This window comes from Nonomuraea sp. NPDC001831, from assembly GCF_042892035.1.
Classification (GTDB): domain Bacteria; phylum Actinomycetota; class Actinomycetes; order Streptosporangiales; family Streptosporangiaceae; genus Nonomuraea.
The window spans coordinates 334,378-390,800 of record NZ_JBIATU010000009.1; the positions used below are offsets into that span (position 1 = coordinate 334,378).

53 protein-coding genes, 1 other RNA gene and 1 pseudogene (1 of these 55 running past the window's edge) are annotated in these 56,423 nt (G+C 70.5%); 32 read left to right on the forward strand and 23 right to left on the reverse strand.

Annotated elements, in window-relative coordinates:
- The 4 genes and pseudogenes from ACFYYW_RS28930 to ACFYYW_RS28945 all read right to left on the reverse strand — a co-directional run.
- A protein-coding gene (locus ACFYYW_RS28930; protein ID WP_387653024.1) for an ATP-binding protein crosses the window boundary here: on the reverse strand, positions 1-1,850 show its 5' portion. The gene continues 259 nt to the left of window position 1, outside the view; only the first 1,850 of its 2,109 coding nucleotides appear in the window; it begins with the start codon at positions 1,848-1,850; its stop codon lies beyond the left edge, outside the window.
- Positions 1,851-2,265: 415 nt separating this feature from the next.
- The gene (locus ACFYYW_RS28935; protein WP_387653026.1) at positions 2,266-2,538 is read right to left on the reverse strand and encodes an MBL fold metallo-hydrolase; all 273 of its coding nucleotides are present in this window, start codon (positions 2,536-2,538) and stop codon (positions 2,266-2,268) included.
- 82 nt (positions 2,539-2,620) lie between these two features.
- Positions 2,621-2,986: pseudogene (locus ACFYYW_RS28940) on the reverse strand (MBL fold metallo-hydrolase); the annotation flags it as partial.
- Between the two features lie 63 nt (positions 2,987-3,049).
- Positions 3,050-3,430, reverse strand: a complete 381-nt coding sequence (locus ACFYYW_RS28945; RefSeq protein WP_387653028.1) for a nuclear transport factor 2 family protein — start codon at positions 3,428-3,430, stop codon at positions 3,050-3,052.
- A gap of 88 nt (positions 3,431-3,518) precedes the next feature.
- Here ACFYYW_RS28945 and ACFYYW_RS28950 point away from each other — a divergent pair, with 88 nt between their 5' ends.
- Complete coding sequence (locus ACFYYW_RS28950; RefSeq protein ID WP_387653030.1) at positions 3,519-4,304, forward strand: helix-turn-helix domain-containing protein; 786 nt, start codon at positions 3,519-3,521, stop codon at positions 4,302-4,304.
- 158 nt (positions 4,305-4,462) lie between these two features.
- Positions 4,463-4,939, forward strand: a complete 477-nt coding sequence (locus ACFYYW_RS28955) for a VOC family protein (RefSeq protein ID WP_352321535.1) — start codon at positions 4,463-4,465, stop codon at positions 4,937-4,939.
- Here ACFYYW_RS28955 and ACFYYW_RS28960 read toward each other — a convergent pair.
- The 3 genes from ACFYYW_RS28960 to ACFYYW_RS28970 are packed head-to-tail and all read right to left on the reverse strand — an operon-like array spanning position 4,932 to position 8,978.
- Complete coding sequence (locus ACFYYW_RS28960; protein WP_387653032.1) at positions 4,932-5,780, reverse strand: ABC transporter permease; 849 nt, start codon at positions 5,778-5,780, stop codon at positions 4,932-4,934. The genes ACFYYW_RS28955 and ACFYYW_RS28960 overlap by 8 nt on opposite strands.
- Positions 5,777-8,524, reverse strand: coding sequence for a CocE/NonD family hydrolase (locus ACFYYW_RS28965; RefSeq protein WP_387653034.1), 2,748 nt, complete (start codon positions 8,522-8,524; stop codon positions 5,777-5,779). Before ACFYYW_RS28965 ends, ACFYYW_RS28960 begins: the two co-directional genes overlap by 4 nt.
- A gap of 46 nt (positions 8,525-8,570) precedes the next feature.
- Positions 8,571-8,978, reverse strand: coding sequence for a PaaI family thioesterase (locus ACFYYW_RS28970; protein WP_352321529.1), 408 nt, complete (start codon positions 8,976-8,978; stop codon positions 8,571-8,573).
- A 124-nt stretch (positions 8,979-9,102) separates the two neighbouring features.
- On the opposite strand from ACFYYW_RS28970, the gene ACFYYW_RS28975 reads away from it, so the two are divergent.
- Together ACFYYW_RS28975 and ACFYYW_RS28980 are read left to right on the forward strand one after the other, a co-directional pair.
- On the forward strand, positions 9,103-10,386 hold the full coding sequence (locus ACFYYW_RS28975; RefSeq protein WP_387653037.1) for a cytochrome P450: 1,284 nt from the start codon (positions 9,103-9,105) through the stop codon (positions 10,384-10,386).
- Positions 10,387-10,455: 69 nt separating this feature from the next.
- The gene (locus ACFYYW_RS28980; protein ID WP_352321525.1) at positions 10,456-11,640 is read left to right on the forward strand and encodes a hypothetical protein; all 1,185 of its coding nucleotides are present in this window, start codon (positions 10,456-10,458) and stop codon (positions 11,638-11,640) included.
- On the opposite strand, the gene ACFYYW_RS28985 is transcribed toward ACFYYW_RS28980, so the two are convergent.
- Together ACFYYW_RS28985 and ACFYYW_RS28990 are read right to left on the reverse strand one after the other, a co-directional pair.
- Positions 11,598-12,632 (reverse strand): CopD family protein, encoded by a 1,035-nt coding sequence (locus ACFYYW_RS28985; protein WP_387653039.1) that lies wholly within the window; start codon positions 12,630-12,632, stop codon positions 11,598-11,600. The two genes, ACFYYW_RS28980 and ACFYYW_RS28985, sit on opposite strands and share 43 nt — an antisense overlap.
- The gene (locus ACFYYW_RS28990; protein WP_387653041.1) at positions 12,629-13,255 is read right to left on the reverse strand and encodes a copper resistance protein CopC; all 627 of its coding nucleotides are present in this window, start codon (positions 13,253-13,255) and stop codon (positions 12,629-12,631) included. Before ACFYYW_RS28990 ends, ACFYYW_RS28985 begins: the two co-directional genes overlap by 4 nt.
- A 51-nt stretch (positions 13,256-13,306) precedes the next feature.
- On the opposite strand from ACFYYW_RS28990, the gene ACFYYW_RS28995 reads away from it, so the two are divergent.
- Positions 13,307-14,068 carry a class I SAM-dependent methyltransferase gene (locus tag ACFYYW_RS28995; RefSeq protein ID WP_387653043.1) on the forward strand — a complete coding sequence of 254 codons (762 nt, stop codon included), beginning with the start codon at positions 13,307-13,309 and terminating at the stop codon, positions 14,066-14,068.
- A gap of 49 nt (positions 14,069-14,117) precedes the next feature.
- On the opposite strand, the gene ACFYYW_RS29000 is transcribed toward ACFYYW_RS28995, so the two are convergent.
- From ACFYYW_RS29000 to ACFYYW_RS29015, 4 genes are all read right to left on the reverse strand, one after another.
- Positions 14,118-14,915 carry an SDR family NAD(P)-dependent oxidoreductase gene (locus ACFYYW_RS29000; protein ID WP_387653045.1) on the reverse strand — a complete coding sequence of 266 codons (798 nt, stop codon included), beginning with the start codon at positions 14,913-14,915 and terminating at the stop codon, positions 14,118-14,120.
- Positions 14,912-15,889 carry a diiron oxygenase gene (locus ACFYYW_RS29005; protein WP_352321515.1) on the reverse strand — a complete coding sequence of 326 codons (978 nt, stop codon included), beginning with the start codon at positions 15,887-15,889 and terminating at the stop codon, positions 14,912-14,914. Before ACFYYW_RS29005 ends, ACFYYW_RS29000 begins: the two co-directional genes overlap by 4 nt.
- A gap of 69 nt (positions 15,890-15,958) precedes the next feature.
- The gene (locus ACFYYW_RS29010; protein WP_387653048.1) at positions 15,959-16,558 is read right to left on the reverse strand and encodes a TetR/AcrR family transcriptional regulator; all 600 of its coding nucleotides are present in this window, start codon (positions 16,556-16,558) and stop codon (positions 15,959-15,961) included.
- Between the two features lie 11 nt (positions 16,559-16,569).
- The gene (locus ACFYYW_RS29015) at positions 16,570-17,919 is read right to left on the reverse strand and encodes an ATP-binding protein (RefSeq protein WP_387653050.1); all 1,350 of its coding nucleotides are present in this window, start codon (positions 17,917-17,919) and stop codon (positions 16,570-16,572) included.
- A 164-nt stretch (positions 17,920-18,083) separates the two neighbouring features.
- Between ACFYYW_RS29015 and ACFYYW_RS29020 the strand changes: the two genes are divergently transcribed.
- Genes ACFYYW_RS29020 through ACFYYW_RS29030 form a run of 3 tightly spaced genes read left to right on the forward strand, consistent with a single transcriptional unit; the run spans position 18,084 to position 21,787 of the window.
- On the forward strand, positions 18,084-19,250 hold the full coding sequence (locus ACFYYW_RS29020; protein ID WP_387653052.1) for an acyl-CoA dehydrogenase family protein: 1,167 nt from the start codon (positions 18,084-18,086) through the stop codon (positions 19,248-19,250).
- Positions 19,247-20,278: an acyl-CoA dehydrogenase family protein gene (locus ACFYYW_RS29025; protein ID WP_387653054.1), complete on the forward strand. Its 1,032-nt coding sequence runs from the start codon at positions 19,247-19,249 to the stop codon at positions 20,276-20,278. Before ACFYYW_RS29020 ends, ACFYYW_RS29025 begins: the two co-directional genes overlap by 4 nt.
- Positions 20,279-21,787 (forward strand): AMP-binding protein, encoded by a 1,509-nt coding sequence (locus ACFYYW_RS29030; protein ID WP_387653056.1) that lies wholly within the window; start codon positions 20,279-20,281, stop codon positions 21,785-21,787.
- Here ACFYYW_RS29030 and ACFYYW_RS29035 read toward each other — a convergent pair.
- The 7 genes from ACFYYW_RS29035 to ACFYYW_RS29065 form a co-directional block, all read right to left on the reverse strand.
- On the reverse strand, positions 21,748-22,869 hold the full coding sequence (locus tag ACFYYW_RS29035) for a C45 family autoproteolytic acyltransferase/hydolase (protein WP_387653058.1): 1,122 nt from the start codon (positions 22,867-22,869) through the stop codon (positions 21,748-21,750). The two genes, ACFYYW_RS29030 and ACFYYW_RS29035, sit on opposite strands and share 40 nt — an antisense overlap.
- Positions 22,870-22,937: 68 nt before the next feature.
- Positions 22,938-24,374, reverse strand: a complete 1,437-nt coding sequence (locus tag ACFYYW_RS29040; protein ID WP_352321501.1) for an Nramp family divalent metal transporter — start codon at positions 24,372-24,374, stop codon at positions 22,938-22,940.
- 61 nt (positions 24,375-24,435) lie between these two features.
- On the reverse strand, positions 24,436-25,224 hold the full coding sequence (locus ACFYYW_RS29045; RefSeq protein WP_387653060.1) for a GNAT family N-acetyltransferase: 789 nt from the start codon (positions 25,222-25,224) through the stop codon (positions 24,436-24,438).
- Positions 25,225-25,300: 76 nt separating this feature from the next.
- A complete protein-coding gene (locus ACFYYW_RS29050; protein ID WP_352321499.1) occupies positions 25,301-25,714 on the reverse strand; it encodes an SSI family serine proteinase inhibitor in 414 nt (137 codons plus the stop codon).
- Positions 25,715-25,963: 249 nt separating this feature from the next.
- Entirely contained in the window at positions 25,964-27,025 is a 1,062-nt protein-coding gene (locus tag ACFYYW_RS29055) for a M20 family metallopeptidase (protein WP_387653063.1), read from the reverse strand.
- A complete protein-coding gene (locus tag ACFYYW_RS29060) occupies positions 27,022-28,050 on the reverse strand; it encodes a dipeptidase (RefSeq protein ID WP_387653065.1) in 1,029 nt (342 codons plus the stop codon). The genes ACFYYW_RS29055 and ACFYYW_RS29060 overlap by 4 nt, the downstream gene beginning before the upstream one ends.
- 72 nt (positions 28,051-28,122) lie before the next feature.
- Complete coding sequence (locus ACFYYW_RS29065) at positions 28,123-29,589, reverse strand: flavin-containing monooxygenase (protein WP_387653067.1); 1,467 nt, start codon at positions 29,587-29,589, stop codon at positions 28,123-28,125.
- Positions 29,590-29,706: 117 nt separating this feature from the next.
- Between ACFYYW_RS29065 and ACFYYW_RS29070 the strand changes: the two genes are divergently transcribed.
- From ACFYYW_RS29070 to rnpB, 4 genes are all read left to right on the forward strand, one after another.
- Positions 29,707-30,507: a Nif3-like dinuclear metal center hexameric protein gene (locus tag ACFYYW_RS29070; protein WP_352321491.1), complete on the forward strand. Its 801-nt coding sequence runs from the start codon at positions 29,707-29,709 to the stop codon at positions 30,505-30,507.
- 2 nt (positions 30,508-30,509) lie between these two features.
- Positions 30,510-31,250 carry a zinc ribbon domain-containing protein gene (locus ACFYYW_RS29075; protein WP_387653070.1) on the forward strand — a complete coding sequence of 247 codons (741 nt, stop codon included), beginning with the start codon at positions 30,510-30,512 and terminating at the stop codon, positions 31,248-31,250.
- Positions 31,247-32,494 carry a bifunctional RNase H/acid phosphatase gene (locus ACFYYW_RS29080; RefSeq protein WP_387653072.1) on the forward strand — a complete coding sequence of 416 codons (1,248 nt, stop codon included), beginning with the start codon at positions 31,247-31,249 and terminating at the stop codon, positions 32,492-32,494. The genes ACFYYW_RS29075 and ACFYYW_RS29080 overlap by 4 nt, the downstream gene beginning before the upstream one ends.
- Before the next feature lie 354 nt (positions 32,495-32,848).
- Positions 32,849-33,239, forward strand: an RNA gene (rnpB, locus tag ACFYYW_RS29085) — RNase P RNA component class A.
- A 29-nt stretch (positions 33,240-33,268) separates the two neighbouring features.
- Here the strand turns inward: rnpB and ACFYYW_RS29090 are convergent.
- Both ACFYYW_RS29090 and ACFYYW_RS29095 read right to left on the reverse strand, forming a co-directional pair.
- Positions 33,269-34,426, reverse strand: coding sequence for a tyrosine-type recombinase/integrase (locus tag ACFYYW_RS29090; RefSeq protein WP_387653074.1), 1,158 nt, complete (start codon positions 34,424-34,426; stop codon positions 33,269-33,271).
- Positions 34,413-35,123 carry a helix-turn-helix domain-containing protein gene (locus ACFYYW_RS29095; RefSeq protein ID WP_387653076.1) on the reverse strand — a complete coding sequence of 237 codons (711 nt, stop codon included), beginning with the start codon at positions 35,121-35,123 and terminating at the stop codon, positions 34,413-34,415. Before ACFYYW_RS29095 ends, ACFYYW_RS29090 begins: the two co-directional genes overlap by 14 nt.
- A 98-nt stretch (positions 35,124-35,221) precedes the next feature.
- Between ACFYYW_RS29095 and ACFYYW_RS29100 the strand changes: the two genes are divergently transcribed.
- From ACFYYW_RS29100 to ACFYYW_RS29125, 6 genes are all read left to right on the forward strand, one after another.
- Positions 35,222-35,404 (forward strand): AlpA family transcriptional regulator, encoded by a 183-nt coding sequence (locus tag ACFYYW_RS29100; protein ID WP_138718879.1) that lies wholly within the window; start codon positions 35,222-35,224, stop codon positions 35,402-35,404.
- On the forward strand, positions 35,401-36,417 hold the full coding sequence (locus ACFYYW_RS29105) for a bifunctional DNA primase/polymerase (RefSeq protein WP_387653079.1): 1,017 nt from the start codon (positions 35,401-35,403) through the stop codon (positions 36,415-36,417). Before ACFYYW_RS29100 ends, ACFYYW_RS29105 begins: the two co-directional genes overlap by 4 nt.
- Before the next feature lie 128 nt (positions 36,418-36,545).
- Positions 36,546-37,985 carry a YfjI family protein gene (locus tag ACFYYW_RS29110; protein ID WP_387653081.1) on the forward strand — a complete coding sequence of 480 codons (1,440 nt, stop codon included), beginning with the start codon at positions 36,546-36,548 and terminating at the stop codon, positions 37,983-37,985.
- Positions 37,986-38,340: 355 nt separating this feature from the next.
- Positions 38,341-38,514 carry a helix-turn-helix domain-containing protein gene (locus ACFYYW_RS29115; protein ID WP_387653083.1) on the forward strand — a complete coding sequence of 58 codons (174 nt, stop codon included), beginning with the start codon at positions 38,341-38,343 and terminating at the stop codon, positions 38,512-38,514.
- A complete protein-coding gene (locus tag ACFYYW_RS29120) occupies positions 38,511-38,771 on the forward strand; it encodes a hypothetical protein (protein WP_387653085.1) in 261 nt (86 codons plus the stop codon). The genes ACFYYW_RS29115 and ACFYYW_RS29120 overlap by 4 nt, the downstream gene beginning before the upstream one ends.
- Positions 38,771-39,295 carry a hypothetical protein gene (locus ACFYYW_RS29125; RefSeq protein ID WP_387653087.1) on the forward strand — a complete coding sequence of 175 codons (525 nt, stop codon included), beginning with the start codon at positions 38,771-38,773 and terminating at the stop codon, positions 39,293-39,295. The genes ACFYYW_RS29120 and ACFYYW_RS29125 overlap by 1 nt, the downstream gene beginning before the upstream one ends.
- 202 nt (positions 39,296-39,497) lie before the next feature.
- On the opposite strand, the gene ACFYYW_RS29130 is transcribed toward ACFYYW_RS29125, so the two are convergent.
- Positions 39,498-39,632 (reverse strand): hypothetical protein, encoded by a 135-nt coding sequence (locus ACFYYW_RS29130; RefSeq protein WP_387653089.1) that lies wholly within the window; start codon positions 39,630-39,632, stop codon positions 39,498-39,500.
- 626 nt (positions 39,633-40,258) lie between these two features.
- Between ACFYYW_RS29130 and ACFYYW_RS29135 the strand changes: the two genes are divergently transcribed.
- The 14 genes from ACFYYW_RS29135 to ACFYYW_RS29200 all read left to right on the forward strand — a co-directional run bounded on the left by ACFYYW_RS29135 (position 40,259) and on the right by ACFYYW_RS29200 (position 56,386).
- Positions 40,259-41,320 carry a tyrosine-type recombinase/integrase gene (locus tag ACFYYW_RS29135; RefSeq protein ID WP_387653091.1) on the forward strand — a complete coding sequence of 354 codons (1,062 nt, stop codon included), beginning with the start codon at positions 40,259-40,261 and terminating at the stop codon, positions 41,318-41,320.
- Between the two features lie 470 nt (positions 41,321-41,790).
- Complete coding sequence (locus ACFYYW_RS29140; RefSeq protein WP_387653093.1) at positions 41,791-43,365, forward strand: N-6 DNA methylase; 1,575 nt, start codon at positions 41,791-41,793, stop codon at positions 43,363-43,365.
- Positions 43,358-44,551 (forward strand): restriction endonuclease subunit S, encoded by a 1,194-nt coding sequence (locus ACFYYW_RS29145; RefSeq protein WP_387653095.1) that lies wholly within the window; start codon positions 43,358-43,360, stop codon positions 44,549-44,551. Before ACFYYW_RS29140 ends, ACFYYW_RS29145 begins: the two co-directional genes overlap by 8 nt.
- Positions 44,552-44,554: 3 nt before the next feature.
- Positions 44,555-47,626, forward strand: coding sequence for a type I restriction endonuclease subunit R (locus tag ACFYYW_RS29150; RefSeq protein ID WP_387653098.1), 3,072 nt, complete (start codon positions 44,555-44,557; stop codon positions 47,624-47,626).
- Between the two features lie 353 nt (positions 47,627-47,979).
- A complete protein-coding gene (locus ACFYYW_RS29155; protein ID WP_387653100.1) occupies positions 47,980-48,216 on the forward strand; it encodes a hypothetical protein in 237 nt (78 codons plus the stop codon).
- Positions 48,217-48,879: 663 nt separating this feature from the next.
- The gene (locus ACFYYW_RS29160) at positions 48,880-50,034 is read left to right on the forward strand and encodes a pentapeptide repeat-containing protein (protein WP_387653102.1); all 1,155 of its coding nucleotides are present in this window, start codon (positions 48,880-48,882) and stop codon (positions 50,032-50,034) included.
- Positions 50,035-50,657: 623 nt separating this feature from the next.
- Positions 50,658-50,912: a hypothetical protein gene (locus ACFYYW_RS29165; RefSeq protein ID WP_387653104.1), complete on the forward strand. Its 255-nt coding sequence runs from the start codon at positions 50,658-50,660 to the stop codon at positions 50,910-50,912.
- Positions 50,909-51,433 (forward strand): DUF6879 family protein, encoded by a 525-nt coding sequence (locus ACFYYW_RS29170; RefSeq protein ID WP_387653106.1) that lies wholly within the window; start codon positions 50,909-50,911, stop codon positions 51,431-51,433. The genes ACFYYW_RS29165 and ACFYYW_RS29170 overlap by 4 nt, the downstream gene beginning before the upstream one ends.
- Before the next feature lie 23 nt (positions 51,434-51,456).
- Complete coding sequence (locus ACFYYW_RS29175; protein ID WP_387653108.1) at positions 51,457-52,335, forward strand: helix-turn-helix domain-containing protein; 879 nt, start codon at positions 51,457-51,459, stop codon at positions 52,333-52,335.
- A 126-nt stretch (positions 52,336-52,461) separates the two neighbouring features.
- A complete protein-coding gene (locus ACFYYW_RS29180) occupies positions 52,462-53,628 on the forward strand; it encodes a hypothetical protein (protein WP_387653110.1) in 1,167 nt (388 codons plus the stop codon).
- Positions 53,621-54,235 (forward strand): exonuclease domain-containing protein, encoded by a 615-nt coding sequence (locus ACFYYW_RS29185; RefSeq protein WP_387653111.1) that lies wholly within the window; start codon positions 53,621-53,623, stop codon positions 54,233-54,235. The genes ACFYYW_RS29180 and ACFYYW_RS29185 overlap by 8 nt, the downstream gene beginning before the upstream one ends.
- Positions 54,210-54,878, forward strand: coding sequence for a dTMP kinase (tmk, locus tag ACFYYW_RS29190; protein WP_387653113.1), 669 nt, complete (start codon positions 54,210-54,212; stop codon positions 54,876-54,878). Before ACFYYW_RS29185 ends, tmk begins: the two co-directional genes overlap by 26 nt.
- A 46-nt stretch (positions 54,879-54,924) precedes the next feature.
- Positions 54,925-55,767: an SAM-dependent methyltransferase gene (locus tag ACFYYW_RS29195; protein ID WP_387653115.1), complete on the forward strand. Its 843-nt coding sequence runs from the start codon at positions 54,925-54,927 to the stop codon at positions 55,765-55,767.
- 292 nt (positions 55,768-56,059) lie between these two features.
- Positions 56,060-56,386, forward strand: coding sequence for a hypothetical protein (locus ACFYYW_RS29200; protein WP_387653117.1), 327 nt, complete (start codon positions 56,060-56,062; stop codon positions 56,384-56,386).
- The last annotated feature ends 37 nt before the right edge of the window (positions 56,387-56,423 follow it).

Sequence of the window (56,423 nt, forward strand, 5' to 3'; positions counted from 1 at the left end):
GCGGTCGTCTCCAGCACCAGCAGCGTGCCCAGCGTGTCGTGGAAGTGCCGCTTGATCCGCAGGCCCTCGCGGGCGTTGTGCAGCGCCTCTCCCGGCCTGCCGGTGGCGAGCCTCGTGCGCGACATCGCCCACTGCGCGTACGAGCTGACCCACAACTCGCCGCGCTCCCGGCAGACCTGAAGGCAGTCCTGGAGCAGCGACTCGGCCTCGAACAGCTCGCCCTGCGCCGACAACACCAGCGACAGCTCGACGATCGCGGGCAGCAGACCCGGGTTGAGCTCCTTGTTGTCGGTGTTGAACTCGATCGCCACGCCCAGCAGCGCGCTGGCCTTCTGCAGGTCGCCCTGGAGCAGCGCGGCCGTGCCCTGCATCTTCGAGGCCAGGATCACCGCCCGCGAGTCGCCCACCCGGACGGCCTCCGTGCTGCACTGCTCGGCCGCCGCCAGCGCGCCGTCGCTGTCACCCTGCGCGCTGCGCACGTAGGACAGCACCCACAGGGCCTTGCAGCGCTCCTTGCTCGGCGAGGGGTTGGCCTCCAGCGCGCGTTCGAGGTAGAGCCGCCCCTCCCGGACGAAACCGCAGCACACCCACATGAACCACAACGACGAGAGCAGCGTGAGCGCCGAACCGCTGCGCATGGGCGAGGACAACGCGTGCTCCAGCGCCACCCGCACGTTGTCGTGCTCCTGACGCATGCGCACGAACCAGTAGATCTGCCGCGGACCCGACCACGCGTCCTCGCTGCGCTGGGCCAGGCTCAGGTAGTACTCCAGGTGGCGCTGCCGCATCTGCTGGGCCTGGCCGAGCTTGTCCAGCCACTCCTCGCCGTACTCGGCCAGCGTGTCGATCAGCTTGTAGCGGACGCCGGAGTGGTGGCTCCTGATCATCAGGATCGACTTCTCCACCAGCCCGGTGACCAGATCGGTGATGTCCTCCGAGGGCAGGCGCCCGTCGGAGCAGACGAACCTGGCCGCGTCGAGCTCGAAGTCGCCGGCGAACACCGACAGCCGCGCCCACAACAACCGCTCGGCGGGCTCGCACAGCTCGTGACTCCAGCCGATCGCCGCCCGCAGCGTCGCGTGGCGCGGCAGCGCCGTACGGCTCGCGCCGGCCAGCAGGCTGAACCGGTCGGCCAGCAGCCCGAGGATCTGCTCCACCGACAGGGCGCGCAGTCGCACCGCCGCCAGCTCGATCGCCAGCGGGATGCCGTCGAGCCTGCGGCACAGCTCGGCCACCGCGCCGATGTTGTCCTCGTCGAGCTGGAAGTCGGGCACGACCGCCCCGGCCCGCAGCGCGAACAACTGCACCGACTCGTTGGTGAACAGGTTCTCCGTCGGGTCGTCGCCGGGCACCACCAGCGGCGGCACCGGCACCACCTGCTCGTACGGCAGGTGGAGAGACTGCCTGCTGGTGGCCAGCACCTTCAGGTTGGGCGCGGCCTCCAGCAGCTCGTGGACCAGCTCGGCGCAGCCCTGAACCAGGTGTTCGCAGGTGTCGATGATGAGCAGCATGTCGCGTTCGCCGACCCACTCCGACAACGACTCCGACTCCGCCCGCGAGGACTGGTCGGCGATGCCGAGCGCCGAGGCGATCGTGTGCTTGACCATGCCCGCGTCCTGCAGCCGGGCCAGGTCGGCGAACCACACGCCGTCGGGGTACTGCGTGCGGACCTGGTGCGCCAGCCGCAGCACCGTGCGCGACTTGCCCACCCCGCCGATGCCGGTGACGGTCACCAGCCGGGACTCGGCGAGATGCCGCTTGAGGTTGGCGAGTAACCGGGTCCGCCCCACGAAGCTGGTGAGCTCCGCCGGTAGATTGCCTTCTCTCCGCCAGCCTGTAGGGGTGGCCATGCGCAGCCTCACGGGGGATCGGCGACACCTGCCCTGGCATCGTACCGCCGGGCGCGAGGGCTGTCCGTGGAGCCGGGAAGACGACCGGTGTGGGTTTGTACGTCTCGGTAGCATGTTTTCCGTGGACGAATTTCTCCCGGAGCAGACTTCGGACGACACCGACCTCGGCTGGGGCGACTGGCGTGAAGCCGACCCCGACGCCTTCTACCTCGACAACAAGCCTCCGCACTGGGGCTGACCTGGCCGCCCGTGCCGTCGCCGGGCCGGGCGCCCGCCTTCCTGGGCCCCGGCCGTTCCTGAATCGGCCGGCCTGATCCCCTTTTCCGGCCCATCGGGATCGAGCCCGCCCTATCCCGGTACGCCACCTTCTGGCCAGCCGAATCCCGCTCGCCCCAGTTTTTCGAGGATCGGACGGCTACCCGCCGACGCCACCCGCGCGGACCGCCTCGCTCACCCGGACCGGCGAGGTGCGCCAGGGTGTGCCGTGGCCGGGGAGCACCCAGGACGCCGGCAGCCGGGCGATCCGGTCGAGGGAGGCGAGCGCTTCGGCCGGGTCGTCGGTGAAGGGGGCCGGTTGGGGACCTTCGCGCCCGGTGAGGACGTGCCGGGTGGTCAGGGCGTCCCCGACGAAGACGGCGTCGGCGAGCGGGACGTGCACCGCCACGCTCCCGGGAGAGTGCCCCGGCATGCCCACGATCACCGGGCTCCCGGGGCAGGTCCAGGACGTCGCCGTCGCCGATCTCGGTGACCTCGCGGACGTGGCGGGTGCGCAGGCCGTTCTTGCCCAGGGAGTAACCCAGGAATGCCAGCGCCGGACCGAGCCGTACCGGGCCCAGAGCGACCTTGGGCTTCTCGCCCGTGCGGGCGCGGGCGGCGTCGGCGGCGTGCACGAACACCGGCACCCCGTGCTCGCTGCGCAGGCGTTCGGCGAAGCCGAGGTGGTCGGAGTCGCCGTGGGTCAGGACGAGGCCGCGGACGTCGTCCACGGACTTGCCGAGGGAGCGGAGTTCGCGCTGCAGGTCCCGCCAGTGGCCGGGCAGCCCGGCGTCGATGAGCGTGATGCCCTCGGCGGTGTCGACGAGGTAGCAGGCCACGAGGTCGTTGCCGAGACGGTGCAGATGGGGAGCGAGTTTCATGGGACCTCCGGCGCCGGGACGCCGATCGGGGAACGGGTGGAAGTCTGCCGCACGCGCGTCGCCTCAGAACATCCCGTGCGGGACCTGCGCCGCTTCCGGCACCGGCTGCACCACGTCCCAGTGCTCGACGATCTGCCCGTCGGCCAGCCGCCAGATGTCGACGACGGCGACGCCGCGCGGGTCGTCGTCCGTGGTCATGAGGTAGTGCGTCACCACGTGGTCGTCGTCGGCGACGACCCGCTTGAGGTCGAGCCGGGCACGCGCCACCGGAGCCTCGGCGATGTGGGCGATGAACGCGTCCCGCCCGGACGGGTTTCCCGGGCTGTGCTCGACGAAGTCCTCGTGCAGGAGCGTGCGGAGCACGTCGACGTCCCCGGCCGCGAAGCGGGTGAAGCCGTCGAGGACCAGGTGCTTGTTGCGGATGGTCGTGCTGGTGTCGGTCATGGGAGACACCGTCGCAGCGCGCGCCCGGCGGTGTCGATTACATGGCATGTAATCGCGCAGGTCAGCGGCGTGCGAGGATAATCGCCGGATGAATCAGGACCGGCCGATCGGCGAGCTGCTGCGCGAGTGGCGGCACCGCAGGAGGCTCAGCCAGCTCGACCTGGCGCTGCAGGCGGACGTGTCCGCCCGGCACGTCAGCTTCGTGGAGACCGGACGGACCATTCCCAGCAGTGCGATGGTGCTGCGGCTGGCCGAGCATCTGGGCGTCCCGCTGCGGGAACGCAACCGCCTGCTGGTCGCGGCCGGTCACGCGCCCGTCGTCCGCGAACGGCCGCTGCAGGACCCGCACCTGGCCTCGGCGCGGAACGTCCTGGAGCAGATCCTGCGCGGGCACGAGCCGTATCCGGCGCTGGCCGTGGACCGGCGGTGGAACCTGCTGTTCGCCAACTCCGCGATCGACGTCTTCCTGGAGGGCGTGGACCCGGCGCTGCTCCGGCCGCCGGTCAACATGATGCGGCTCGGCCTGCACCCGGGCGGGTTCGCGTCGCGGCTGCTCAACCTCGGGCAGGTGCGCGGATTCCTGCTGCCCCGGCTCGCCCGCCAGGTCGCGCAGAGCGGTGACGCCGAACTCAGCGCACTGTACGAGGAGGTGCTGTCCTACGGTCCCGCGGGCGATCCGCGGCCACCGGATCCGGCCGAGATCGCGCTGCCCATCCGCATCCGCCACCGCGGCGCGGAGTTGTGCTTCGTCAACACCATCACGACGTTCGGCGCGGCCTTCGACGTCACGCTCGAGGAGATCGCCGTCGAGGCGTACTTTCCCGCCGACGACGACACCGCCCGCTTCTTCAGGACGGCGGCCCCCTCTGCCTGACGCCGTTCCAACCGGCGCGACCGGCCTTCCCAGATCTTTTTCAAGATTTTTCGGGACGCGTGTCGATCCGCCCCCGTCCCGTTCGACGCGTCGATGAAAGGAAGGGGACGGGCACGGATCCGGCCCCCGCGACACGTCTCGAAAGGACGACCGGCGACATGCAGAAGATCACGACCTACCTGTGGTTCGACAACCAGGCCGAAGAGGCGGCCGAGTTCTACACCTCGATCTTCGCCGACTCCCGCATCCTGGAGGTCCAGCGCTACTCCGAGGGCGGCCCCGGGCCCGCCGGGCAGGCCATGGTGGTCTCCTTCGAACTGGCCGGGCAGCGTTTCCTCGCCCTGAACGGCGGCCCGCGCTTCACCTTCACCGAGGCGATCTCCCTCTACGTCGACTGCGTCTCCCAGGAGGAGGTCGACGACCTGTGGGCCAGGCTCACCGACGGCGGCGAGGAGTCGCAGTGCGGCTGGCTGAAGGACCGGTACGGCCTGTCGTGGCAGATCGTCCCGAGGGCGCTGCAGGAGCTGATGAGCGTGCCGGACCCGGCCGCCGCCCAGCGGGTCGTGCAGGCCATGCTGGGCATGCGGAAGATCGAGATCAAGGGCCTGGAGGACGCCGCCAAGGGCGTCAGCTGACCACGTCCTTGCGCCGGAACCTGCGGAAGGCCACGGCGATCAGGATCGCGGCATAGGTGATCGACACCGAGGCGCCCTTGGCCATCCCGCTCCAGTCGAGCTCGGGGGCCAGGGCGTCCAGCCACGCGTTGTTCCAGAACGTCGGCAGGAACTCGCGCAGCGTCCCCAGCGCCTCGACCGCCTGCAGGATGGTGCACACGATCCACAGGCCCACCGCCCCGCCCACCGCGCCGAGCGGCGAGTCGGTCACCGTGGAGACCAGGAACGCCAGGGCCGCCACCACGAGCTGGCTGACCAGCGCGTAACCGATCACGATGCCGAACCGGGGCAGCACGTCGAGCGCCGGGATGGTCTCGCCGGTGCCGGGCACCTGGATGTCGTGCCAGCCGAACGCGACCGTGCCGGCCAGCAGCGCCATCAGCGGCAGGCAGATCACCGCCGCCGCCGAGAAGCCGAGCGCCACGATCAGCTTCTGGCGCAGCAGGCGGTCGCGGGGGACGGGCGCGGCCAGCAGGTAACGCAACGACGACCAGTTGGCCTCGGCGGCCACCGTGTCGCCGCAGAACAGGGCGACCGCCACCACCAGCAGGAAGCTCGCCGACACCGACAGGGCGAACGCCGCGAAGTTCAGGCCGCTCGCGGTGGCCAGGTCGCTGATCCGCAGCGACGACTGCCCCTGGCTGCCGGACTGCGGCCCGAACTGGAACGCGATCACCAGTACCCACGGCAAGGCCAGCAGCAGCCCGAACATGACCAGCGTCCGCCGCCGCTTGAACTGCCTGACGATCTCCACGCGCAGCGGCAGCGTGCGGCGCGGCGCGTAGCCGGGCGCGGCGGTCATGATCTGTCTCCGATGAGGTCGAGGAACACGTCTTCCAGGCGCGGACCGCCGTGCCCGTTGCCGTTGCCCGCCGCCGAGCTCAGCAGCCGCTCCACCGGCCCGGTGGAGACCAGCCGGCCGCGGTGCATGACGACCACGTGGCTGCACGTCTGCTCCACCTCGGCCAGCATGTGGCTGGAGACGATGACGGTACGGCCGTCGCGCGCGTAGCGCTTGAGCACCTCGCGCATCTCCCGGATCTGGGGCGGGTCGAGACCGTTGGTGGGCTCGTCGAGCACCAGCAGGTCGGGCAGGCCGAGCATGGCCTGGGCGATGGCCAGCCGCTGGCGCATGCCCTGGGAGTAGGTGCGCACCGCGCGGTCGAGCGCCTTGCCCAGGCCCGCGATCTCCAGCGCCTCCTCGAAGTGGGCGTCGGCGGCGGGACGGCCGGTGGCGGCCCAGTAGAGCTCGATGTTGTCGCGGCCGGACAGGTGGGGCAGGAAGCCGGGGCCCTCCACGAACGAGCCCAACCGGGACAACACGGGCGCACCGGGGGTGACGGGGTCGCCGAAGATCCGGATCTCGCCGGAGTCGGGGCGGATCAGGCCCATCATCATCCGCATCGTGGTCGTCTTGCCGGCGCCGTTGGGGCCGAGGAGGCCGAGGACCTGGCCCTGCTCGACCCGGAACGACAGCCCGTCGACGGCCCGCTCGCCGTTGCGGTACGCCTTGGTCAGCCCGACGATCTCCAACGGCACTTCACGCCCGCCGTCACCGCCCGGCGCCGCACGCCCGCCGTCACCGCCCGGCGCCGCACGCCCGCCGTCACCGCCCGGCGCCGCACGCCCGCCGTCACCGCCCGGCGCCTCACGTCCGCCGTCACCGTCCGGCACCTCAAGCCCAGCGGCACCGCCCGGCGCCTCCGACGGCCGGTCGCCGTTCGCGCTCACGCCGACCTTCGCCGTCGAGCCGCGGCCCGAGGGACGGCCGGTGGCCAGGAGGACGGCGGCGGCGAGCACGGCGGCCAGGGGCATCGCCCACACCCACCAGGCCACCCCGGCCGGCGGCGCGGCGAGCGTGCGGACCGTGGGGACGGCCAGCGCGGGCGAGGCCAGGGAGACGCCGAACGCGGCGGGCTCGGCCGGGGTCGCGAACCCCATGTCCGTCGTGGTCACGACCAGCCGCAGCCGGTGGCCCACGGCGAACCGGTGGTCGACGGCCGGCAGGGTGACCGTGGCCTCGGCCGAGCCGGCCCCCTCGGGGATCGTGACCCGGAACGGCGCCACCAGCCCGGCAGGCAGCGCGGGCGGCTGGACGGCGTCGGCGACGTCGTAGAGCTTGGCGAACAGCGTCGCCTGGCCCTTGCCCGACACCTTGACCTTGACCGTGGGGCTGCCGGTGAGCTGGAGCGGGGCGGTGAGCGGCGGCGACTCGAACGCCGCGCTCTGGCCGGGCATGTCGATGGACACGCCCGCGCCGCCGCCCTGGCCGCTCAGCAGCCCGCCGACGCCGGGAACGGTCGAGATCGAGGCGGGGGCGCCGCCGGGCGGGTTGACGACGTTCTGCTCGGGGCCGGTGAGCTGCACCGTGGCGGTGTCGGTGCCGGCCAGGCCGGGGTAGGCGGCGGCCTCGGGGTGGAGCCTGATGCGCTGGCGGGTGCCGGGGTCGCGGCCGCCGTCGCGGGTGACGGTGAACGCGCTCACCGCGGGCGCGGCCTCGCGCTTGAGATGGCGGGCGAACCAGGCCGCGGACTGGTCGTAGAGCCAGTCGGCCTCGCCGTTGCCGCCGTCGTGCCCGCCGTCGAACCAGGCCATGCTCACCGGCGTGCCGGCGGCGGCGATGGCCCGGGCGTTGGCGTCGGCGTGGGCGAGCGGGAACAGGGAGTCGCGCTGGCCCTGGAGGAGCAGGGTGGGCGCCTTGATCCGGCCGGCCACGGTGACCGGGCTGGATCTGCGCAGCAGCGCGACGGCCTCGGGCGTCGCCCGGCCGTCTTCGGCGACCTGCTGGTAGATCGCGCAGATCGCCGGCAGGAAGCGGCCGCACCTGGCCTGCTCGACGGTGAGCGGGGCGGCGGCCTCGCGGCGGGACTGGGCGGCGAAGGTGTCGAGGGAGACGCCCTGGCCGAAGAAGATGCCCGCCCACATGCGCTTGAACACGCCGTCGGCCACGCCCTGCCCGATGGCGGCCTGGGCGCCCGTGGCGGATCCGGCGGCGGCGTTGGGGAAGAGGGCGTCGGCCAGGTCGGCCCAGGTGATCTGCGGGACGATGGCGTCGACCCGCTGGTCGTAGGCGGCGGTCATCAGGGCGATGGCCCCGCCGTACGAGCCGCCCGTGATGCCCACGCGCGGGTCGCCGGCGGCGTCGAGCTGCACCTCGGGGCGCCTGGCCAGCCAGTCGACGAGCTGCTTGACGTCTTTGACCTCGTAGTCGGGCGAGTTGAGCGCGATCTCGCCCGTGGAACGGCCGAAACCGCGCGCGGACCAGGTCAGCACGGCGTAGCCGTCCTGGGCCAGGCGGGCGGCCTGCTGGCGGACGCTCTGCTTGCTGCCGCCGAACCCGTGGGCGACCAGCACGGCGGGCGCCTTCCCGCCGCCGGCGGGCGGGAAGAACGTGGCGTCGAGCTCCACCCGCTGGTCGTCGGCGGGCCCGTCGACGACCGTGATCCGCTGGTCCTGGCCGCGCGCCTCCGCGGTGGACGGCCACACCAGCCACGTCGTCACCCCGATGACGGCGAGCACCGCGACCAGCGCGGCCACACGTTTCATGGCGGTGAGCCTACTTTCCGCACCTGAGAGATCCCTGAGACGGCCCTCAGCCGAGGATCGCGTAGACGGTGGAGGCGTGCGCGGCCGGGTCGCCGTCGCCGTCGGGCGTCAGCGTGACCTCCGAGAAGGCCAGCGAGCGCCCCAGCTTGGTGACGCGCACGTCGAGCAGCACGTCGCGGCCCACCACCGGCCGCTGGAACGTGGTCGACTGCTGCACGGTGGTCATCGGCACGAACCCGCCCCTGGCGGAGGAGATCGCGACGACGGTGGCGGTGTCGGCGGCGGCCATCATCGCCTGGCCGCACAACCCGCCGCCTTCCCTGGCCAGAGAGTCGGACCAGGGGAGCCGGACGACGGCGTGGCGCTCGCCCACCTCCTCCACCCGCAGCCCGAGCTCCTGGATCCAGGGAGCGAAGTATTGCCGGAGAATCGCCTGTGCGTCTTCTGGAGTCACGCGCTCATCATGCACGCTGTAGGGCATGGCGGAGGAGCGGAGCGAGCGTCCTGTGGATAACTCCGAGCAGGGGGAGGAGCGGAGCGAGCGTCCTGTGGACAACCCAGAGCGGAGGGAGCGTCCTGTGGACAACCCTGGGCCGGGGGAGGAGCGCGACCTGGCCGAGGTGTTCCTGCCGTCCACCTACGCGGCGGGCGTCCCCTACGACCTGTACGCCCGGCTCCGCCGGGAGAGCCCGGTCTGCTGGATCCCCGAGCCGGCCGTCGGCCCGTGGCGCGAGGGGCCCGGCTACTGGGGCGTGTTCCGGCACGCCGACGTCAAGCGGGTGCTGCGCAGCCCCGACGACTTCTCCTCCCACCTCGGCGCCACCCAGATCCGCGACCCCGACACCCCTGCCGACCTGGAGTTCGTCCGGTCGATGATGCTCAACATGGACCCGCCCGAGCACTCCAGGCTGCGCCGGATCGTGGCGGCCGCCTTCACGCCGCGCGCGGTCCGCGCCCTGGAACGCACGATCAAGGACCGGGTGGCGGCGCTGCTCGCGCCCGGCGAGTGCGACTTCGTCGAGGTGGCCGCCGACCTGCCGGTCTGGACGCTGGCCCACGTGATGGGCGTGCCCGAGCAGGACAGGCGGCTGCTGTACGACTGGGCCTCCCGCGTCATCGGCTACCAGGACGACGACTACGCCGGCCTGTCCACGGCCGAGGTCGAGTCCCTGACCCCCGTGGGCCGCCTGGCGGTGGCCGCCCGTCCCGAGCTCGAACCGGGCATGAACCCCAGGTCCAGGGCCGCGCTGACGGACATGTTCGCCTACGCCCACGCCCTGGCCGACACCCCGGCCGAGTCCGTCATGTCCGCAATGAGGAAGGGCGGCCTGACCGGGGCCGAGTTCGAGAACATGTTCTTCCTGTTCGCCGTCGCCGGGAACGAGACCCTGCGCAACGGCATCCCCGGCGGCCTGCTCAGCCTGCTGAGCCACCCCGCCGAGCTGGCCCGGCTGCGCGCCGACCCGTCGCTGCTGGAGTCCGCGGTCGAGGAGATGTTGCGCCACTGGCCGCCGGTGATGGACTTCCGCCGGACGGCCACCCGCGACCTGACGCTCGGCGGCCGGCGCATCCAGGCGGGCGAGAAGGTGGTCGTCTACCACGCCTCGGCCAACCGCGACCCGGCCGTCTTCGCCGACCCCGACCGCTTCGACGTGGCCCGCACCCCCAACGACCACGTCAGCTTCGGGTTCGGCCCGCACTTCTGCCTCGGCGCCCACCTGGCCCGCGTCCAGCTCCGCGCGGTCTTCACCGAGCTGCTCGCCTGGGACGTCGAACCCGCCGGCCCCCCGGTACGCCTCACCTCCAACTTCCAGAACGGCCTCAAACACCTCCCGGTACGCCTGACCCGCCGCCCGGCCTGAAGACCGCCTGCCATCCAGACAAATAAGACATCTGAGACCGATGGGCCGGATGACCGTAAGATTTGCGCCGTGAAGTCACCAGCATCGTTCAAGAAGGCCGCAGCGTGGGCCTTGCCGTACTGGACCAGAGGCCAGGCGGGGCGCGAGACGCCGCAAGACCTGTTCCGGGTGCTCTACTTCGGATGGCTGGTGGCGCTCACGCTCAAGCTCCTCGGCTCGGCCTGGGACGTCTCGTGGCACTTCAAATGGCTGCGCGACGACCTCGCCCCGCCGCACCTGCTCAACTCCGCCGGCACCGCCCTCGTCGTCGTCCTGACCGTCGTCCACGGCTACACCGGCTACGGCGTCGACAAGGCGGCGCTGCGGCTCATCCAGTGGGGAACCGGGATCTTCCTCGTCGCGGTGCCGCTCGACCTGATCAACCACCGCGTCAACGGGCTCGACATCACCTCGTGGAGCCCGTCGCACATCATGCTCTACGTTGGAACGTTCTTCATGATCATGGGCGTGATCAGGGGCTGGTTCATGGGCGCGCCCCCCGGCCGGGAGCGCACGGTCGTGCTGGGCGCCTTCCTCGCGTTCTTCCTGGAGAACGTGCACTTCCCCGAGCAGCACCAGGAGTACGGCATCCTGTCGCTCGGCGCCTGGGACAACCACGCCACCTACGCCGAGCCGATCCTGCTGCGCTTCGCCGCCGACCAGATGGGCCGTCCGGTCGACCGGATCATGATGGCCGGGTTCACCCTGCCCGTCCCCGACTACCTCTACGCGGTCTACGCCGTCGTCGGTGGGCTGTCGGTGCTGGTCGCGGCCAGGCTGCTGATCGGCAGGTTCGGCGCGGCGACGCTGGTGGCCGGCGCGTACGTCGGGTTCCGCACGCTGATCTGGCCGCTGCTCACCTTCGGCGGCTTCCCGCCGTCGGCGGTGCCGTTCTTCTTCGTGGCGGCCGGGCTGCTGGTGGACCTGGCGTTCCTGGTGCGCGTCCCGGCCGTGCGCGCCGTCGTGGGGGCGGTCGCGGTGACCGCCGGCGCCTACGGCGCGCTGGTCGTGCAGAACGCGGCCCTGGGCCCGGTCTACGGCGCGATCAAGGGCCAGACCGGCCTGTACGGAGCCCCGCCCCTGGTCACGTCGTCGGCCCTGTGGGCCGGGCTCGGCCTGCTGGCCGCCTGGCTGGCCGCCGAATGGCTCGCCGGGCGGCGCCACCGGCCGGCTCAGCCGATCGAGGCCCGGGTGATCGCGACCGCCACCCCGTAGGCCAGCCCCATCACGCCGACCTCGGCCGCCGTCCAGCTCACCAGGGCGGTGGCCCCGCCACGGCGGATCACCGGCAGCAGGCGGAAGCGGATGTGGGCGGCCAGCGGCACCAGCAGCGCCACCAGCGCCGTCTTGATCACGACGAGCACGCCGTAGTGGCTCGTCACGATCGCGCCGGGCAGCTCGACGCCGGGCGTGAGCGCCATCGTGCCGAGCCCCGTGACGAGCCCGGACAGCGAGACCAGGAGCAGGCAGACGGTGGCCATCCTGGAGAACTTCGGCAGCGCCACGGCCAGCAGCCCCCGGTGGGGGGCGACGAACACGGCCGTGGCGGCCAGGCCGCCCGCCCAGGCCGCCGCGCCCATCACGTGGATCTCCATCGAGATCATGATGGGGTCGTGCCAGACGGAGTTGACCGCGTGCCCGGTGACCGGGATGGGCAGCAGCCCGAACAGCGCCACGATGATCCGCAGCTCCGCGGGCACCTTCTCGCCGAACCTGACCGCCATCAGCCCGATGCCCGCCGCCGCCAGCGCGCACGCCGCGCTGAACAGCAGCCCCTGCCCGGTGCCGACCTCCTCGACGTAGGAGGCGATCAGGCCGAACGTGGGCACCCGGCCCGGATTGAGCTCGGCCGTCTGGAACACGATGGTGAGCAGCGCGCAGATCGCCCACGCCCAGGCCGCCAGCACGGCGAGCGGACGCACCCGGCGCAGCACCGGCTCGGTGGCGTCGGGGTCGTCGAAGCCGAGCAGCTTGGGCACCAGGCTCAGGCCGACCACGGCGACGGCGGCCAGGTCGAGCAGCACCCGGACGACCGGCAGGCCGTAGGCCACGACCGGCCCCGGCATGGGGATGCCCGGCACGGACTCCTGCGCGGTGAACGTGGACGCCGCCACGGCGGCGACGATCCCGCACACGACGAAGGCGCCGGCGACGAGCCGCCCGCCCACCACCTGCCGCCCGGAACGGGAGGAGACGGTCGCGGTCACGCCCGCGTCCCGCCCTCGGACGAGGGGCCGCCCTCAGCGGTCCCGGCGGCGGAGGTAGCCGCGGTGTCCTGGGTGTTCGAGCTGGCCGCGGTGTCCGCGGTGGCCGGGGTGGCGCGGCGGAGGGCGACGGCGGTGCCCGCGGCCAGCAGCAGCAGCGCGGCCACGATCCACACGACCGCCATGCCGGCCCCGCCGTTGGCCGCCGCCTCGGCCGCCTCCGCGCTGTCGCCCTGCTCGGCCTGCCCGGCCGAGACGCCGGTGGCCGAGGCGGCCATGGTGAAGCTGATCTTGCCGGTCACCGGATGGCCGTCGGAGGACAGGATCCGGTAGCCCACCACGTACGAGCCGCCCGCGGGCAGCGGCCTGACCTTGACGGAGACCCGCTCGGCGGCCACCTCCGCCGCGCCGTCGGCCCACGAGGAGCCGTCCGCCCCCGTCACGCCCACCTGCGCGTAGCCCTGGCGCACCGCCTGGTCGAACACCAGCGTCACCCGCGCGGGCGAGGCGGACAGCGTGGCGCCGTCCTTCGGATCGCTGCCGACCAGCACGTTGTGCGCCTGCGCGGGCAGGGCGAGCCCGACCGCGGCGCACGCGAGCAACAGGACCGTGAGTAGCCGCCTCACCGATCAAAACCTTCCATCGAACGAGTCTCGAACCCGTATATGGTCCCACCCATGACGGACCTCTTCGGCGGCGCGGCGCCCTACTACGCCAAGTACCGGCCCGGTCACGGCGATCCGGCCATCGACCGGCTGGCCCGCGCGTTCGGCCCGGACGGCGTCGTGCTCGACCTCGGCTGCGGCCCGGGGACGATCGCGATCCCGCTGGCCGGGCGGGTGCGCGAGGTGCTTGCCGTGGACCCCGACGAGGAGATGCTGGCCGAGGGGCGGCGGCTGGCGGCGGGCGTGCCCGGCGTCCGCTGGTTGCGCGGCGACTCGACGACGCTGCGGGAGCTGCCGCCGTTCGGTCACGTCGTGATGGGCCGGTCGTTCCACTGGATGGACCGCCGCGCGGTGCTGGCCGACCTCGACGCGCTGCTGCCGCCCGGCGGCGTCGTCGCGCTCGTCGGCCCCACCCGCGACCCCGCGGAGGAGCCGTGGGAGCCGGTCATGCGCCGGGTGCGCGAGCAGTTCGGGCTGACCACCTGGACGGCCGCCGGCTCCTTCCAGCAGACCGGCGAGCACCACCACGACGTGCTGGCCGCCTCGCCCTTCTCCGACCTGGAGTCCGGCCGGTACGAACACCGCCTCGCCTACGACCTCGACGCCGTGCTCGGCCTGCAGCTCTCCTACTCCTACACGGCCCCGGCCAGGCTCGGCGACCGCCTGCCCGCGTTCGTCGAGGCGGCCAGGGCCGCCCTGCTGGCCGCCGAGCCGTCGGGCCGCTGGGAGCTGACGGCGACCACCGAGGTCCTCCTCGCCCGGCGTCCCGAGTAGCCCGGCGTTCCGAGTAGCCCGGCGTCCCGGGTAGCCCGGCGGCCGGGGCTCAGCGCCGGGTGAGCCGCCGGACCGCGAGGCCCGCCACCCGCACCGCCGCCGACGGCCACAACCGGGCGGCGCGCCAGGCGATCCGCCCCGAGGCGGGCGCCACGATCAGCGCCTTGTTCCTGGCCACCCCGCGCAGGATGTCCGCGGCCAGCGCGTCGACGGGATAGAGCCGCCCCTGCGCCCGCACCGCCGCGCTCCTGGCATGGGCGGCGACGTCGTTCTGCGGCAGCCCGGGGTTGGCGTGGTCGAGCAGCGGCGTGTCGACGAACCCCGGGCAGACCACGCTCACCCGCACCCCGTACGCGGCCGCCTCGGCCCGCAGCCCCAGCGAGAGCCCGACCACGGCGTGCTTGCTCGTGGTGTACGGCAGCATCAGCGGCGCGGGCACCAGCCCGGCCAGCGAGGCGGTGTTGACGATGTGCCCGAAGCCCTGGTCCACCATGATCGGATAGGCCGCGTGCACCCCGTGGACGACGCCGCGCAGGTTCACGTCGAGCGTGCGGTTCCAGTGGTCGAGCGTCAGCTCGCGGGTGCGGCCGCCGACCGCGATGCCGGCGTTGTTGAACAGGAAGTCGAGCCGCCCGCGTTCGGCCTTCACCCGCGTGAGCAGCGCGGCCACGGCCTCGGCGTCGGTGACGTCGAGCCGGGCGAACTCCAGCCCGAAGTCGGCGGCGGCCTGCTTGCCCGCCTGTTCGTCGACGTCGGCGATCACCACCGTCGCGCCCCTGCGCCGCAGCTCCCGCGCCACCGCGCGGCCGATCCCGGAGGCGCCCCCGGTCACCACCGCGACCTTCACCGGCGCGGCTCCGCCCATATCCCCATGGCCTGCCAGACCTTCCTGCTGACGACGTTGACGAGCCCGATCTCGGCGCACAGCTCGCGCGTGCGGCTCACCGAGTCGCGGATCTCCCGCCGGGCGGCGGGGTTGTCGCGGTAGATCTCCGCCACGACGTGCGGCGGGACGCGGAAGTGCCTGATCAGCGGGCCGGGCGGCGCGAGCATGATGCGGGCCATCACGCCGAGCACGACCGGCGAGATCACGCTGAGCAACATGCGCCGGTGGCGGGGCATGCGCGGCACCCGGTTGCGGAGGTAGTGGCGGGCGAAGGAGATGTGCCTGGCCTCCTCCGCGATGTGGATGCGCATGATCGTCTCTTCCAGCGGATGGTGGGCCCGGCCGTCCTTCAGCACCTTACGCTGCACGTGGTCGATCGGGTCCTCGCCACCCAGGACGAAGACGAAGAACAGCTCGGTGGAGATCAGCGGGATCCAGGGCGCGATCTGGGCGACCAGGGACAGCGGCCGCGGCATGCCGCGTATGGGGAGCTTCGTGCGGTTCACGAACTCCTGGAACATCATCCCGTGATGTCCCTCTTCGATGGTCTCGTGGTAGACGTACCGGAACTCGGGGGAGCCGTTCGGCAGGCGGTAGGCGTAGTTGAGCAGGCCGCGCTTGAGCAGGTTCTCGAACTGCAGGCCGATCTTCATGGCGGTGGCGACCCGCCACAGGCCGATCCTGGCGCGGACCTCGGGGGGACGGCTGCGGTACCAGGGGTGGCCGCCCAGCTTGTCGACCTCGGGCAGCTCCCAGCGCGGGTCGGCCTGGTCGACGCGGAACTCCGGGTCGTCCCACGGGATGTCGCGGTAGGGCTCCCAGTGTCTGTCGACCGACGCCTTCGACAGGCGTTCGACGACCGCCTCGTAGGCGGTGCGGCCGGCGACCCTCTCGTCGTTCTCCCTGGCGGCGGCAGAGCTCGGTGCGGATGTCATCGCGGGTGCTCCTCTCCTCGCCCTTGTAATTGTACGAAGGATCCAATAGGCGCGGAAGAGGGGCCGGGGTCACAGGTTGTCGACGGGCAACCCCAGTTCGCCGGCGACCGCCGTACGCAGCAGGACGGCGGCCCGGCGGCGCGAGAGCACGTGGGGATGCACGTGCGTTTGGACCGCCAGTCCGTCGATGAGCGCGAAGATCCGCCAGGCCGCCTCCTCCGGATCGCCGCAGGCGAACGCGCCCGAGTGCACGCCGTCCTCGATGATCGAGCGCAGCAGCGAACGGCTGCGCGCGTCGATCCTGCGGGAGATCTCCTCCAGTTCCGGGCTGCGCATCGCCTCGGCCCAGGCGTCGATCCACAACCGCCACTCGTCGGAGGGGATCGCCGGGGAGCAACGCCGCAGCAGGGCGCGCAGCCGGTCGAGCGGGCCGGCGGGGGACTCCTCGATGTCGGACAGCGCGTCCAGTTGCAGCCTGGCCGCGTAGCCGAACGCCTGCGCGAACAGCCGATCCTTGGTGTCGAAGTGGTAGAAGAGCAACGCCTGGCTGACGCCCGCCGCGCGGGCGATGTCGAGGGTCCGGGTGCGACCGAACCCCTGCTCGGCGATCACTTCGCAGGCCGTCTTGAGGAGGTCTTCGCGCCTTAATCGGCTGAAACTGGGTGTCACAGCGAGTAACTCTAACTACTGATCAACGGTATTTGTAGGACAAACCGGGCACCGCGTTCGGAGGGCTCGATGGTGAGCGTGCCCTCGTGGGCCTCGGCGATCTCGCGGGCGATGGCCAGGCCGAGCCCGGTGCCGCCGGCGTCGCGGCGGCGCGAGTCGGCCAGGCGGGTGAACCGCCGGAAGACGGCTTCGCGCTGGTCGGGGGCGATGCCGGCGCCGTCGTCGAGCACTTCCAGCACCGCCTGCCCCTCCTGTTCACCCACAGTCACAGTGATCATGGTATCGGCGTGCCGCTCGGCGTTGTCGAGCAGGTTCGCCAGCAGGCGGGACAGTCGCAGCGCGTCGCCCTCGACGACCACGCCCGAGCGCAGCCGCGTCTCCACCGGCTTGCGCTCCGGGCGGCGCAGCAGCTCCTCGCGCACCAGCCTGGCCAGGTCCACCGGCTCGCGGCGGCCGGGCCCGCCGGCCTCCAGCCGGGCCAGGGTCAGCAGGTCGCCGACGATGTTCTGCAGGCGGTCCAGGCCCTCGATCACGCGCCGGCCGGTCAGGGGCCAGTCGGTCTCCTCGGGGGCGAGCATCGCCTCCTCGACCTGCGTGCGCATCGCCGCGATCGGGCTGCGCAGGTCGTGGGAGGCGTCGGAGGCGAACCTGCGCTGCTGCTCCACCGCGTGTTCGAGCCGGTCGAGGGTCTCGTTCACGGTACGGGCGAGGTCGTCGAGCTCGTCGCGGTGCCGTCCCCTGGGCACCCGGCGGCCGAGGTCGGTGGCGGTGATCTCGGCCAGCTCGTCCCTGATCGCCGAGACCGGGGTCAGCGCGTTGCGCGCGGTCAGCCAGGCCACGCAGGCCGTGACGGCGGCCAGCAGCAGCACGCCGACCCCGGTGACCGGCAGGTACCAGGGGCTGATGTACCAGGGGAGCTCAGGGGTGTAGGCGTAGATCATCCAGGGTCTGCCGCCGACGTGCGCCCGGAAGCCGACGGTGATCATGCAGTGGACGCCGCGCACCCGGTTCGTGCAGGTCGTGGTGTCGAGGCGGGCGTCGGTGCCGGTGGCGGTGCTGGTGCTGAGCGGCGGCTGCCCGCTCAGGCGCGGGCTGGCCTGCCGGATCCGGCCGTCGGCGTCGACGACCTGGATGAGGTCGGTGCCCTCGGTGACGGCCACGGGCCGCAGGCGGCCGGGGGCGTCCCGCTCGACGACGAAGGCGATGCGGCGCGCGGCGCCGGCGGTCTGCTCGGTGAGGAAGCCGGTGGCCATCGTGTGCACGATCGGCGTGACGAGGAGCGCGGTGACGCCGTAACCCGCCAGTGCGCACAGCAGGGCGGCCAGCGTCAGCCGCCGTTGCACGGACCAGCGTCTGAACATGCGCACGCACCCCTCCGACGACCAGACGATCACAGAAGGCGGGAGTGGTCCTAATTAGCGGAGTTTCGGCGACAAATGCCACCGAAAGGCCCTCCAGAGCATTGCTCTATGCGTGCCGCCGCGACCTGACTAGAGTAAGTGAACACTGATGCCAAGGAGTCGATGTGGACCTTGCAGAGTATCGGCGTGCCGCCGCGGAGTGGCTGCGCGACAACGTCCCGGCCGACGATCAGTCAGGGGCCGACGCCCTCGCCCGCGCCAAGGAGTTCATGGCCAGGCTCTACGACGCCGGCTACTCCGGCATCACCTGGCCGCGGCAGTGGGGCGGCCAGGGGCTGACGCAGGCCGAGGAGCGCGCCTTCGCCGCCGAGGCACGCGACTACACCCTCCCCACGTACGTCTTCTCCATCGGGCTCGGCATGACCGGCCCGACGCTGGTGGACCGGGGCACCGACGCGCAGCGCGAGCGATTCGTCCGGCCGCTGCTGCGCGGCGAGGAGATCTGGTGCCAGCTGTTCTCCGAACCGGGCGCCGGCAGCGACGTGGCCAGCCTGCAGACCCGCGCCGTGCGCGACGGCGACACCTGGGTCGTCAACGGCCAGAAGGTCTGGACCTCGGTCGCCCACCACGCCGACTGGGGGCTGCTGCTGGCCCGCACCGACGTCGAGGTGCCCAAGCACCGCGGCCTGACCATGTTCGTGGTCGACATGCACCACCCCGGCGTGACGGTCCGGCCGCTCAAGGACATGTCCGGCCGGGCGAACTTCAACGAGATCTTCTTCGACAACGTGACGATCCCCGACGAGCACCGGATCGGCGAGGTCAACGACGGCTGGAGCGTGGCCGTCACCACCCTGCTGCACGAGCGGCTGTCGATCTCGGCGGGCGTCGGCATGGGCGGGCAGAAGGACAACCCGGCCACCTTCGAGGCGCTGCGCGAGACGCTCGACACCAGCGACCCGCTGGTCCGCGACCAGCTCGTCGAGCTGCACATCCGCAGCCGCGCCCTGGCCCTGTTCAACCAGCGGCTGGCCCAGGAGACCAGGGCGGGCGTCTTCCCCGGCGCCCGCGGCAGCGCCGCCAAGCTGCTGCTGGCCGAGCTGACCCTGTTCCAGGCCGACCTCGCCACCCAGCTCGTCGGCCCCGAGTCCGTGGTCGGCGACCATCCGCTGTCCCGGTCGATCTCGCTGGCCCCCGGCATGGCGCTGGGCGGCGGCACCAACGAGATCATGCGCAACATCGTCGGCGACCGCGTGCTGGGCCTGCCGCCGGAGCCGCGGGTGGACAAGACCGTGCCGTTCAAGGACCTGAAGGTGGGGACGCAGGGGTGAAGCTCGTACTGAGCCAGGAACAGCAGCAGCTCCGCGAGGCCGTGCGCGACTTCCTGCGCGCCGCCTCGCCGTTGCGCAAGGCCCGCGAGGGCTACGACCCTCAGGTGTACGCCCGGCTCAACGGCGAGCTCGGCCTGTCCGGCCTGGTCGTCCCGGAGGAGCACGGCGGCGCCGGGGCCGGGCTCGCCGACCTCGCGGTGGCCCTGGAGGAGACCGGCGCCGCGCTGCTGCCCGGCCCCTTCCTCGCCACCCAGTTCGCCGCGCTCGCGCTCACCCAGGTGCCCGACAAGGAGCTGCTGGGCGGCATCGCCGAGGGACGCGTCGCCGCCACGCTCGTCCAGCCCGAGAGCGACCTCGCCTTCGACGGCACGGCCGTCACCGGCGTCCTGCCCCGGGTGCTGTCCGGCATGGAGGCGGACGTGCTGCTCGCCCCCGCGCCCGGCGACGGCGGCGTGCTGCTGGTGGCCGTCGACCTGGCCGGCCCCGGCGTCACGCGGACGCCGCTGGAGACGCTCGACCTCACGCGCGGCCAGGCCCAGGTGACCCTGGAGCGCGCCCCCGCCCGCGTGCTCGGCCGTCCGCCCGCCGGTAGCGGCATCGGCGACCGGCTGTGCGTCGCGCTCGCCGCCGAGCAGCTCGGCGTGCTGCGCGCCGCACTGGACGCCATCGTCGCCTACGCCAAGATCCGCGTCGCCTTCGGCCGCTACATCGGCTCCTACCAGGGCGTCAAGCACAAGCTCGCCGACATGCACGGCAAGCTCGAACAGGCCGAGTCGATCGTCAGGTACGCCGCCTGGGCCGCCGACGAGTCGCCCGCCGAGCTGCCCGGCGCCGCCGCCCTGGCCCAGGCGTACGTGGGCCGCGCCTGCTTCGAGGTCGCCCGCGACCACCTGCTCCTGCACGGCGGCATAGGTTTCACCTGGGAGCACGACGCGCACCTGTTCTACAAGCGGGCCAAGGCCGACGAGGTGCTGCTCGGCCCGCCCCGCATCCACCGGGCCCGTCTCGCGGAACTCCTGGAGCTGTAGATGGACATCAGCGGCCTTCCCGGCTTCTACGCCATCGCCGCCGCCGACCCCGGCCGCCTGGCCGTGATCGACACCGACGGCACGCGCACCACGTACGGCGAGCTGCTCGCCCGCGTCAACCAGGTCTCCCACGGCCTGCGGGCCCGCGGCCTCGGCAAGGGCGACGTGGTCGCCGGCGTGCTGACCAACGGCATCGACGCCGTCGTCATGCTCATGGCGACCGGCCAGATCGGGCTCTACTACGTGCCGGTCAACTGGCACCTCACCGAGTCCGAGGTGTCCTACATCCTGGCCGACTGCGACGCCAAGGTCGTCGTCACCGACGCCGCGCACGCCGTGCCGGGCGCGGAGATCGGCACGTCCGGGCTGGCCGAGGGGCAGCCCGCGGACGCCCCCGACGGGCGTACGGCCGGGGCGGTCATGTGGTACACCTCCGGCACCACCGGCTTCCCCAAGGGCGTGCAGCGCCCGCTGCCCGACGCCGAGCCGGAGGCCGTCGTGCCGCTGTACACGTGGTTCCTCGGCGAGGTCGTCGACCTCACGCCGGGCGACGCCGTGCACCTGGTGACCTCGCCGATGTACCACTCGGCGCCCTGCGCGCACACCCAGTTCGCGCTGCACCTCGGGCACACGGTGGTGATCACGCCCAGGTTCGACCCGGTCGACATCCTGGAGCTGATCCAGCGCCACCACGTCTCCAACGCCATGATGGTGCCGACCATGTTCCACCGCATGCTGCAGCTCCCCGAGGACGTCAGGGCCAAGTACGACGTGTCGAGCCTGCGCCAGGTCATCCACACGGCCGCGGCCTGCCCGGTCGCCGTCAAGCAGGCGATCATGGACTGGTGGGGCCCGGTGCTGTACGAGTACTACGGCTCCACCGAGTCCGCGATCGCCTTCTCCGTCAAGCCGCACGACTGGCTGGCCAGGCCCGGCACGGTGGGCCGCCCGGCGCCGACGTTCGAGGCCAAGATCTGCGACGAGAAAGGCGAGGAGCTGCCGCCCGGCGAGCCCGGCATGATCTACGTCAAGTCCTCGACGGGCTCCTTCGAGTACCGCAAGGACCCGGCCAAGACCGCCGCCAGCATGCTGGGCGAGTGGTACGCCCCCGGCGACATCGGCTACCTCGACGACGACGGGTTCCTGTTCCTGTGCGACCGGCGCACCGACCTGATCGTCTCCGGCGGGGTGAACATCTACCCCGCCGAGATCGAGGCCGCGCTGCTGGAGCACCCCGCGGTGGCCGACGTCGCGGTCATCGGCGTGCCCGACGAGGAGTGGGGCCACAACGTGGTCGCGCTCGTCCAGCCCGCCGAGGGCGTCGAGCCGGGCCCCGCGCTCACCGCCGAGCTGCTCGAACACTGCGGGCCCCGGCTCGCCCGGTTCAAGCACCCGAAGGTCGTCGAGTACCGCGACCGGCTCCCGCGCACCCCCACCGGCAAGTTGTCGCGCTCGAAGGTGCGCGAGGGTTACCTGGCCGAGGCGGGGAACACCAGCTCCTCGCTGTAGTCGCGGCCGTCGCCGAGGTAGAAGCGGGTGGCGAGGGTGCGGTCGGCGGTGTCGAAGATCGTGGTCCACAGCGTGCGGATCGGCTCGGCGGCCTCCTCCGCCGGCCGCACCGCGCGCAGACTGTCCCGCAGGTCCTCGGCGGACATGGTGGCGCCCTTGCTGCGCTCGTACAGGGTGCGCAGCCGGCCGTAGGTGCCCAGGCTCGCCGGGGTGTCGGCGGGCAGGGCCGCCGGGTCGGGATGGCGGTGCAGCAGGTGGTTGGTGACGCACAGCGGGCCGTCGCCGAACTCGACGGCGTGCTCGGTGCCGTCCGTGCCGCGCTCCCACACGAACGCCTGGCCGTGGGCGTCGGCGACCAGGTAGTGCAGGGGCAGGCCGAGGTCGTACTGCTTGGCCCCCAGCAGCGCCTGCTTGGCCTGGGCCGCGGTCTCGCAGGTGTCCATGAGGAACCGGGGCAGCTGCAGGCTGCCGAGCCCGACCTGCGGGGCGTCCTGCCGCGGCACGGTGGCCGTCTCGGCGTCGGCGATCAGCAGCATGACGGCCAGGCCGGCCTCGTTGATGCCGTCGATGCAGCCGTCGAGGCCGTTCATGGTGATGACGGTCGAGGCGAGCCCGTCGTCGGGCACGGTGCTGATCACGTACGGGCGGGCGGCCATGGGCAGCTCGCCGGGGCGGGCCGGCTCGCCCATGAGCCGGCCGGCGGTGTGCAGGAAGAAGTCGTAGTTGCGGCCCACCCGGCCGTGCCCGTCGGTGGACGCGGACGGCGGGCACCACAGGGCCGAGCAGGCGGCCTCCGCGGGCACGTAGTCCCAGCCGTCCAGGGCCAGCTCGTCCTGGTCGGGGTCGAGGCCGAGCGCCGCCGCGGCGCCGTCCATGCGGGCGTGGTGCTGCGGCCAGTTCCGTTCGAACCAGGACATCCTTGCTCTGATCACCGCCGGGTCGGCGGTCCTGGGCGACCAGCCGAGCCGGCGGGCCTCCTCGGTGAGCACCCGGCCGATCTCGAACTGGCTGCCGGTGACGGTGAGGTGCGTGACGAGCTGGAAGTCGTCATTGCCGCCGGCCACGCAGGTCATGTAGGTCATGCCGCCGATGGTGCCGCCGCCCGCTGACCGGACTCCTACCGTCCGCTGACCGCCCGCCCGCGAGACGATCAGCCGGTCAGCTTCCCCACCTGCTGGACGACCACCAGGACGGTCAGCGTCCCGAAGAACGCCACCGACCAGACCAGCGCCCCCAGCCGGTACGACCTGACCTTGATCGCCTCCGGCAGCGCCCGCCGGTTCAGCACGATCAGCAGGATCGAGTACACGAACATCATCACCGCCGCGAAGCAGGCCGAGAACACCAGCAGGATCAGCGGCTGGTCGAGCCCGAGCAGCAGGATCGCGATGCCGACCAGCGTCATCGCCCAGACGGTGACGAAGTACACCCGGTTCACCGAGACGGGACGGTCGCGCAGGTAGACCGTCTTGATCGTGTCCGAGGCCAGCCGCGAGGTGTAGTCGACGATGCCCATGGCCGAGGCGAACAGGGCCAGCGCGCCGATCAGCCAGAACAGGATCCCGAACCACGTGCCGACCGTGCCCTGCAGCACCTCGCCCTCGACCTTCAGGAAGCCGATGTCGTTCCTGCCCGTCACCTCCGGCCGGCCGAAGACGGTCGAGTAGGCCAGCATCGACATCAGCCCGATCGTCAGGAACGACACCAGCGCGAACGTGGCGCCCTGCTCGGCGTTGGCGAAGCGCCACCACCGGCGCCAGCGCGCCAGGTTGTCGTCGGTCGGCGGGAACTGGAAGCCGGTCGAGGCGGCCGCCTCCTCCTCGCCGGTGACCGGGCTGACCAGGCGCGGGACGTACGAACCCATGCCGAAGCCCTTGTCGCGGATCCAGTTGCTCTGGCACAGGTTCTGGCCGCCGCCCGCGCCGGCGTAGGCGACGGCGCCCATGAGCACGGCGATCCCGAGCTCCCCGGCCGGGAAGCGGGCGCCGACGGTGAGCCCCTTGCCCAGCTCGACCCAGCTGTCGGCGTTGACGGCGAACAGGATCGCGACCACGGCCAGCGTGGCCACCAGGGCGATCTTGACGAAGATCACCCGTTCGAGGGCCGTGTAGATCACCGGCGCCAGCGTCAGGCCCAGCGCGATGACGACGAGCATGCCGATCGCGATCCACCGCACCCCGCCCGCCCCGGCCCCGGTCAGGTACGTCACCATGGTCGCGGACGTCGTCACCCACCCCGGCCACAGGTTCGAGGCCAGCGTCAGCACGACGAAGACCAGCCCCCAGTGCCGCCACATCCGGCTGAACCCGGTCAGCGCGGTCTCGCCGGTGGCCAGCGTGTACCGCTCGATCTCCATGTTCAGGAACCACTGGGTGACGATGCCGACCGCGGCCCCCCAGACGAACACCAGCCCCACCTGGGAGGCGATGTAGGGCCAGAGGATGAACTCGCCCGACGCCAGCCCCACCCCCGCCCCGACCAGCCCCGGGCCGATGACGCGCCAGGTCGAGCGGGGAGGGTCGGGCAGGTCGCGGACGGCGACAGACGGCAGGACTCGCGCGGGGACGGTGGGGGTGAAGTCCGTCATGCGGATCTCCTCGTTCGGCTTCCCGTACCGTCACCTTACGCAGATCGCTCACGCCGGTGAACTATCCGGTCAGGGTCACCACGTAGTCCCCGAGGTCGGTGAGCCCGTCCACCCGCCCGCCGGACTCCATCAGGCCGCCCAGCACCTCGCGCATCGCCGTCCGCCAGGCCCTGGCCGCCGCCGGGTCGTGCACGCGCAACTGTTCGACGTCGTGCGGCGTGCCCACCAGCACGACGTCCGAGTCCGCCGGGCGCACGACCGGGCCGGAGCCGTCCTCGGCCAGCACCCGGACGCGGCCTTCCGCCGGTGCCGGCCGTGGCCGCAGCGGCCGCTCGTCCAGCGGCCACACCGCCAGCAGGCGGTCGGAGGAGTCGCCCTCGTTGATCGCGTCGGCCATGACGCCGTAGAAGTCGCGCAGGTACGCCTGCGGGCGGGCGCCCAGCTTGACCAGGTTGAACCGGGCGTTGCGGCGGACGAGCGGGTCGAAGGTCCAGCTGATGCGGTCCAGGCCGCGTTCCAGGCACCACGCCCGCTGGTGCAGCTTGAGCGCGTAGCCGATGCCCCTGCCGATCGAGGCGCCCGTCACGTGGGAGTGCAGCGCGCCGTCCGCCGCCCGGAAGCCCACCGACGCGCCCACGAGCACGTCGTCCTCGTACGCGCCGGCCACGTAGTTGCCGGTGTGCGCGAACCCGACCATCAACTCGACGCTGACCGGCGCGTTGCCCGGATCGGGCCGCCAGATGTCATCGAAAAGCCGGAAGACCTCCGCGAACTCGCCCATCTCGTGCAACTCGCGGATCGTCACACCACTCTTGGCCGCCGCCTCGGCGGCCTCCTCCCGGCTCGTCATGCCCCCCACTATGCCCGCCGGACGGCGACATGCCCGCCCGCGGACCGCGGACGGGCATGTCAGGGGCTGCCGGAGATCACTTCACCAGCGGCCCGAGCGTGCGTTCCATGACGCAGTCGTTCTCGAACTTCCTGTCGTAGGTCGTCGTGCGGCCGTACCAGTGGCCCCTGACGCGCACGGAGACGGGGGAGTAGTTGCGCGGGCACGCGCCCGGATCGACGTTGAGATCCTTGACCACGCCGTCGACCTCGTGCAACTCCGCGCAGGCCGTGCGCGGGCGCGGGTGGGTGCCGCCGTCGGGGTCGCAGGTGAGCCGCATCGAGTACGCGCCGCCGCCGTTGCTCGGGGTGACGGTGATGAACAGCAGCACGCCCGGCTCGTCGGCGGCGGCGGCCCCGGCCGGGCTCGCCCCGAACGGGACGACGAGCGCGGCGGACGCGCACAGGGCTAGGGCGGCCGTCCTGCGAGCGGCGGTCAGCACGGATTTCATGGAACCTCCCTGGTCAACGTGCGCCCCGAGAGTGGCGGCGCACGTCAAATGACTACAGGCAGTCACCATACCGATACCACTGGTGAAGGAGTGACAGAATGCTGTCCCCGCTGATCACGCCCGCTCCCGCCGCGGACCCGGCCGCCGCCCGTTCAGGGCCGCGACACCGGGCCCGGTCGCCTCGGCGCACGGCCTCGATCAGCGCACGGCCTCGATCAGCGCACGGCCTCGATCAGGGCACGGCCTCGATCAGCGCACGGCCTCGATCAGGGCGCGGAGGAGGGCCGCGCGGCGTGGCATCTCGGCCACCACCACGTGCTCGTGGTCGGCGTGCGCGCCGCCGCCCACCGCGCCCAGCCCGTCGAGCGTCGGGCAGCCGGCGCCCGCGGTGAAGTTCCCGTCGGAGGCGCCGCCCACCGCCGCGCTGGGCAGCGGGCCCACGTCCAGCCCCGCGGCCAGGTCCTGGGCCAGGGCGTAGAGCGAGGCCGACATCGCGGCTTCGAGCGGCGGCCGGTTGGGGCCCCCTTCGACCTCCAGCCGCGTGCCGGGCACCACGGGGGCCAGCGCCCGCATCGCGGCGTCCACCCGCAGCTGCTCGGCCACCGTGCTCGCCCGCACGTCGACCCCCACCGTCGCCTCGGCCGGGACGGTGTTGAGCGTCGTCCCGCCGCGCAGCACGGTCGGGGTGACCGTCGTGTCACCGGCTCCGAGTGCGGCGATGGCCAGGATCTGGTGCGCCAGCTCGACGCCCGCGTTCGCGCCCTTCTCCGGCTCCAGCCCGGCGTGCGCCGCCTTGCCGCGCACCCGCAGCGTGTACATCGACGTGCCCTTGCGAGACGTCTTCAGCGCGCCGCCGTCCGCGCTGGCCTCCATGACGAACGTGGCGGCCAGCCCCCGCGCGGTGTCCGCGATCAGCGGCGCGGACGTGATCGAGCCCAGCTCCTCGTCGCCGGTGATCAGCAGCGTGACGCCGTCGAGCGAGCCGAGCCCGGCGAGGGCGTGGAACGTCTGCACCAGCCCGGCCTTCATGTCGAACACGCCCGGCCCGCGGGCCACCCCGTCGACGACCGACCAGGGGTGGGTCGCCAGCGTGCCGATCGGCCAGACGGTGTCGTGGTGGCCGAGCAGCAGCACCCTGGGCGTGCCGAACGACCAGCGCAGATGGGTGACGCCGTCGATCACCAGGAACTCCGGCCGGGCCCCCAGGTGACGGGCCCCCATCGCGGCCACGACCTCGGCGCTGCGGGCCACGGCCGCGAGGTCACGCGAGAACGACTCGCACAGGACCAGCTCCTCCAGATCCTCGATCATGCCAGCCGCTCTCCGAGGAACCGGTGGACGTTCCCGCCGATGATCTTGGCGACGTCCTTCTCCGGCAGGCCGCGGGCGAGCAGCCCCTCGGTCACCATGGGCAGCCCGGTGGGCCCCTCCAGACCGGGGATCGACGCCTTGGAGTCGAGGTCGTCGGGCTCCAGGCCCTCGCAGCACGGGGGCGTCAGGTCGTCCATGACCTCGCGGATGAAGTCGGGGCCGAGGCCGACGTGGTCGATCCCGGCCACCTGCGCGACGTGCTCGATGTGGTCGAGCAGGCGGTCGAGCGTCATGTCCTCCCTGCGCTCGGCCAGGAAGGGGGCGAAGAAGTTCACGCAGACCACGCCGCCCGTGGCGGCGACCCCGCGGAGCTGGTCGTCGGTGAGGTTGCGGTGGTGGTCGCGCAGCGCGCGGGCCGCGGAGTGGGTGGCCATGACGGGCTTGGTCGCCAGCTCCAGCACGTGGGCCACGCCCGACGCGCCCAGGTGCGAGACGTCGAACACCATGCCGAGGCGCTCCATCTCGCTCAGGGCGGCCACGCCGCGGCTGGTCAGGCCGCTGCCGGTGGCGTCCTCGGCGCTGCCGTCGGCCAGCGGCGTGCGCCCGAAGTGCGCGATCGAGGCCACCCGCACGCCCAGCCGGTGGACGGTCGAGATCAGCTCGACGCTCTCGTCGAGCCCCGGCATGCTCTCCAGCGCGAGCACCAGGGCGATCTTGCCCTCCTCCAGCGCCGCGTCGATCGCCGAGGCGTCGAGGCAGAGCCGTACGGTGTCGGGGTTGCCCTCCGCGATCACGTGGGCGCACTCGATCATGCGCAGCGTCTGCCGCAGCGCGCCCTCGGGCCGGTACTGGTCGTCGATGAAGACCGGCAGGATCTGCAGGTCGACCCCGCCCTCGACGAGCTGCGGCAGCCACTGGCGGCGGAAGAAGGAGGCCCACTGCTGGGGCGGCCGGGCGGCGACCGCCATGAGCAGATCATTGTGGGTGTCGGCCACGACGGCACGCCGATGCAGGGGAAGCGTCATGCGAAGGACGTTACCGCGCGCCCCCGACCTGCTCCAATGCGCCTCAAGTCCGATTTTTCGCCCATATCTTGTTCACGGCACCGAAGACGGGACCCCCTCGACCGTCCGGTACGCCCCGCGCGGCGGCCGGGCGGTGAGCCGCCGGTAGAGCGTCGTCGGGCCGGGCCAGTTGTTGGTGACCCGCCCCTCGGCCGTCTTGTACCAGCTCCGGCACCCCTCGCCCCACACCATGCGGGCCATCGCCGCGTCGAGCTGCCTGGCCCAGGCGGCCATCGCATCGGGACGCACCTCGATCGGCCCCTCCTCGGCCACCCGCGCCAGGCAGGCCATGACGTGCCGCACCTGGCACTCGATCATGTAGATGATCGAGTTGTGCCCGAGGTTCGTGTTCGGGCCGTAGAGCAGGAACAGGCTGGGGAAGCCGGGCACCGAGATGCCGAGGTAGGCGTGCGCGCCGTCGCGCCACTGATCGGCCAGCGACCGCCCGCCGAGCCCGGTGACCTCCATCGGGGCCAGGAACTCGGTGCTCAGGAAGCCGGTGGCGTACACGATCGTGTCGGCCTCGCGCAGCCCCTCGGCGGTCTCCACGCCCTTCGGCCCGATCCGGACGATCGGATCGGTGACGACGTCGACGTCCGGCCTGGTCAGCGCCGGATAGAAGGCGCTGTCGATGACGACGCGCTTGCAGCCGGGCGGATAGCCGGGCGTCAGCTTCGCCCGCAGGACGGGGTCGGGGACCTGGGCGCGCAGATGGTCCAGGGCGCGCTTCTTCAGCAGGCCGGCGCTCCAGCCCTCGGCCAGGGCCGGGTAGAGCGTCGCCTCGGCGTACCGGTAGATCCACTCGCGGTAGGCCCGCTGGAGGCCGGGGACGTAGTGGAAGGCCAGCCGGGCGAGCGGGCCGAAGGTGGCGTCGGGCTTGGGGATCACCCAGTTGGGCGTGCGCTGGAAGACGTCGAGGTGCGCGGCCCGCTCGGCGACGGCCGGGATGAGCTGGGCCGCCGACGAGCCGCTGCCGATCACGGCGACGCGGCGGCCGGTGAGGTCGTGGTCGTGGTTCCAGCGGGCCGAGTGGAAGGAGACGCCCTCGAAGTCGGACATGCCGGGGATCTCGGGCAGGTGCGGGCGGTTGAGCTGGCCCACGCTCATGACGACCACGTCGAACGCCTCGGTGCGCTCGCCGCCGTCGTGGATGCTGGTGACCTGCCAGCGGCGGCCGTCGAAGGCCGCTCGCCGCACTTCCGCACCGAAGCGGATTTTTCGCCTGACGTCGTATTTATCAGCGCAATGCTCTAGGTAGGCCAGGATTTCGGGTTGGGCTGGGTAGCGGCGGGTCCAGCTCGCGTACTTCTCGAACGAGTACGAGTACAGGTGCGAGGGGATGTCGCAGCCCGCGCCCGGATAGCTGTTGTCCCGCCACGTGCCGCCGAGGTCGGCGGCCTTCTCGAAGACCGTGAAGGAGCCGATCCCGGCACGCCGCAGCCGGATCGCCATGCACAGGCCGCCGAAGCCCGCTCCGATGATCGCGACGCTGGGTGCCATGCCGTCCTCCGCGAAGTCAGGATCCACTTACAGTACGCCGAACCGCGTTCTGGCGACACCCTCCGCCACGCCCCGCGCGACCCTTCCGCGGGCCGGTAGTCTGCGCAGGTGGCTGCTGTGACGCTGACTGAGGTGATCGAGGTGCTCGAGGCGGCCTACCCGCCCGCCCGGGCCGAGTCGTGGGACGCGGTGGGGCTGGTCTGCGGCGACCCCGCCCGGCGGGTGCACAAGGTGCTGTTCGCCGTCGATCCGGTGGCGGTCGTGGGCGAGGAGGCCCTCGACTGGGGCGCCGACCTGATCGTCACCCACCACCCGCTCTACCTGCGCGGCACCACCAGCGTGGCCGCCACCACGCCCAAGGGCCGCCTGATCCACCGCCTGATCAAGCACGAGGTCGCCCTCTACACCGCCCACACCAACGCCGACACCGCCAATCCCGGCGTCTCCGACGCCCTGGCCAGGGCCGTGGGCCTGACCGGCGACCTCGTGCCGCTCCAGCCCTTCCCCGACGACCCCTGGCGCGGCCTGGGCCGCATCGGCGAGCTGCCCGAGCCCGCGACGCTGGGCGAGTTCGCCGCGCGGGCCGCCAAGGGGCTGCCGCGCACCGCCGGCGGCCTGCGGGTGGCGGGCGACCTGGCCCGTCCGGTCTCGCGCGTCGCGGTCAGCGGCGGCGCCGGCGACTCCCTGCTCGGCGCGGCCAGGGCGGCCGGCGTCGACGTGTTCCTCACGGCAGACCTACGGCACCATCCGGCCGGTGAGTTCGTCGAGGCCGGGGGCCCCGCCCTGATCGACGCCGCCCACTGGGCCACCGAGTGGCCCTGGCTCGACAGCGCGGCGTCCATCCTGCGCTCCAGTGGCGTTACCGTTGAAACGCGCGTCTCCGCCACGGTCACCGATGCTTGGACAAGAGGATATTGATCATGAAAGCAGCCCCTGAGGCCCAGAAGCGACTGCTCGACCTGGCAGAGCTCGACTCCGTGATCGACCGGCTGGCGCACCGCCGGCGCACCCTGCCCGAGCTGGCCGAGATCGACGAGCAGTCCAAGCGCCTGGCCCGGCTCGTCACCCAGGTCATCGAGGCCGAGACTGAGGCCGGCGACCTCGCGCGCGAGCAGGCCAAGGCGGAGAACGACGTCGACGCCGTGCGCACCCGCGCCGACCGCGACCAGAAGCGCCTCGACTCCGGCGCCGTGACCTCGCCCCGCGACCTGGCCAGCCTGCAGTCCGAGATCGCCTCGCTGCAGAAGCGTCAGGGCGACCTGGAGGAGGTCGTGCTGGAGATCATGGAGCGCAGGGAGGCGGCCGACGCCAAGGTCACCGACCTGGTCGCCCAGCGCGACGAGCTGGCCACCACCCGCGCCGCCGCCGAAGACCGCCGTGACGCCGCGCTGGCCGAGATCGACAAGGAGGCGGGCGAGGTCCGGGCCCGCCGCGCCGCCGTCGCCGGCGAGATCCCCGCCGACCTGCTGAAGCTCTACGACAAGCTCAAGGAGCAGTACGTCGTGGGCGCCGCCATGCTGCACGGCGGCCGTTGCCAGGGCTGCAAGGTGGCCCTGTCCATCGCCGAGATGAACTCCATCAAGGCCGCCCCCCACGACGAGGTGCTGCGCTGCGAGGAGTGCCGGCGGATCCTGGTCCGCACCCCGGAGTCCGGCCTGTGACGTCCTACGTCATCGAGGCCGACGGCGGCTCGCGCGGCAACCCGGGCCCGGCCGGCTACGGCGCGGTCGTCCGGGACGCCGCCGACGGCCAGGTGCTGGCCGAGGCCGCCGAGGCGATCGGCGTCACGACCAACAACGTGGCCGAGTACCGGGGGCTGATCGCCGGGCTGACCGCCGTGCTGGGGGTGGGCGGCGAGGGCGCCGAGGTGGCCGTGCGGATGGACTCCAAGCTGGTCATCGAGCAGATGGCGGGCCGCTGGAAGATCAAGAACGAGGGGCTGCGTCCGCTCGCCCTTGAGGCCGGCGCGCTGGCCAGGCGGCTGCGGGTGGTCGAGTGGACCTGGATCCCGCGCGAGCACAACAAACACGCCGACCGGCTGGCCAACGAGGCCATGGACGCCGCCGCCAAGGGCCTGACCTGGAAGGCGGGCGGCACCCACGACATCGGCGCGCAGGGGGCCGCGGCCGTCCCGGCTGCCGCCGTGCCCGCGGCCCGCACGCCGGCGCCGGTCGTCGAGCAGACCGACCTCCTCGACGCGGGCGCCATCGCCGAGCTGTCGGCCCCCACGGCGTCCGTGGCGGCCGCCCAGCAGCGTTCCAAGGGCACCGGCTGGGCCCCGCCCACCCGTGTGGCCACCTCGTTGCTGCTGCTCAGACACGGCGAGACGCCGCTGTCGGTCGAACGCAGGTTCTCCGGCCTCGGTGACGCCGAGCTCACCGCCAACGGGCTGGCCCAGGCGGCGGCGGCCGCCGACCGGTTGTCGCGCGAGCCGTACCGGCCGGACGTCATCGTCTCCTCGCCGCTCAAGCGGGCCAGGCAGACGGCCGAGGCCGTGGCCCGGCGCACCGGGCTCGACGTCGAGATCGACGAAGACCTCAGGGAGGCCGACTTCGGCGCCTGGGAGGGGCACACGTTCACCGAAGTGCAGCGGGAGTGGCCCGCCGAGCTGGCCGCCTGGCTGGCCGGCCCCGACGCCGCGCCGCCCGGGGGCGAGAGCTTCGCCACGGCGGCCCGTCGCGTCCAGGCGGTGGGGGAGCGGCTGGTGGAGCGCTACGAGGGCAAGACCGTCCTCGTCGTCTCCCACGTGACCCCGATCAAGATGTTGCTGCGCGAGGCCCTCACGGCGCCTCTGGGCGCGCTCTACCGGATGCACCTCGACCTGGCCTGCCTGTCGCTGATCGAGTACTACGCCGACGGCCCCGCCGTGGTGAAGTCCTTCAACGACACCTCCCACCTACGCTGAGCACGGCCGATGCCACGACCCGTCCCCTGTAGTACGACGGTGGCGAAGGCGTGCTTCGCTGGCTCGCGTGGGTTGCGCGTGGTGGCGGTGAAGCTGTGCTTCGACCACCGGCTCGCGTGGGTTGCGCGTGGTGGTGGTGAAGCTGTGCTTCGGCCGGCCCGCGTGGGTGGTGGCGGTGAAGCTGTGCTTCGGCCGGCCCGGATGCGTTGAGCGCGGCCGCGCCGGGAGCCGCCAGAACATCCCGGCGCGGCCGCTGCTGCCTCCGCCCCCCTCAGGCGGTGACATGCCCATCCCACCCAATCGATCTTGCGACTCGGTTGGGAACGGCTTGAGGTTTGATAACCTCGCTTGAGACGAGTCGGCCGGGCGGCCGCGTCGGGTCTTCGGGCCCGCCGAGGAAGGTCCGGGCTCCACAGGGCAGGGTGGTCGGTAACGCCGACCCGGGGTGACCCGCGGGACAGTGCCACAGAAAGCAGACCGCCTCCCACCTCGGTGGAAGGTGAGGGTGAAAGGGTGGTGTAAGAGACCACCAGCGCCCACGGTGACGTGGGCGGCTAGGTAAACCCCACCCGGAGCAAGGTCAAGAAGGGACGCTCTCCGGAGCGTTCCGCGCGCGACGTTCGAGGGCTGCCCGCCCGAGCCGCGCGGGTAGACCGCTTGAGGCCGCCGGCAACGGCGGCCCTAGATGGATGGTCGCCCCTTCGTTCGCGAAGGACAGAACCCGGCCTACAGGCCGACTCGTCTCACACACCCCTCTGACCAGGGGGTTGGGGTTCATGCTTCCTTCTTGTTCCGGCTCTGTTCCGCCAGGTCCCTTTCGATCTTAGCGTCGATCGCGCCGCGCCCGAGGTCCTCGTCGTCTGGAAACAGGTGCCCGTACGTGTCGAACGTCTCGCTGATGGTTGCGTGGCCGAGACGGCGCTGGATGCTCTTGGGGTTGAGGTTCGCCGCGATCAGGGTCGAGGCGTAGTAGTGGCGCAGGTCGTGGAACCGCGTCCCCTTGGGGAGGCCGGCTTTCTCTACGGCCTCGCGCCAGCAGTCCCCGAACGAGGAGCGCCGGGGGATCTTGCGGATGCGGTTGGTGATGAGCACGCCTTCGGGGCCGGGGGAGTAGCGCTGCATGTGCGCCGTGATCTCCGCCAGGACGCCGTCATCGACGGGCAGGCTCCGCCGCGACGCCTTCGTCTTCAGCTCGACGAGAGCGCCCTTCTGCGCCTGCTGCTCGATGCGGATACGCCGCTTGAGGAACTCGACCCTTGCCTCGGTAAGGCCGAGCGCCTCGCCTTCCCGTAAGCCGAGGCCGAACCCGAGCCAGACCGCCAGGCGGTACCGCGGCGTGATGGCGTCGGCGAGCGTCAGCACTGATCGGGTCGGCAAAGGTTCGACGACGCGAGCCTCCACCCGGGGGAGCGGAACCCGCAGGCAGGGATTGGCGGGGACGACGCCGTCGTCCACCGCCGCCTGCATGAGCGCACGCAAGACGGCGAAGACCGTGCCGACCGTGGAGGGCGCGAGGGAGCCCCTCAGGGTGGCGACGAAGCTCTTCATGTCGGTACGGGTGAGCGAGCCGATCCGCCGGTCGCCGAACGCGGGGTAGATGTGGGTGTTGAGGTGCGACCGGTACGTCTCCATAGAGTTCGCGCGCAGGTGGACCAGGGCGGGCAGCCAGGCGTCCTCCGCGTACTGGCTCAGCTTGACCTGGCCGCGCCTGGGGTCGATGTACGTGCCCCTGAGCTGGTCGGCCTCCATCTTCGTGGCGTGCTTCTCCGCGTCGCTCTTCTTGACGAACGCCCTGGTCTGCTCCTTGCCGTCGGGGCCGGGCCAGACGGCGAGCCAGCGCTTGCCGTTGCCGTGGCGGCTGGTGGGCTCCTTCTTCTTCTCCCCGCTGGGACCGGTAACGGTCTTGGTCCAGAGATCTCTAACGCGGGCCATCGCTTCCCTTCTTGGCGTCGAAGTAGTCGCGCAGCTCGGCCATCAGCTGCCGGGTGATATGGCCGCGCAGGGTGCGGACCTTGGTCGGCTGGCTCAGGTCCGCGCCGGATTCGAGCAGCCGCCGCTCCCGCTCCTGGGCCATGCTGCCCGTGAACTCACCCCAGAGGTCCCGGTAGGCGAAGAGCAGGTTGCCGGTCCCCACGCCCAGCTCGTCTGCCAGTGCCTGGAACTCTTCGTACGACTCGGTGCCGGCCTCGCCGCCGCGCTGGAGCTGAGCTTTCCGCTTGTCCTCTGTGAGCCACTCCTTCACAGCCTCGGTCACCCGCTCGTGCCCAGGCCTGTTGAACCAGGCAAAGCCGGGTTCGGCGAGGAGTTGCTGTAGGCGGGTCGTGGGGATCTTCCTATCGAAGCTGGTCACCCACATCGGCTCCCCGTCAGGCAGGAGATCCTGCAGCGTCACCGGCTCGTCGAGAGCCAGCGTGAGCACGTTTGGCAATGCGAGCAACTCCTCGACGGTGAGATCCCGCCGGCCAGTCTCGATGCGAGATACGGCGGAGGCGTCCCACTTCACCCCGAACGCGCGAGCCGCTTCGGCGACATCCCGCAGGACCTTGCCCTTCGCCTCCCTGAGCCGGCGGACGTTGAGCCCGACAAGCTGCGCAACGGTTGGCGGACCTCCCTCTTGGGTGTCGTTCATGCGGCAGAGGTTACGTTGCTTGTGGCTCATTTGCAACGAGCAGCCTCCGTGATCTATGGTGCCCGTGGCATCAGCGCCACAAGCAACTGGAGGAAGTCATGGGCAACGACGTGTTGACCCCGCAGGAACTCGCCGACCGGGAGAAGGTCCCGCTCGCCACCGTCTACGCCTGGAACTCCCGAGGGGACGGGCCGCGCTATTACAGGGCGGGAAAGTACGTCCGGTATCGGCTCTCGGACGTCGTGGCCTGGGAAGACAGCCGGTTCGCGGAGTCGGCGTGACCGCCGCGCACCTCGAAAAGAGCGGGGCGGGCCCGCTCGCAACGGACCCGCCCAGAAGCTCAGCACCCACCAATGGCACGAGCCCTGACAGGCTACAGGCAGACCCGCCGCAGGGCACAGACGCTCAACTCCGGTACGCCCTGGCCGCGGCCAGACGCGGCTGGCACGTCTTTCCGTTGACCCGACGCGAGAAACGCCCGCTGAAGGGGTTCACGAACTGGGAGAGGGAGGCCACGACCGATCCCGAGCTGATCCGCCGATGCTGGTCGCGGGCGCCGTACAACATCGGTATCGCCTGCGGCCCGTCCCGGCTGGTCGTGCTGGACTTGGACACGCCCAAGTCGGACGAACCGCCGCCCTCTCCCTGGGACCGGCCGGGCGTACACGAGGGCGCGGACGTGTTGGCGTTGGCCTGCCTGGACGCTGGGGAGCCACTGCCGTTCGACACGTTCACCGTCCGCACCCGGCGCGGGGGCACCCACCTGTACTTCACGGCACCCACCGGAATGCCCCTCAGGAACACCGCCGGGCGGCTCGGCTGGCTGATCGACACACGGGCGCAAGGCGGGTACGTCGTCGGGCCGGGCAGCTTCGTGGACCTTCCGGACGGAGCCGGGTCGTACGACGTCATCAACGAGGAACCCGCGGCTCCGCTCCCGGCCTGGCTGGCTGCTCTGCTGGCGGCGCACGAGGGCGGAGAGGAGCGCACGCCGGTCTCGGCACGCGAGGTGCTTGCCAGGCTCGGCCGACGCTCCACGGGGTACGTGTACGCCGCCCTTCGGGGCGAGGTGCAGCGGGTGCTCGAAGCCGTGCCCGGCGTCCGAAACCACACGCTCAATGCCGCCGCCTTCGCGTTGGGGCAGTTCGTCGCCAACGGGCTGCTCCCGTCCGAACTGGCCGAGCGGGCGCTGCTGATCGCCGCCCAAGACATTGGCCTGCCGTTCCGTGAGGCGGCCACCACCATTCATTCCGGCCTCGCCGCAGGGGCCCTGCAACCACGGGGGATCGCATGACCCAGTCACTTGAGGCCGACGCCATCTTGGCCAGCCTGGACGCTCCCGCCTCCATCTCCCAGCGGCATGGGCGCCTGCGTGCTATAGACGGGGGAGGAGACGCTCCGGAGTGGGACGAGCCGATCCCCTTGGACACCCAGGCAGCGCTGCCCGGCTTCCCCATCGAGGTGTTCCCTGAGGCCATCGCGGCGATGGTGCGCGGGGTGGCCACCGAGTTGCAGGTACCCCCGGACCTGCCGGGCAGCCTGGTACTCGCGGCCCTGGCCACGGCCGCGGCCGGGCGAGCCGAGGTACACGTACGGGGACGGTGGCACGAGCCGCTCAGCCTGCACATCGCCATCGCCGCAGCGCCGGGCACGGGCAAGTCTCCGGTGTTCAACGAGATCATGAGGCCGGTCTTCGCCGCCGAGCGGCACCTCCAGGACCAGGTCCGGCCGAAGATCCAGGAGTTGGAGACTGAGCGACGCCGCACCAAGGCACGGGCCGAAGCTGCCCGTCAGAAAGGCAAGTCGCCGGAGGACCTGGAAGCGGCGGCCGACGCGATGCAGCAGGCCGAGGAGATGGAGATTCCCGTCCTGCCGAGGCTCACGGCCGACGACATCACGCCCGAGGCGGCTGCGTCGATGCTGGTCGAGCAGGGTGGGCGGCTGGCGATCCTGTCGGCCGAAGGCGGCTATTACGAGAACGTCCTGGGACGCTACAGCAACGGGCGGCCCAATCTCGAACTGGTCTTGAAGGGCCACGCAGGGGATCGTCTGCAGGTGGATCGGCGAGGGCGTCAAGAGGCTGTCGAGCGGCCTGCCCTCACGGTTGGGGTGTGCATCCAGCCGCAGATGTTGAAGGACCTGGCGGGGTCCAAGCAGATGCACGGGCGGGGCGCGCTGGCCCGGCTGCTGTTCAGCCTGCCGCCGGACCTGGTGGGGTATCGCGACGTCTACAGCACGCCCACACTGGATGAGGAGGTGTGTCGCGCGTACGGGGGCCTCCTCAAGGGCCTGATCGTGGACCTGGCGACCTTGCCCCAGCCTGAGGTCATGGAGCTGTCGCCGCAGGCAGAGCGGGCGCACGCGGACTGGCGGGCGGAGATCGAGCCGCGCCTGCGTCTCGGCACGGGAGACCTGGAGTCGCTGCGCGAGTGGGCGAGCAAACTCGCCGGGGCCACTGCACGGCTGGCTGCCCTGCTTCACCTGGCCGAGTATCAGATGAGCGGCCTGCGTAAGGCGATCAGCGAGGACACCATGCGCAAGGCCATCAGGCTTGGCCGGTACTTCGTCGAGCACGCCCTGGCGGCCTTCGGCGTGATGCGGTCGAACCCGCTGCGCGATGATGCCCTGGCCGTCCTCAGTTGGGTCATCAAGGGTCGGCGTGCCGAGTTCACGCTGCGCGAGGTCCATCGCGGTCACCAGCGCCGGTTTGACTCCGCCGAGGAGGTCAGCCGGGTCCTGTCGATGATGGAGAGCTACGGCTACGTCCGGGCCGTCGAGACAACCTCGACGGGAGGGCGGAAGACGGCCGGGTACGTCACCAATCCCGTGGTGCTCGATGACACGGTGACAAAGGCTCCGTAGACCCCGGCCGACCAGCGCGGACGCCTGTCACCGGCAGCGGTGACAATGGCGATGACGAGCAAGCCTTCCCGATGACAATGCTCCCGCTCCTGTTGTCACCGGGGTCGGTGACAGACATCCGGGCTGGTCAACCGGCCCCTCCTGATCTGTGTCAGCACGCCGTCATCGCCTGCGATGACAGTAAAGAAGCAGGTCAGGAGGCGTTAGAAGGCTTTTGTCACCGCTGCTCGACTCGGACCAGGACGAGGGCGCTGGTACCTCTGCATCGGCCGCCGTAGGGCTCGGCAGGCGCTTAGCCCCTCGATCCTGTATGCATCGGCCCATGACGACACCTCAGCTCTCCGGGCGACCGACCATGACGGTCACCGAAGCCGCCGCGCTCCTGGACCTCCACCGCGACGTGGCCTATGACGCGGTACGCCGTGGTGACCTCCCGTCCCTCCGCATCGGCCGGAAGATCCTGATCCCTACGGCCAAGCTCGCGGCGATGCTGGGCCTCTCCTACGTCCCCGAGGAGTCCGCCGAATGACCAACACCCAGGACACCACCATCACGGCGGTCGAACGCGTCCTGGCCGTCCTCCTGACCGAAGGGGGCGTGCGGCACCCCGGCCGCAGGGCCACCGACGCGGTCAGCCTGGTCATACGCCACAGTCTGCGTCCCACCGCCGCCCGTCCCGCCGTACCCGTAGCCTGGAGCGTTGGGATACGAGACGCGAGCATCGCCCGGCGGGGAGCCGAGCACGTCCGCCGCCGGTTGGCCGCACGATCCCAAGGGGACGGGTGATGGGCCGCCCGACCAAGCTGACCCCTGAACTCCAGGACCAGCTCTGCCGTCATGTGGAGGCCGGCCACTTCCTGAGCACGGCGGCCGATCTTTGCGGCGTGGGCCGCTCTACTGTCCATCGTTGGCTGGCGCAGGGCGAAGAAGAGGACGCCCCCGCCGTACTGCGCGATTTCCGGGCGGCGGTCACCTACGCTCGGGCGAAGTCCGCTGAAGTCCTGGTCGCCGCCGCGTTCGCCGACGCTGTGGGCGGCGTGCTCGTGCGGGAGGGCGAACGACCAGACGGTACGCGAGAACGGGCCTGGAGCCAGCCGAACGGCCGCGTCGCCCTGGATCTCATGTCGCGGATGTTCCCCGACGACTGGCGGCCGGTAAAGGCCGTTGAGGTGTCCGGGCCGCAGGGCGGCCCTGTGAACGTTGGCCCCGACCCCGCCCTCATCCAGAACATCATCGATCGAGTCACCAAGGCGAAGGCACGGCGACAGCGGCAGGTCGCTGCGGAAGCGCTGAGAGTATCCGCTCCCTGAGATCGTGCGACAGACTGCGGCAAGCGATCATCAGAGCGAACCCCATGAAGGCTGCCCGCGGGTGAAGGTGTCATCGTGGTTGCCGACACAGGCGGACGGCTCCTGGCCCGGAGAGGGTGACCGATCCCTGGGGCACGAAGACTGAGGGCAGAAATGCGCCGTGAAGGCGGCCACTGTGCAGCAGCCGCCTTCACGGGTGGGGCTACTGGCCGGCGTCGATCGTCAGGTGCAGCGGCGTTCCCGTCAGGGCCAGGACCACGAAGATGAGGATGATGACCAGGACGGTGGTTTGCGGGATCAGGGTCGGCAGGGTCGCGGACAGGTTGAGCTTGAGCATGAAGCCTCCCGGCTGTTGTCGGAGCCGGGCCTGGCACCTACCTGGTAGGCGAAGTCCTTCGCGTTACACTGAACTTGTCTATGCCGTGTAAGCGGAGGCCTCCAGGCCCAGCTTGTACGTCGGAGCCCGGTTTCCGTTGGCGCGGGGGCCGGGCTCACTTCATGGTAGATCGTCGCGGCCAGCTCGCTTTGCCGGTCCTGTGTCTTCTGGCGGTGCCAGGAGGCGAAGGGGGCCGAAAAATCCCATGGGTACGATCAAAACTAGTCTTGTAACGATCTTATAACGCGATCCAGATGCGGGCGGGAAAGCGCTTCCCTGATCGGATTGGCCGAATTCTACGGGGTTGACAAGATCGAAAACCTGTTGCTCATATGGGGCCCAACACTAGACGTGCTTACGCATAGCAATACGTCAGCAACTAGCAGCGACCTCGATGGTGCTCGTCGCCGCCAGGCTCATCTCTTGGGCGGGTTGGCATGGGCGGTGGCGTCCGTCACGGGGAGATCCGCCAGCGTCGCCTTGTTCGCTGTGCTGTATGTCCCTGTTGGCTGCTACGGGTCCGAATGGCTCGGTCGCGATAACATGCCTTATCGCGACCCAGAATCTTGATCACCTGAAGACGGGAGATGCCGGTGTCCGAGCTGGCACGGCTGGATGACGACCCGACCGCCTCGCTGTCGACTCCAGCGGGCGTGGCCGACCGGGAGCTGACTGAGGCGGCGCGGGCGCGGGTCGCCGGAGGGTTCGCGGCCAACACCAGCCGGGCCTACCAGCGGGACTGGGGGACCTTCGCCGCCTGGTGCGCCGCTATCGGCCGCAGCCCACTGCCCGCCACCCCCGAGACGGTCACCGAGTACGTCACCCACCTGGCCGCCACCCCCACCCGCAAGGGCACCCTGCCGGCGCCCTCCACCATCGAGCGGGCGCTGGCCTGCATCCAGTCCCGGCACAAAAAGGCTGGGCTCCGACTCAACGCCGAGTTCGCTCGCCTCGCCCTGCGTGACTACCGCAAGGAGCGTGCCGCGGCCGGGCAGCGTACCCGCAAGGCCCCGCCCGCCGAGCTGACCGTGCTGCGCGCCTTGATCGACACCACCGACCCGGCAGCCCTTGGCGGCCTGCGCGACCGCGTGGTGTTGGTACTCGGCTTCGCCCTCATGGGCCGCCGCTCCGAGCTGGCGGCGCTCGACCTCGCCGACCTGACGTTCACCGCTGATGGGCTGGAGGTGGCGATCCGTCGGTCCAAGACCGATCAGGACGCGATCGGCGAGATTGTGCCCCTGCCGTACGGTTCGCACCCGGCGACCTGCCCTGTGCGGGTCGTGCAGGCGTGGCTGGCCATGCTGGAGGAGCGCGGCGTGGCTGAGGGGCCGCTGCTGCGTGCCATCGACCGGCACGGGCGGCTGGCCGGCACGCCGGGGGCGACCATGCGCGGCACCGGTCGGATGTCCGGCGACGGGCTCAACAAGATCGTGCGACGCGCGGCGGAGCGGGCCGGGCTCAAGGACGCGGACACCTTCACCGCTCACTCACTGCGCGCCGGTGGGGCGACAGCCGCGGCCAAGGCGGGGGCCTCGGTGTCGGCCATCGCTCGGCACGGCCGCTGGTCGGAGAAGTCGCCGGTGGTGCACGGCTACATCCGGACGGCCGACAAATGGCGAGACAACCCCATGCGCGGGGTGGGACTCTGAGACGTTCAGCGCCACGGAGTCCCGGACACGCTCCCTGCACCCCTCGACCGATCAGCGAAGGGCTTACCGGTAGTTTCGCGAGGCATTTACGCGCACGCGCGCGAGGCGAGCAGGGTGCGGATTCGACACGCTCGTCCACACCGGTGGGCCGGGTGTATCGGGACTTTTGGGAGCCTCTTACGCGCACGCGCGCGAGACCGACAACTGGCCGATTTTGATCTGCAACGCACGCTGGCCGGAAGCGGGAACAAGATCATCCTGCCGAGGGGCCTGGCCTCGGCTGGATGCGTGGTTAGTTGGGCTGTTTGCCGAATTCCGGGGTCCTGGGGAGGGTTATCGTAAGTGGATCTCCCGCGCAGGGAGTACGACGCCCCGCATGTCCATGACGGGCACGCCCAGAAGCTGGGCACCAGCAGGAACTCCACGGCCTTCGGGCCGCCACCTTTGACGAGCAAGGACACCCCCAACCTATGGCAGTGACCCAGCAGGAGATCGAGAACCGCTTGTGGGATGCCGCCGACGAACTGCGCGTGGCGATGCCCGAGGCGCAGTACGCCTCCGTCATCTTCCCCTTGATGTTCTGGAAGTACCTGTCGGACACCTGGGAGCACCAGCACGAGCAGTTCCTGGCCGAAAACGAGGGCCTGGATGACCTGTCCGCCGAGGAAGCTCACGAGATCGAGTACCGCGACTACCAGTCGTTCGAGATCCCGTTCATCCACCCTGGCACCGTCCACCAGCGTCGGGCCTCCTGGACGTCCATCCTCGCCACCATCACCCAGCCTGGCCTCGGCCAGCGCGTCCGCGCTTCCCTGCAAGCTATCGAGACGGCCAACCCTGACAAGTTTTCCCGCCTGTTCGGGTCCATGACCTGGACCTCCGAAGAGGTGCTACCGGGGGAGGTGCTGGCTGCGGTCATGCAGACGATGGACCGCACCCCGAAGATGCACGAGGGCAACATGTCCCATGACGTCCTCGGTGGGGCGTACGAGTACCTGCTGAAGCGGTTCTCCGACGGGTCCGGTACCCGAGCCGGCCAGTTCTTCACCTCCCGCGAGGTCGTCGAGCTAATCGTCGAGATCTTGGACCCCAAGGGGTACGAGTCGGTGTACGACCCGGCCTGCGGATCGGGCGGCATGCTCATCGCCTCCGCCAACCTCCTCAAGGCCCGCGGCGGGCGTGGCTACACGCTTAAGTTGTACGGGCAGGAGGCCGTCCCGGACACCGCGGGTGTGGCCCGCATGAACCTCTTCATGCACAACCTCACCCAGTTCAAGGTGGAGGTTGGCGACACGCTGAAGGACCCGCGCTTCAAGAAGCCGGACGGGTCCGTCGCGCAGTTCGACGTGATCGTCGCCAACCCGCCCTACAGCCTCAAGTGGAAGCCCTGGAGCAACGACCCGCGTGCCCTCGGCGGGGTCGCCCCGCAGTCGACGGCGGACTGGGCATTCGTGCAGCACATGATCGCCAGCATGAGCCCGAAGAAGGGACGCGCCGGCGTCGTCCTGCCCCACGGCGTGCTCTTCCGAGGCGGCCAAGAGGCAGCCATCCGCCAGCGCGTCCTGGACGATGACCTGCTCGAAGCGGTCATCGGCCTGCCTGCCAACCTCTTCTACAACACCACCATCCCCACGGCAATCCTGGTGTTCCGCGCACCCGGCACCAAGGACCCGGAGCGGCAGGGCGGCGTGCTGTTCATCGACGCCTCCAAGCGGTTCACCAAGGCCAAGAACCGCAACATCCTCACCGACGCCGACATCGCCGACATCGTGACCGCCTACCACTCAAAACTGGACGCCGGCGGCAACCCGGTGGACCCCGATGGAGATGGCGGACTCGCGGTGCGGTTCGTCCCCACCGCAGAGATTGCGTCGAACGGGTACGACCTGAACATCGGGCGGTACATCAAGCAGGCCGCCGCCGAGCGGGAAGACCTCGGCACCCTCATCGATGCCTACAACATGGCTCGTGCTGAACGCCAGAAGACCGAGCAGCGCATGTTCGCCGTCCTCGCCGATGCTGGAATCGAGGGCTTCGATGAATGACTGGCAGCGGACCACGCTCGGGGAGGTGATGACCCAGGTTTCTCGTGTAATTCGGGTCGAGGACCTGACCGAGGCGCGATACGCCGGGGTGCGCTGGAATGCCGGAGGAGTGTACGACCGTGAGACGGTCCCCGCGCAAACCATCAAGGGCAAGGTGCTCTACCGGATCAAGCGTGACGACATCGTCTACAACCGGATGTGGGCGACCAAAGCCTCTTTCGGGGTGGTCAAGAACGACGCCGACGGCTGCCTCGTCACCAACGACTTCCCGGTGTTCACGGTCAAACGCGAGGCGATCATCCCGGAGTACGTCGAGGCCATCTTCCACACTGCTTCGTTCCAGGCCGAGGCGGCAGCCCGAGCGGTCGGCACCACAGAACGCCGACGTCTCCATGAGCGGGACTTCGTAAACATCCCCGTCGTACTGCCGCCCCTACAGACGCAGAAGAGGATCGTTGAGGTCATCAGCACGATCGACGACCAGATCACGGCACTTGACGCCGAGGCGGGAGCGTTGGCAGCGGTTCTGCGCCGGCGACGAGCCGACCTTGTCAACAACGACTCGGGTAAGGCCGTGAGGGCCGAGCACGCCTTCGACTTCTCCACCGGCGTGCGCCGGACACCCGACAGGGCGACCGGCCGGTACATGACGCCCTACCTCCGTTCCGCGAACGTCGGCTACGGGACGCTCGACCTGTCCGACGTGCTGGAGATGAACTACGACCCAGTGGAGCGCGAGAAGTTCGGCCTCCGCTACGGCGACGTCGTGGTGTCCGAGGGCAGCGCAAGCGCGAATGCCGTCGGGATGCCCGCCATGTGGCGAGACGAGCTGCCGGGCCCTGTCTGTACCCAGATGACCCTGCTCCGTCTTCGGGCGCTGGAAGGGGTCTGCATTCCTGAGTTCGTCTTCCACTGGAGCATGTGGGCCTACGAGTCCAGGGCCTTCCTTGACGTCGCGGGGGGCACCAATATCAAGCACATCAGCGCCAAGCGGGCGAAGGGCATGACTGTGCACCTGCCGTCGCTCGACCGGCAACGCGAGATGGTGGTCGAGCTCGACGCGATGGAGTCTGTGTTGAAGGCGACCCGCGTGGAGGCCGCCCGTCTCCGTGACGTTCGAGCGGGGCTGCTGGCGGGGCTGCTGGACCGCACCATTGAGATTGAGTCGGCCAAGCTGGAGGTCTGAGCCGTGGCGAAGGGTATTCGGGAGCGCGAGTTCCAGAACCTGATGATCCAGTGGTCCCTCCCCATGGGCTGGACCTTCACCGCGGGCAGGGCGCTCCCGCGTGAGACAACACAGACGGTGATGGCCGGTCTGTTGCGGGACGCCATCGTTCAGTTCAACCCTGGAGTGATCGACGGGTTTGACGTGGACGTGGTGGTCGAGGAGATCGTCGCCACGGTCAATGCCGTCGAGGGCGGGCTGGTGCGGGCCAACGAGCAGGTGCTGCGCCTGCTGCGTGGGCACAAGGAGTTCCGGGATGCCGACGGCGTGTGGCACGCCTTGAAGGTCATCGACTTCGAGCACCCGACCGCCAACACCCTGGTCGTGTCGGACGAGGTGACCATCACCGTCCCCGGCAAGACCTCCCGCCGGTTCGACCTCGTGTACTGGGTCAACGGCCTGCCCCTGGTCGTGGTCGAGGTGAAGTCGCCGACCGCGAAATCTGGTTGGGCGGACGCCGCCCGCGAGATCAACGACGTGTACGCCACCGAGTACCCGTGGTTCTTCACCCCCAACGTCTTCGCCGTCGCCTCCGATGGGCTGAAGCTGCGCTTCGGTGCCGCCGGTGCCCCCACGAACCTGTGGCAGCCGTTCCGGTCCACCGCCGACGACGAGAACCTGTCCGGGCAGGCCGACGTGAAGCGCTCCGTCGAACTGCTGCTCAACCCGGCCACCGTCTTGGACATGCTGGCGAACTTCGCCTTGTTCGACACCTCCGGGGGCGGGGTGGACACGAAGTACCTGCCCCGATACCCGCAGATGGAGGCCGCCCACCTCATCCACAAGCGAGTCCTGGCCGGTGGCCGGAAAGGGCTGATCTGGCACCACCAAGGCAGTGGGAAGACGCTGCTGATGGTGTTCGCCGCCTCGCTACTGCTGGCCGACACCCGGACCGAATCGCCCACGATCATCCTGCTCTCGGACCGGACCCAACTCGTCCGCCAGACCTCCGGCGTGTTCACCTCCGCAATGGGGGATGCCTACTTCCACCGGCCCGCCACCAGCCAGGAGTTACGTTCCCTGCTGGCCGACGACGTGCGCGGCGTCATCTCCACGACCGTTCACAAGTTCGCCGACGCCGGCAAGAACCTGTCGGCCCGGGACAACATCATCGTGCTGGTCGACGAGGCACACCGCACCCAGTCCGCCCGATCGACGTCCCTGGCCGGGCAGATGCGCGCAGCGTTGCCGCGCGCGAAGTTCTTCGGCATGACCGGCACCCCCGTCAGGAACCTCTCCACCGACACCTTCGCCCTCTTCGGCGAAGAGACCGACCCGGGCAGGGTGCTGCACCGGTACTCGGTGTCCCGGTCTCTTCTGGACGGGGCCACCGTTCCGGTCCTGCTCGACCCGCACCCGGTCGCCTTCGATTTAGACGACCAGGCGTTGCAGGCTGAATTTGACCAGTTCGCCGACGACTTCGACCTCGACGACCCCGACCGCGAACTCCTGTCCCGCAAGTTCGGGCGCCTCACCTCAGTGTTCGCCAACCCCGACCGCGTCCACGCGGTCTGCCAGGACATCGTGGACCACTACCTGGCCGGCGCCTACCGCAACGGCCTGAAGGCCCAGGTCGTCGCCTACAACCGTGAGCTGGCCGTGGCCTACACGGACAAGATCAACGAGCTGCTGGCGGGCTTCGAGGCGTCACAAGTGCTCGCCGAGGTCGGCAAGCATGGCCGGATCACCGCCGAGGTGAACATCTCCGTCTCGGACGCCAAGGGCGAAGACCCCGCCATGCGCCCGTTCCGGCTTTCGGAGGCCGAGGAGGAGGAGCAGAAGCGGCGGTTCCTCACCCCGGACGACCCGCTGTGCTTTCTGGTGGTGACCGCGAAGCTGATGACCGGGTTCGACGCCCCTAATGAGGGCGTCCTCTACCTGGACAAGCCGCTGAAGGCCCACACCCTCTTCCAGACGATCACGCGCCCGAACCGTACCTGGGTGTCCCCGACCGGTTTTGTGAAGACCTCCGGCGTGATCGTGGACTACATCGGGCTAGCCGAAGAGGTGCAGCGGGCCGTCGTCGATCCCACCTCGCCGGGCACCGGTAAGGGTGGCGGGTTCGTCACCGACCTGTCGGAGCTCGTTGCCGAGTTCCGCACCACCTTCGCCCGCATCGAAGACCTTCTCGTGGACGTGGACGGCCTGGACCTCACGACCCACGGCTACGAGTCCGTACGGGCCATCAACGCCTTCCTGGACGCCAACCCTGGTGCCGCCGAGGTGTTCAGCAAGGACTACCGGTTCCTCGCCCGCCTGTACCCGCTCATCAGCACCGACAAGCGGGTGGCCAAGTACCGGGACGGTTTCGGGCTGTTCGGCTCTGTGTACACGACCCTGTTCAAGAAGTCCTCCGACGAGGAGAGGAAAGAGCGGCTGAGTGAGCTGGGACCGATGGTCCTGGAGATCATCAACGCCCACGTCCACTCCTTCTCCGTGGTCGCCACCCAAGAGGAAGCCCTTGTCCTGGATGCGCAGGGCATCGCCATCCTCAAGGAGCTGATGGCCCTTGTCCGGCCCAAGCCCGGCAAGGACGGCGAGGACAAGAGGCCACCGTCCGCGGCGGACATCCTGGATCACATTAAGGCAGCCCTCGAAAGGGGCGTCGAACCGGGCTCCGCGAAGTACACCGCCCTCGCAGAGCGGATCAAGCTGCTGCGGGATCGGATCATTCAGAACTCACAGGACGCCCTGGAGTTCCTGTCCGAGGCGCTCCGAATCGCTCGCGCCATCGTGAACGCCGGCAAGCACCCCGACGAAGCGGTCGTGCTGGACGACGACCACGTGGGTGTCCTGTCGCGGATCATCCACGACCACGCACCACCCGGCCTCACCATCACGGAGAGGAACCTGGCCGAGGAAATCGATCAAGTGGTCACCCGCACTCTCGCCCGGTCATGGGACAACGCCGACGCCCGCAACCGCGGCGTCCGCCGCGCCACCGCCGCGGTCTTCCGCAAGTACCTGCTGAAGCCGGTAGGAGAGCCATATGACTCCACCGTCGCCTACATCGAAGCCCATTACCTAGTCGACTGACGAACGAAGGCCCGGCAACCTGTGGCGACTGTCGGGCCTCGCCGGGCTGCTCGGGCCATGATCAACACTGCATCGCTCTCCGCGGCCACCATGGGGAGCGCAGTTCCGTCGGTACCGACTCTAAGGCCAGCGCCTCGGTCTCTGCCATCGCGCGGCATGGCGCCGGTCAAGACGACTCTCCTGTCGTTCACGGGTACCGCCCGGGCAGACAAAAGTGGCCAGACAACCCGATGCGCGGCGTGGGGCCCTGAGATGTTCCGTAGAGGGCAAGATCACCTCAGTGGGGTTTGACGCCTAGTAACGGGCACTTGCCCCTCTGTGGCCTTTCTGGCGCCTGGGAAGGATCTTCCCCGTTGACGCCTCCGTACCGACGGGACGTTGAGAGTCTGCAGGCCATCCGCGGGGACGGCATCTACGGCGGCGCCCTCGTGGCCACCAAGATGGCCAGCGGCGCTCTTGAGGCCGACGCCGCCCGCGCGTGGGCCGTGCATGAGCGCGCCCAGGAGCCCGACGACGAGGGCCACCTGTGGATCACCCGCGAACCGCTCACCGGCTCGGCTGGCGCAAGCGAGGAAGGGGTCAGCGCATGACCCCAGTGGAGGGGCGGCGGGTGCTGGACCGGGCGGAGTGCCGGCACTGCGACAGCCTAATAGTCCTGTTGGACGGCGAGGCGGGCACGCCCCCGGGTCTGGGTGCACGAGTGGCGGGGACGGCCTGCACGTCGTGCACTGCTGGAGCCCGTACGGGATCGTCCCATCCCGGCAGGCGGAGCCGCTGCCCCCGGGGGCGAGGTGGCGCAGGTTCGTACGGCTGATCAGGGGGCGATGGTGAGTCATGGCAGACAAGAGGGGGAGAGCATGATCGAGGGAACACCGACGAACGACGAAGCGGCCCGGGCCGTGCCCGAGGACGCGGCCCGTAACCAGCGGGTGCTCAGGATGTACGGGGTCGTGGTCGATGGGCAGCGGTATCGGGCGTGCCGAAAAGCGGACTGCGGCAGGGTGGTGCCCGAAGGGACCGAGCACTGCTGTGGGCCGTGCGAAGTTTCCGCTTCGGATGAAGCCGTCCCACGCCGAGACCACCTCAGCGCTGGGACGGCTTCATCCCCACCTTCTGTGCGACCGCGTCCATCGCCTCGGCCTCGCTGACCTGGCCATCTTCGCCCTGGCAAGTCCATCTAGTGACACTTTCGTCGTTCGCACCGCGTGCACCGCTCCGCCTTCGGTCGAATGGACGCTGTGACACCGCGGCAAGTGCGTCTGCAGAGGGCCCTGATCTGGCTCATCGGCGTGGTCGGCATCACTGTCATCGCCACCGCGACCTTCCACCTCCTCGCGCCCGTGCCAGTACCCGACTGGTGGATGCCTGTCCTGGAGTGGCTGCCTGACTACCTAGTGCCGGAATACTCCACAGCGGATCTCCCGCCCGTGGTGCTCACGATCCTCGCGGCGGTCGCTCTCCTCGTCGGCATCAGCCGCTGGACGGTGAGCAAGCTCCGGCACCGCACCCGCTCCGAACTGCGGCCCCTCACGTCCGAGGAGATCGAATCGCTCTCTCCGAAGGAGCACTTCGACGCGCTCATCGCCGAACGCGGGACACGCCTTCAACGCTGGAGCACCTGGGGCGTGGTCTTCGGACTGCTGTTCACCGCAGGCAGCTTGGTCTACACCTCCAGATCGCTGGAAACCGCCCAGGAAGGACAGATCACCGACCGGTACACGAAGGCGATCGAACAACTCGGCTCCAAGAAGATCGACGTCCGTCTGGGCGCGATCTACGCCCTGCAACGCCTGGCGCAGGACTCTGAACGCGACCGGGAGACGATCGCCAACGTCATGGCCGCGTACGTGCGAGAGCACGACCCCAAGCCGAAGGCCAAACCGCCGGCACAGCCGAAGACCGACGTGCAGGCAGCCCTCACCGTGCTCAGCCGCGCCGACAGGCAGCCAGACGCCGAGGCCGCAGACTGGGACTACTGCATCTGCAACCTGGCGCGAATCCGCGTACCGGGCGCCGATCTGGTATGGGCGCACTTGAATGGGGCAGACCTGCGGGAGGCAGACCTGCGGGAGACGGATCTGCGCGGGGCGTACCTGAACGGGGCGGACCTGATCGAGGCGAACTTGCGGGAGGCGGACCTGAGCAGGGCGGACCTGAGCAGGGCGGACCTGATCGAGGCGGACCTGAGCAGGGCGTACCTGATCGGGACGGGCCTGAGCTGGGCGGATCTGCGCGGGGCGGACCTGCGCGGGGCGATCCTGAACAGGGCGGACCTGCGCTGGGCGGATCTGCGCGAGGCGGACCTGCGCGGGGCGGACCTGCGCGGGGCGGACCTGCGAGGGGCGAAGCTGACCAAAACTCGAATCGATGGGAAGACCCAGTTCCCTCCAGGTTTCCCAGGGACGTAAGCGCAGGCTTCGGTCAGCATGCCGCGCATGGCCGCCGCAGAATACGACCTGCTGATCGAGCAAGGCACCGACTACGACCGGCTGCTCACCCTCACCCGACAGGTCGAGGGGCGGCCACGCTCGACCTCACCGCCTGCGCCTTCCGCGCCCATATCCGCGCCAACCACGCCCGCGACGCCGTCCTGCTGCACGACCTGGCCGCGCACCTCGCCTTCGAGGACCCTGCAGCTGGGCAGGCTCGCCTGTACATCCTGGGCGACGTGTCGTCCGGGTGGGAGTGGGGGACCGGCGTGTGGGACCTGGAGCTCGTCGACGCCGGCCGGGCACACCTGTCCTGAAAGGAGCCGCCGCCGTGGCGACGAAGAAGATGCTGGCCGGGGACTACGACTTCGGGCAGGGCCACCTGAAGAACGTGTCGGATGTTGCAGTCGGATCCAACGGCTAACCGGCGAAGGGAGGCCCAGGGCGGACTGCCCGGTGACTCGCTTGGTTGGAATCGCCTCCTCCGGCTGGCTTGGACGACGCCCTAGCCAGAGCGATCGAGTCATGAGGGTTGACGGCCACGTCGCGCCGTAGTCCCCTCATGGTGAATGTTCTCGAATTCTTCTCCTCGGGAGGCAGGTATGAGGGTTACGTTCCTCGGTTCGACCTCACAGAACGGCGGCTCCCCCACGCTGTGGGCCACTGACCGGGGCAGCCTCGTCGTGCGCGGCTACCGGGTCACCGACAGGCAGGCGCTCGCCGACCTCGGGGAGGTGCCTGCCGGGGAGGCCGACATCGAGATTCCGCTGGAGCTGCTGAGCTTCTACCAGGCCCCCACCGCCAACGGCGCCGCCACGATCGAGGCGGCCGACGAAGGCTCCGGTGAGGGGCGTTGACCCTGGTTTCCGGCGACGCGTTCGGTGACCTGTTCAGGTCGTTCGAGCACACCGCGTTCCGGCTGGAGCCGAGGGAGCGCTACAACTCCCCGGGCGAGCACGAGCCAATCCGCAAGTTTCTCGCCGGCGAGCCCGACGACCTGGCGTGGAACCGGCCCTGGCTCGATCTCATGGCCGAACACGCGGCCAAGGGCAAGGTCGTCCACCGCGTGCGGGTCGTCTCCGTCCCGCTGTCGGACTACTCCCGCTTCGGCCTGTGGTGCGCGCAGTTCGCCATCCAGGCCGGAGAGGACATCCGCTACCTGGACCGGGCGCAGGCGGCCGGTCTGCCGGAGCTCGACTATTGGCTGTTCGACTCCAAGTGGGCCGCCCGGCTGAAGTTCGACGAGGATGACGTCCTGCTCGGCGCCGAGATCGTTACCGACCCGGCCCTCGTGGTCGAGCTGGCGGCGGCTCGGGACGACGCCTGGCATCGGGCGGTCACCCGCGAACAGTTCCTCGCCGACCTGGCACGAGAGTAGGACGGCTGAGTAGAAAAGGGGGCGTGACCAGCGTCCAGCAAGCCCGAGAGGCGCTCGGCAACAAGCTGCGCAGCCTGCGCGCGTCCGCCGGCCTGACCGGCCGTGAGCTCGCCGAGCGTCTCTCCTGGCCTGCCTCGAAGATCTCGAAGCTGGAGACGGGGAAGCAGACCCCTACCGAGGGCGACGTCACGGGCTGGGTCGGCGCGACGACCGGCGACGAGCAGGACAGCGCCTCGGTGCTGGCGATGCTGCGCACGATGGAGTCTGCGCACGCGGAGTGGCAGCGGCTCCTGAGCGGGGGCACCCGCCACCATCAGGGCACCTGGGCCGACATGGAGCGGCGCGCCGCTCGTCTTCGGGTCTTCGAGCCCGCCTTCGTTCCCGGGCTGCTCCAAACGGCTGGGTACGCCCGTCACCGGCTTGCCCAGGCCATCACCGTGTTCGGCATCACGAACGACATCGACGACGCCGTACGCGCCCGGCTGGCCCGGCAGGACATCCTCTACGACCCGCGCAAGCGCTTCCACTTCGTGATCACCGAGGCCGTCCTCCGGTACCGGCTGTGCCCACCGGAGCTGATGCTGCCCCAGCTCGATCGGCTGGTGGCCGCCTCGACGCTGCCCAACGTGCGCCTCGGCGTCATCCCGTTCGGCACGCCGTTCGTCATCGCCCCCGGGTGCGGCTTCTGGATCTTCGATGACCGCCAGGTGCTCGTGGAGATCTTCTCGGCCGAGCTGACGTTGACCCAGGCCCAGGAGATCGACCTGCACGAGAAGGTCTTCGGCGCGATGGCCTCCGTCGCGGCCTACGGCGCCAGCGCCCGCGCGGTCATCACCCAGGTGATGGAGGAGCTGCGCTCGGCGCTGCCCGACGACGATGGCGAAAATGCCGCGACGGCGTAGCTCGATGTTTCGCCTCGTCGCCGTCGGCTGGTCAGTATCGAGAAATCCCTAGAACTTTCCTCGCCGTTCTCTTCGCCTCCGTGTCACGCTGACAGCGCCATCGACAGCCCTGATCTGGAGATTGTCGTGAGTTCAGCGTTCGTTCCGCTCCTGCCCAAGGAGGCCGTGGCCGCGCTCCCGCAGCGGGCACGTGAAGTCGTCGAGTACCGGAAGTCGGGGCTGTCCCTCAACCACGTGCAGGGCTGCCCGCTCGGCTGCGCGTACTGCATCCGGCACACCTACGGCCTGTGGGACGCTGATCGGCCGCGGGCGTTGATGAGTGACGGCGAGGCGGTCGAGCAGCTCGTCAGCCATCGGTACTTCCGGCCGCACGACACCCCGTTGCAGGTGTTCAACCGGGCCACCGACCCGTTCCTACCGGGTGTGCGGGACCACCTGTTCGCGGTGCTGGAGGACCTCGACCGGCGCGGGCTCACGAACCCCGTGCTGGTGATCACCCGTGGTTTCGTGAGCGTCCGCGACTGTGAGCGGCTCAACGCCTTGACGAACGTGAAGGTGACGCTGTTGTTCACGTACTCGGGGATCGACGACAAGCGGATCGAGCGGCATCCCTCCGAGACCGCCGTGCGGTCCATGCGGCTGGCCACGGCGTACGGGCCGCGCCGCTACCGGACGATCTTCTACTGGCGTCCCCTGGTGCCCGGCCTGAACGACACCGCGGCTCACCTGGCGCGAGCCGTACGCCTGTCCAGGTCGGCCGACGCCACGGTGTTCACCGGCTTGTTCTACCGGGACGAGATTGCGGACTACTACCGCGCCAACGGCCTGCCCGAGCCCTACGAGGAGACCGCCCGCCGCAAGATCGTCCCTGAGACGCTGGAGGAACGCATTCTCGCGGCGTTCGCGCGCCGGCCGCTGGACGCGCCGCCGCTGTTCCGTAAGACCTCGTGCGCCGTCTCCTACGCCCACGGCCTGCCGGACTACAACGGGCACTACGGCATCGAGGAGCTGTGCGACATCTGCCCGACCGCTCAGCTCGACCGGTGCGCCCAGGCGCACCGCGTGCCGACCGCTCTCCAGCTCCTGGAGGCCGCCGGTGCCTTGCCCGAAGCCACCGGCATGCGCGTCATCGAGGTGACGGAGCGGGCGGCGGAGGTCGAGGGGCTGCCGTCCGAGCAGCCGCGCTATTACCTCCAGCACCGGCTCGGCTTCCAGGTCCACGACGCCGCGCATCCGCATCGCCGAGGACGGCACGGCCGGGCCGCGATCGGATGGGAGAGCACCAATGGCTGACATCGACAGGCGGGTGTGGACGGCGTTCCGCTACGCCGTCGCGGACGTTGAAGGCAACGGGCAGCAGCCTCCTGACCTCGTCGAGCTGGCCATCGTCCCGATCGCCCAGGGCACGGTAGAAGAACCGCTCACGTGGCTGGTGAAGCCACCGAGGCCGATCACGCCGCTCGCCTGCCGCATCCACGGCATCTCCAACCAGCAGGTGGCATCCGCTCCGCCGTCTGCCGAGTACGCCCCGGACATCATGGCGGCCTTCGGCGGCGCCATCTTCGTGGCGCACAACGCGCACGTGGACCTCAGCGTGCTGGCCCGGGAACTGCCCGGGTTCCAGCCCTCCCTGGTCATCGACACCCTCAAGCTGGCCCGCCGCCTCCTGCCGGGCCGCCCCTCGTACAAGCTCGGCGTGCTCGCGGAGGAACTGAAGCTCGCCACCGGCCTGCCCGCCGGCCTGGCACCTCACCGCGCGGCCTACGACGCCCTCGTCTGCGCCCGTCTCCTCGCGCACCTCGCCACCGGCGCGGAACCTCTGCCGCTGGCCGCCCTGCTGACCGACCCGACGACCTCCCGCGAAGGATCGACCGATGACGCAGCTCCGACCCTTTTCTGACCACCGACGCGGCCTGTTCATCAGCATCGACGGCCCCTCCGGCGCCGGAAAGTCGACCATCGTCGCGCACCTGTCGCAGCTCCTGGTGGCCGACGGCGAGCACGTCCACACCACCGCCGAACCGTCCAACGGAGTGCTCGGCAAGATCGCCCGCGAGATGACCGAGACCGTCACCGGCCCCGCGCTGGCGTGCCTGTACGCCGCCGACCGCTACCACCACCTGGAAACCGAGATCAAACCCCACCTGGACGCCGGCGAGATCGTGCTCTGCGACCGATACGTACCGTCCGCGCTGGTGATGCAGCGCTTCGATGGGGTGGACCCGGCATTCCTATGGGCCCTGAACTCCCCAGCCGACCGGCCGGACCTGGCGGTGGTCCTCGAAGGCGCATCCGAGGTGATCGCCGCACGGCTGGCGGAACGAGGAGCGCACAACCGCTTCCAGCTCACCCCCAGATCCAGCCACGCCGAGGCCCACTTCTACCGGCAGGCGTGCGACCGGCTCATCCAGGCCGGCTACGACGTCCTGCGCGTCGATATCAGCGCCGACGACGCTCACCAGATCGCGGTCACGATCAGGAACCGGCTCGCGAACTTCTTCGCCGTACGCGACGACCACCCGCCGAAGACGGCCGCGTGGTGACGCCCGTCCTGCGACTCCTCCCCCTCGACGACCAAGTGAGACCCAGATGACAGACACCCCGCTCACTCCGCCACCCGGCGCCAGCTTCAACCCGGCCGAGGCCGTTCCGGCCCGCACCTACGCCGCGCTGTGGGGGGCGGACACGGAGGCGTTCGCTCCCGACCGGGAAGCCGTGGACAAGCTCAAGAGGGCGATCCACGACAAGGTGGACGAGGTGGCCCAGGAGAACGCCGCCGCGCTGGTCCGCGTCGTCCGCCACCTCGGCGGGCGCGGCTACAAGCAGTTCGCCGACCTGGGCTGCGGCAAGCCCGTGCAGGGCATGGACGCGCTCGGGCTGCCGGACTTGTACGACGCCGCCGCCGGCATCGAGCCGGATGTCAAGTGGCTGGCCCTGGACTCCGATCAGGTGGTCGTGGCGACCTGCCGGGCGCTGCTGCGCGGCCCCGGCGTCAGCGTGGTGCAGCAGGACCTACGACAGAGTGCCAAGGTCCTCGACGCCATGAGCGCTCACCTGTGGCTGGGCAAGCCGGTCGTGGTCATCCTGGGTGCGGTGCTGCACTTCCTGACCGACGAGCAGTGCACCGACCTCAGATTCGCCCTGCGGGCCCGCCTGGCTCCCCGCAGTGTGGTCGTGGTGACCCACGTAACGGGGGACGGCATGGACCCGGCGGCCGTTGAGCGCGGCAGAGCCGCTTACGCCGAGTTGCACGGCGGTGTACCAATCTACGTCCGTAGCGAGCGCCAGGTGCTGGATCTGGTGCGCGACTTCGCCATCGCAGAGCCGGGTGTCGTCCGCACGATCGACTTCCTGCCGGAGGAAGACGGACGTACCCCGCTGCGGGACGCGCCGCACTTCCTCATGGTGATGGCGGAGCGTAAGGACAGATGACCGTGGCATGGCAGCGGCCAGTCACCGTGCGGCGCATCCTCGCGCGCCGTACTGCCATGCCACGTGCGTGCGGCCCGGTGTCGTCTTCCCCGCCGCATCGCGCCGGTCGCAGGCTGGGCGTCCGCTCGCCAGTCATTGACGCCCAGCCTGCGCCATCAGCTCAAGCAGTTCGGAAGCATCCCACGCCGGTGCCGTCTTCACCACGGCGGCGGCCGGTCGGGGCCGCCACGCTGCTGTTACTGCTCACCCGCCCTCGCAGAGAACAGTCGGAGCTGGGTGGAAAGAGCAGACCATGGCCAGAGCCCACCAGCCCCAGACGGACGAGCCGGTGCAGGACGAACCCGCCTTCGCGTGGGTCCCGTACAAGCCGATCGGCAACCTGCTACGGGTCTCGCACACCTCGTGCTGCGGCCGGTTCGAGTGGGCGTCCGAGGGCGGCCAGTTCTTCGTGCTCCGCTCCGCCGGCGGTGGCGGCTACGAGGAGACCGGCCGCGGGCGTTATCGGCAGGCCATGGACGTCTACATCGCTCTGGCCGAGCGGCACCGCGATGAGCATCTGCGCCGTGGGGAGGCCGCAGAGCCCGACACCTTCCTGAAGGGAAGCCGGCGGCGCGGCTGACCCCGGATAGGCCCCGTCAGCAGCCACCATCAACCCG

Excerpts from the sequence above, each read along its gene's own strand:
- ACFYYW_RS29195 (WP_387653115.1), top strand. The coding sequence starts at position 54,925 with ATGACAGACACCCCGCTCACTCCGCCACCCGGCGCCAGCTTCAACCCG.
- ACFYYW_RS28995 (WP_387653043.1), top strand. The coding sequence starts at position 13,307 with ATGACGGACCTCTTCGGCGGCGCGGCGCCCTACTACGCCAAGTACCGG.
- ACFYYW_RS29075 (WP_387653070.1), top strand. The coding sequence starts at position 30,510 with ATGAAAGCAGCCCCTGAGGCCCAGAAGCGACTGCTCGACCTGGCAGAG.
- ACFYYW_RS28955 (WP_352321535.1), top strand. The coding sequence starts at position 4,463 with ATGCAGAAGATCACGACCTACCTGTGGTTCGACAACCAGGCCGAAGAG.
- ACFYYW_RS28935 (WP_387653026.1), bottom strand. The coding sequence starts at position 2,538 with ATGCCGGGGCACTCTCCCGGGAGCGTGGCGGTGCACGTCCCGCTCGCC.
- ACFYYW_RS29055 (WP_387653063.1), bottom strand. The coding sequence starts at position 27,025 with ATGATCGAGGATCTGGAGGAGCTGGTCCTGTGCGAGTCGTTCTCGCGT.
- ACFYYW_RS29090 (WP_387653074.1), bottom strand. The coding sequence starts at position 34,426 with ATGGCCCGCGTTAGAGATCTCTGGACCAAGACCGTTACCGGTCCCAGC.
- ACFYYW_RS29200 (WP_387653117.1), top strand. The coding sequence starts at position 56,060 with ATGGCCAGAGCCCACCAGCCCCAGACGGACGAGCCGGTGCAGGACGAA.
- ACFYYW_RS29015 (WP_387653050.1), bottom strand. The coding sequence starts at position 17,919 with ATGTTCAGACGCTGGTCCGTGCAACGGCGGCTGACGCTGGCCGCCCTG.
- ACFYYW_RS29065 (WP_387653067.1), bottom strand. The coding sequence starts at position 29,589 with ATGGCACCCAGCGTCGCGATCATCGGAGCGGGCTTCGGCGGCCTGTGC.
- tmk (WP_387653113.1), top strand. The coding sequence starts at position 54,210 with ATGACGCAGCTCCGACCCTTTTCTGACCACCGACGCGGCCTGTTCATC.
- ACFYYW_RS29045 (WP_387653060.1), bottom strand. The coding sequence starts at position 25,224 with ATGACGAGCCGGGAGGAGGCCGCCGAGGCGGCGGCCAAGAGTGGTGTG.
- ACFYYW_RS29165 (WP_387653104.1), top strand. The coding sequence starts at position 50,658 with ATGAGGGTTACGTTCCTCGGTTCGACCTCACAGAACGGCGGCTCCCCC.
- ACFYYW_RS29040 (WP_352321501.1), bottom strand. The coding sequence starts at position 24,374 with ATGACGGACTTCACCCCCACCGTCCCCGCGCGAGTCCTGCCGTCTGTC.
- ACFYYW_RS29100 (WP_138718879.1), top strand. The coding sequence starts at position 35,222 with ATGGGCAACGACGTGTTGACCCCGCAGGAACTCGCCGACCGGGAGAAG.
- ACFYYW_RS29005 (WP_352321515.1), bottom strand. The coding sequence starts at position 15,889 with ATGACATCCGCACCGAGCTCTGCCGCCGCCAGGGAGAACGACGAGAGG.
- ACFYYW_RS29135 (WP_387653091.1), top strand. The coding sequence starts at position 40,259 with ATGCCGGTGTCCGAGCTGGCACGGCTGGATGACGACCCGACCGCCTCG.
- ACFYYW_RS28945 (WP_387653028.1), bottom strand. The coding sequence starts at position 3,430 with ATGACCGACACCAGCACGACCATCCGCAACAAGCACCTGGTCCTCGAC.
- ACFYYW_RS29050 (WP_352321499.1), bottom strand. The coding sequence starts at position 25,714 with ATGAAATCCGTGCTGACCGCCGCTCGCAGGACGGCCGCCCTAGCCCTG.
- ACFYYW_RS29060 (WP_387653065.1), bottom strand. The coding sequence starts at position 28,050 with ATGACGCTTCCCCTGCATCGGCGTGCCGTCGTGGCCGACACCCACAAT.
- ACFYYW_RS28950 (WP_387653030.1), top strand. The coding sequence starts at position 3,519 with ATGAATCAGGACCGGCCGATCGGCGAGCTGCTGCGCGAGTGGCGGCAC.
- ACFYYW_RS29095 (WP_387653076.1), bottom strand. The coding sequence starts at position 35,123 with ATGAACGACACCCAAGAGGGAGGTCCGCCAACCGTTGCGCAGCTTGTC.
- ACFYYW_RS29115 (WP_387653083.1), top strand. The coding sequence starts at position 38,341 with ATGACGGTCACCGAAGCCGCCGCGCTCCTGGACCTCCACCGCGACGTG.
- ACFYYW_RS29185 (WP_387653111.1), top strand. The coding sequence starts at position 53,621 with ATGGCTGACATCGACAGGCGGGTGTGGACGGCGTTCCGCTACGCCGTC.
- ACFYYW_RS29030 (WP_387653056.1), top strand. The coding sequence starts at position 20,279 with ATGGACATCAGCGGCCTTCCCGGCTTCTACGCCATCGCCGCCGCCGAC.
- ACFYYW_RS29035 (WP_387653058.1), bottom strand. The coding sequence starts at position 22,869 with ATGACCTACATGACCTGCGTGGCCGGCGGCAATGACGACTTCCAGCTC.
- ACFYYW_RS29120 (WP_387653085.1), top strand. The coding sequence starts at position 38,511 with ATGACCAACACCCAGGACACCACCATCACGGCGGTCGAACGCGTCCTG.
- ACFYYW_RS29130 (WP_387653089.1), bottom strand. The coding sequence starts at position 39,632 with ATGCTCAAGCTCAACCTGTCCGCGACCCTGCCGACCCTGATCCCGCAA.
- ACFYYW_RS28960 (WP_387653032.1), bottom strand. The coding sequence starts at position 5,780 with ATGACCGCCGCGCCCGGCTACGCGCCGCGCCGCACGCTGCCGCTGCGC.
- ACFYYW_RS29140 (WP_387653093.1), top strand. The coding sequence starts at position 41,791 with ATGGCAGTGACCCAGCAGGAGATCGAGAACCGCTTGTGGGATGCCGCC.
- ACFYYW_RS29145 (WP_387653095.1), top strand. The coding sequence starts at position 43,358 with ATGAATGACTGGCAGCGGACCACGCTCGGGGAGGTGATGACCCAGGTT.
- ACFYYW_RS28965 (WP_387653034.1), bottom strand. The coding sequence starts at position 8,524 with ATGAAACGTGTGGCCGCGCTGGTCGCGGTGCTCGCCGTCATCGGGGTG.
- ACFYYW_RS29125 (WP_387653087.1), top strand. The coding sequence starts at position 38,771 with ATGGGCCGCCCGACCAAGCTGACCCCTGAACTCCAGGACCAGCTCTGC.